The organism is Streptomyces sp. NBC_00727 (genome assembly GCF_045161745.1).
Lineage (GTDB): Bacteria > Actinomycetota > Actinomycetes > Streptomycetales > Streptomycetaceae > Streptomyces.
The window spans coordinates 5,358,179-5,415,849 of record NZ_CP108981.1 but is presented as its reverse complement, the minus strand read 5'-3'; the positions used below and the strand labels follow the sequence as shown (position 1 = coordinate 5,415,849).

41 protein-coding genes, 1 tRNA gene and 3 rRNA genes (2 of these 45 running past the window's edge) are annotated in these 57,671 nt (G+C 70.8%); 17 read left to right on the top strand and 28 right to left on the bottom strand.

Features of this window, described 5'->3' with window-relative positions; translation table 11 throughout:
* Positions 1-2,323, bottom strand: the beginning of a protein-coding gene (locus tag OG242_RS24625) for a HAMP domain-containing protein (RefSeq protein WP_405900213.1). It extends 3,122 nt beyond the left edge of the window; the window shows 2,323 of its 5,445 coding nt (coding positions 1-2,323); it begins with the start codon at positions 2,321-2,323; its stop codon lies off the left edge, out of view.
* A gap of 412 nt (positions 2,324-2,735) precedes the next feature.
* On the opposite strand from OG242_RS24625, the gene OG242_RS24620 reads away from it, so the two are divergent.
* Positions 2,736-5,351, top strand: coding sequence for a SpoIIE family protein phosphatase (locus OG242_RS24620; protein ID WP_405900212.1), 2,616 nt, complete (start codon positions 2,736-2,738; stop codon positions 5,349-5,351).
* A gap of 26 nt (positions 5,352-5,377) precedes the next feature.
* Entirely contained in the window at positions 5,378-5,947 is a 570-nt protein-coding gene (locus tag OG242_RS24615; protein WP_405900211.1) for a hypothetical protein, read from the top strand.
* 73 nt (positions 5,948-6,020) lie between these two features.
* On the opposite strand, the gene OG242_RS24610 is transcribed toward OG242_RS24615, so the two are convergent.
* From OG242_RS24610 to thyX, 7 genes are all read right to left on the bottom strand, one after another.
* Positions 6,021-6,093: transfer RNA gene (locus OG242_RS24610), tRNA-Thr, on the bottom strand.
* 184 nt (positions 6,094-6,277) lie between these two features.
* Positions 6,278-6,394: ribosomal RNA gene (rrf, locus tag OG242_RS24605) — 5S ribosomal RNA — on the bottom strand.
* Between the two features lie 78 nt (positions 6,395-6,472).
* A 23S ribosomal RNA gene (locus tag OG242_RS24600) occupies positions 6,473-9,597 on the bottom strand.
* Between the two features lie 303 nt (positions 9,598-9,900).
* Positions 9,901-11,426 (bottom strand): 16S ribosomal RNA (locus OG242_RS24595).
* The 16S, 23S and 5S rRNA genes sit together here with 1 tRNA gene alongside, the layout of an rRNA operon.
* A 553-nt stretch (positions 11,427-11,979) precedes the next feature.
* Complete coding sequence (locus tag OG242_RS24590; protein ID WP_132899706.1) at positions 11,980-13,665, bottom strand: ribonuclease J; 1,686 nt, start codon at positions 13,663-13,665, stop codon at positions 11,980-11,982.
* Between the two features lie 123 nt (positions 13,666-13,788).
* Complete coding sequence (dapA, locus tag OG242_RS24585) at positions 13,789-14,688, bottom strand: 4-hydroxy-tetrahydrodipicolinate synthase (protein WP_405900210.1); 900 nt, start codon at positions 14,686-14,688, stop codon at positions 13,789-13,791.
* Between the two features lie 153 nt (positions 14,689-14,841).
* A complete protein-coding gene (gene thyX, locus OG242_RS24580; protein WP_018521479.1) occupies positions 14,842-15,579 on the bottom strand; it encodes an FAD-dependent thymidylate synthase in 738 nt (245 codons plus the stop codon).
* 195 nt (positions 15,580-15,774) lie between these two features.
* On the opposite strand from thyX, the gene OG242_RS24575 reads away from it, so the two are divergent.
* Together OG242_RS24575 and OG242_RS24570 are read left to right on the top strand one after the other, a co-directional pair.
* The gene (locus tag OG242_RS24575) at positions 15,775-16,014 is read left to right on the top strand and encodes a hypothetical protein (RefSeq protein ID WP_405900209.1); all 240 of its coding nucleotides are present in this window, start codon (positions 15,775-15,777) and stop codon (positions 16,012-16,014) included.
* Between the two features lie 94 nt (positions 16,015-16,108).
* Positions 16,109-16,660 carry a hypothetical protein gene (locus OG242_RS24570; protein WP_405900208.1) on the top strand — a complete coding sequence of 184 codons (552 nt, stop codon included), beginning with the start codon at positions 16,109-16,111 and terminating at the stop codon, positions 16,658-16,660.
* Positions 16,661-16,721: 61 nt separating this feature from the next.
* On the opposite strand, the gene OG242_RS24565 is transcribed toward OG242_RS24570, so the two are convergent.
* From OG242_RS24565 to eccD, 6 genes are all read right to left on the bottom strand, one after another.
* Positions 16,722-17,198: a hypothetical protein gene (locus OG242_RS24565; protein WP_405900207.1), complete on the bottom strand. Its 477-nt coding sequence runs from the start codon at positions 17,196-17,198 to the stop codon at positions 16,722-16,724.
* Between the two features lie 11 nt (positions 17,199-17,209).
* Positions 17,210-17,962 carry a 4-hydroxy-tetrahydrodipicolinate reductase gene (gene dapB, locus OG242_RS24560; RefSeq protein WP_405900206.1) on the bottom strand — a complete coding sequence of 251 codons (753 nt, stop codon included), beginning with the start codon at positions 17,960-17,962 and terminating at the stop codon, positions 17,210-17,212.
* Between the two features lie 39 nt (positions 17,963-18,001).
* Positions 18,002-19,381, bottom strand: coding sequence for a M16 family metallopeptidase (locus OG242_RS24555; protein WP_405900205.1), 1,380 nt, complete (start codon positions 19,379-19,381; stop codon positions 18,002-18,004).
* Positions 19,378-21,591: a polyribonucleotide nucleotidyltransferase gene (locus OG242_RS24550; RefSeq protein ID WP_405901717.1), complete on the bottom strand. Its 2,214-nt coding sequence runs from the start codon at positions 21,589-21,591 to the stop codon at positions 19,378-19,380. The genes OG242_RS24555 and OG242_RS24550 overlap by 4 nt, the downstream gene beginning before the upstream one ends.
* A 270-nt stretch (positions 21,592-21,861) precedes the next feature.
* Positions 21,862-22,152, bottom strand: a complete 291-nt coding sequence (gene rpsO / locus OG242_RS24545) for a 30S ribosomal protein S15 (RefSeq protein WP_018551846.1) — start codon at positions 22,150-22,152, stop codon at positions 21,862-21,864.
* A 176-nt stretch (positions 22,153-22,328) separates the two neighbouring features.
* Positions 22,329-23,765: a type VII secretion integral membrane protein EccD gene (gene eccD / locus OG242_RS24540; RefSeq protein WP_405900204.1), complete on the bottom strand. Its 1,437-nt coding sequence runs from the start codon at positions 23,763-23,765 to the stop codon at positions 22,329-22,331.
* Between the two features lie 208 nt (positions 23,766-23,973).
* On the opposite strand from eccD, the gene eccCa reads away from it, so the two are divergent.
* Both eccCa and OG242_RS24530 read left to right on the top strand, forming a co-directional pair.
* Positions 23,974-27,918, top strand: coding sequence for a type VII secretion protein EccCa (gene eccCa, locus OG242_RS24535; protein WP_405900203.1), 3,945 nt, complete (start codon positions 23,974-23,976; stop codon positions 27,916-27,918).
* A gap of 109 nt (positions 27,919-28,027) precedes the next feature.
* On the top strand, positions 28,028-28,261 hold the full coding sequence (locus OG242_RS24530; RefSeq protein ID WP_405900202.1) for a DUF397 domain-containing protein: 234 nt from the start codon (positions 28,028-28,030) through the stop codon (positions 28,259-28,261).
* A 71-nt stretch (positions 28,262-28,332) separates the two neighbouring features.
* Here the strand turns inward: OG242_RS24530 and OG242_RS24525 are convergent, their stop codons facing one another.
* The 4 genes from OG242_RS24525 to eccB all read right to left on the bottom strand — a co-directional run bounded on the left by OG242_RS24525 (position 28,333) and on the right by eccB (position 31,903).
* Positions 28,333-28,638, bottom strand: a complete 306-nt coding sequence (locus OG242_RS24525; protein ID WP_405900201.1) for a WXG100 family type VII secretion target — start codon at positions 28,636-28,638, stop codon at positions 28,333-28,335.
* Positions 28,639-28,676: 38 nt separating this feature from the next.
* On the bottom strand, positions 28,677-29,027 hold the full coding sequence (locus tag OG242_RS24520; RefSeq protein WP_405900200.1) for a hypothetical protein: 351 nt from the start codon (positions 29,025-29,027) through the stop codon (positions 28,677-28,679).
* 118 nt (positions 29,028-29,145) lie between these two features.
* On the bottom strand, positions 29,146-30,333 hold the full coding sequence (gene mycP, locus OG242_RS24515; RefSeq protein ID WP_405900199.1) for a type VII secretion-associated serine protease mycosin: 1,188 nt from the start codon (positions 30,331-30,333) through the stop codon (positions 29,146-29,148).
* Between the two features lie 22 nt (positions 30,334-30,355).
* Positions 30,356-31,903, bottom strand: coding sequence for a type VII secretion protein EccB (gene eccB, locus OG242_RS24510; RefSeq protein WP_405900198.1), 1,548 nt, complete (start codon positions 31,901-31,903; stop codon positions 30,356-30,358).
* Between the two features lie 259 nt (positions 31,904-32,162).
* Between eccB and eccE the strand changes: the two genes are divergently transcribed.
* From eccE to OG242_RS24470, 8 genes are all read left to right on the top strand, one after another.
* The gene (gene eccE / locus OG242_RS24505; protein ID WP_405901716.1) at positions 32,163-33,317 is read left to right on the top strand and encodes a type VII secretion protein EccE; all 1,155 of its coding nucleotides are present in this window, start codon (positions 32,163-32,165) and stop codon (positions 33,315-33,317) included.
* Positions 33,314-34,033, top strand: coding sequence for a hypothetical protein (locus OG242_RS24500; protein ID WP_405900197.1), 720 nt, complete (start codon positions 33,314-33,316; stop codon positions 34,031-34,033). Before eccE ends, OG242_RS24500 begins: the two co-directional genes overlap by 4 nt.
* Positions 34,034-34,364: 331 nt before the next feature.
* Positions 34,365-37,034 (top strand): SCO5717 family growth-regulating ATPase, encoded by a 2,670-nt coding sequence (locus OG242_RS24495; protein WP_405900196.1) that lies wholly within the window; start codon positions 34,365-34,367, stop codon positions 37,032-37,034.
* Positions 37,035-37,231: 197 nt separating this feature from the next.
* On the top strand, positions 37,232-39,115 hold the full coding sequence (locus tag OG242_RS24490) for an ABC transporter substrate-binding protein (protein WP_405900195.1): 1,884 nt from the start codon (positions 37,232-37,234) through the stop codon (positions 39,113-39,115).
* A 99-nt stretch (positions 39,116-39,214) separates the two neighbouring features.
* Complete coding sequence (locus tag OG242_RS24485) at positions 39,215-40,294, top strand: ABC transporter permease (RefSeq protein WP_405900194.1); 1,080 nt, start codon at positions 39,215-39,217, stop codon at positions 40,292-40,294.
* Positions 40,291-41,241: an ABC transporter permease gene (locus OG242_RS24480; RefSeq protein ID WP_405900193.1), complete on the top strand. Its 951-nt coding sequence runs from the start codon at positions 40,291-40,293 to the stop codon at positions 41,239-41,241. The genes OG242_RS24485 and OG242_RS24480 overlap by 4 nt, the downstream gene beginning before the upstream one ends.
* Positions 41,238-42,266 (top strand): ABC transporter ATP-binding protein, encoded by a 1,029-nt coding sequence (locus OG242_RS24475; protein ID WP_405900192.1) that lies wholly within the window; start codon positions 41,238-41,240, stop codon positions 42,264-42,266. Before OG242_RS24480 ends, OG242_RS24475 begins: the two co-directional genes overlap by 4 nt.
* Positions 42,263-43,264 carry an oligopeptide/dipeptide ABC transporter ATP-binding protein gene (locus tag OG242_RS24470; protein ID WP_405900191.1) on the top strand — a complete coding sequence of 334 codons (1,002 nt, stop codon included), beginning with the start codon at positions 42,263-42,265 and terminating at the stop codon, positions 43,262-43,264. Before OG242_RS24475 ends, OG242_RS24470 begins: the two co-directional genes overlap by 4 nt.
* A gap of 48 nt (positions 43,265-43,312) precedes the next feature.
* Here the strand turns inward: OG242_RS24470 and OG242_RS24465 are convergent, their stop codons facing one another.
* The 9 genes from OG242_RS24465 to rimP form a co-directional block, all read right to left on the bottom strand.
* Positions 43,313-44,266, bottom strand: a complete 954-nt coding sequence (locus OG242_RS24465; protein WP_405900190.1) for a bifunctional riboflavin kinase/FAD synthetase — start codon at positions 44,264-44,266, stop codon at positions 43,313-43,315.
* 43 nt (positions 44,267-44,309) lie between these two features.
* Positions 44,310-48,038, bottom strand: a complete 3,729-nt coding sequence (locus tag OG242_RS24460) for a trypsin-like peptidase domain-containing protein (RefSeq protein WP_405900189.1) — start codon at positions 48,036-48,038, stop codon at positions 44,310-44,312.
* A 206-nt stretch (positions 48,039-48,244) separates the two neighbouring features.
* The gene (truB, locus tag OG242_RS24455) at positions 48,245-49,141 is read right to left on the bottom strand and encodes a tRNA pseudouridine(55) synthase TruB (RefSeq protein ID WP_405900188.1); all 897 of its coding nucleotides are present in this window, start codon (positions 49,139-49,141) and stop codon (positions 48,245-48,247) included.
* Positions 49,138-49,590, bottom strand: coding sequence for a 30S ribosome-binding factor RbfA (rbfA, locus tag OG242_RS24450; protein WP_405900187.1), 453 nt, complete (start codon positions 49,588-49,590; stop codon positions 49,138-49,140). Before rbfA ends, truB begins: the two co-directional genes overlap by 4 nt.
* Before the next feature lie 22 nt (positions 49,591-49,612).
* Positions 49,613-49,909 carry a DUF503 domain-containing protein gene (locus tag OG242_RS24445; RefSeq protein ID WP_018521454.1) on the bottom strand — a complete coding sequence of 99 codons (297 nt, stop codon included), beginning with the start codon at positions 49,907-49,909 and terminating at the stop codon, positions 49,613-49,615.
* Between the two features lie 138 nt (positions 49,910-50,047).
* Entirely contained in the window at positions 50,048-53,155 is a 3,108-nt protein-coding gene (infB, locus tag OG242_RS24440) for a translation initiation factor IF-2 (RefSeq protein ID WP_405900186.1), read from the bottom strand.
* A 147-nt stretch (positions 53,156-53,302) separates the two neighbouring features.
* Complete coding sequence (locus OG242_RS24435) at positions 53,303-53,581, bottom strand: YlxR family protein (protein WP_405900185.1); 279 nt, start codon at positions 53,579-53,581, stop codon at positions 53,303-53,305.
* Positions 53,582-53,700: 119 nt separating this feature from the next.
* The gene (nusA, locus tag OG242_RS24430) at positions 53,701-54,741 is read right to left on the bottom strand and encodes a transcription termination factor NusA (protein WP_405900184.1); all 1,041 of its coding nucleotides are present in this window, start codon (positions 54,739-54,741) and stop codon (positions 53,701-53,703) included.
* A gap of 2 nt (positions 54,742-54,743) precedes the next feature.
* Positions 54,744-55,241 carry a ribosome maturation factor RimP gene (rimP, locus tag OG242_RS24425; RefSeq protein WP_164641121.1) on the bottom strand — a complete coding sequence of 166 codons (498 nt, stop codon included), beginning with the start codon at positions 55,239-55,241 and terminating at the stop codon, positions 54,744-54,746.
* A 175-nt stretch (positions 55,242-55,416) separates the two neighbouring features.
* Between rimP and OG242_RS24420 the strand changes: the two genes are divergently transcribed.
* The 3 genes from OG242_RS24420 to OG242_RS24410 are packed head-to-tail and all read left to right on the top strand — an operon-like array spanning position 55,417 to position 57,399.
* Positions 55,417-55,956, top strand: a complete 540-nt coding sequence (locus OG242_RS24420; protein WP_405900183.1) for a hypothetical protein — start codon at positions 55,417-55,419, stop codon at positions 55,954-55,956.
* Entirely contained in the window at positions 55,953-56,435 is a 483-nt protein-coding gene (locus OG242_RS24415; protein WP_405900182.1) for a ferritin-like domain-containing protein, read from the top strand. The genes OG242_RS24420 and OG242_RS24415 overlap by 4 nt, the downstream gene beginning before the upstream one ends.
* A 43-nt stretch (positions 56,436-56,478) precedes the next feature.
* Entirely contained in the window at positions 56,479-57,399 is a 921-nt protein-coding gene (locus tag OG242_RS24410) for an aminoglycoside phosphotransferase family protein (RefSeq protein ID WP_405900181.1), read from the top strand.
* Positions 57,400-57,453: 54 nt separating this feature from the next.
* Here OG242_RS24410 and OG242_RS24405 read toward each other — a convergent pair whose 3' ends face one another.
* Positions 57,454-57,671 carry the 3' portion of a proline--tRNA ligase gene (locus OG242_RS24405; protein ID WP_093705679.1) on the bottom strand. The gene runs 1,486 nt beyond the window's last position, so only the last 218 of its 1,704 coding nucleotides appear in the window; the start codon falls outside the window, past its right edge — the gene reads right to left on this strand; the stop codon is at positions 57,454-57,456.

The following is a 57,671-nucleotide window of genomic DNA, read 5'->3' as shown; positions in this document are numbered from 1 at the left end:
CGTTGGCGACCGCGGTCGTCACCTCGGCGATGTTCCGCACCTGAAGGGTGAGGTTGTTGGCCATGCCGTTGACGGACTGCGTGAGGTCCTTCCACGTACCGGAGACCCCCTGGACCTCGGCCTGACCGCCGAGGATCCCCTCGGTGCCCACCTCGCGGGCCACCCGCGTCACCTGCTCCGCGAAGTTCGAGAGCTGGTCGACCATGGTGTTGAGGGTGTTCTTCAGCTCCAGGATCTCGCCGCGCGCGTCCACGTCGATCTTCTGCGACAGGTCACCGCGCGCCACCGCCGTGGCGACCTGCGCGATGTTACGGACCTGGGCGGTCAGGTTCCCCGCCATCCCGTTCACCGAGTCCGTCAGATCACGCCATACCCCGGCCACGCCGGGCACCTGCGCCTGACCGCCGAGGCGCCCGTCCGTGCCCACTTCACGGGCCACCCGGGTCACCTGCTCGGCGAAGGCGGAGAGCTGGTCCACCATCGTGTTGATGGTGTTCTTCAGCTCCAGGATCTCGCCGCGCGCGTCCACGTCGATCTTCTGCGACAGGTCGCCCCGCGCCACCGCCGTCGTGACCTGCGCGATCTGGCGCACCTGGGAGGTCAGGTTCCCCGCCATGAAGTTGACGGAGTCGGTGAGCTCCTTCCACGTACCGGAGACGCCGTCCACCCGCGCCTGACCGCCGAGGCGGCCCTCGGTGCCCACGTCCCGCGCCATCCGCGTGACCTGGTCGGCGAAGGAGGACAGCTGCGCCACCATCGTGTTGACGGTGTTCTTCAGCTCCAGCATCTCGCCCGCGACGTCCACGGTGACCTTCTGCGACAGGTCGCCGTTGGCCACCGCCGTCGTCACCTGCGCGATGTCCCGCACCTGACCGGTCAGGTTCCGGAACGCCGTGTTCACGGAGTCCGTGAGGTCCTTCCAGGTCCCCGCCGCGCCCGGCACCTCGGCCTGCCCGCCGAGCCGGCCCTCGACGCCGACCTCCCGGGCCACCCGGGTCACTTCCGAACCGAAGGACTGGAGCTGGTCGACCATCGTGTTGACGGTGTTCTTCAGCTCCAGCATCTCGCCGGCCACATTGACGGTGACCTTCTGCGTCATGTCACCGCTGGCGACGGCCGTGGTCACCTGCGCGATGTCCCGCACCTGGATCGTCAGGTTCCGGAAGACCGTGTTCACCGAGTCGGTGAGGTCCTTCCAGGTGCCCGCCGCGCCCGGCACCTGCGCCTGGCCGCCGAGCACACCCTGACCGCCGACCTCGCTGGCCACCCGGGTGACCTCGTCCGCGAAGGTGCGCAGCGTCTCGGTCATCTGGTTGATCGTCTCGGCGAGCTGGGCGACCTCGCCGCGCGCGCTCACCTGGACCTTCTGCGACAGGTCACCGTTGGCGACGGCCGTCGTCACCTCCGCGATGCCGCGCACCTGGGAGGTGAGGTTGCCGGCCATCGTGTTGACGGAGTCCGTGAGGTCCTTCCACACCCCGGCCACACCCGGCACCACGGCCTGACCGCCCAGCTCACCCTCCGTACCCACCTCACGGGCGACGCGGGTCACCTCGGAGGAGAACGAGGACAGCTGGTCGACCATCGTGTTGACGGTGTTCTTCAGCTGGAGCATCTCGCCGGCGACGTGGACGGTGACCTTCCGCGACAGGTCGCCCTTGGCGACCGCCGTCGTCACCAGCGCGATGTCGCGCACCTGCGCGGTCAGCCGGTACGCCATGGTGTTGACGGAGTCCGTGAGGTCCTTCCACGAACCGGACATCCCGCGCACCTGGGCCTGGCCGCCGAGCTTGCCCTCGGTGCCCACCTCGACCGCGACCCGCGTCACCTGCTCGGTGAACGCGGACAGCTGGTCGACGAGGTTGTTGACCGTACGGGCGACCTTCAGGAACTCCCCGCGCAGCGGCCGTACCGTCTCGTCCGCCGTGTGGGAGCGCAGCTCCATCCGCTGTTCGAGGTCGCCTTCGGCCACCGCCGACAGCACCCGCCCGACCTCGGAGACGGGCCGCGCGAGGTCGTCGACCAGCTCGTTGGAGGCATCGATCGCGGCGGCCCAGGAGCCCTCGCAGGCGCCCGTTTCAAGACGCTCGGTGAGCTTGCCCTCGCGGCCGACCACGCGCCGCACCCGCGCCAGCTCGCCGGTGAGGTGCACATTGCGGTCGGCGACCTCGTTGAAGACCGCGGCGAGCTCCGCCATCACGCCTTCACCGGAGACCGTGACGCGCCTGCGGAAGTTGCCGTCGCGCATGGCGACCAGACCGGCGAGCAGTCTGTGGAGCGCCGCGGCGTCGACCTCTACGGTTCCATTGCGCTGCTTCTTCACGGGCTGTCCGCCTTTACTGCGCGTGCTTGCCCCCCGCGCCGCCACGTCAGACTCCACCGTGTCCCTCCCGCAGGGGTTGACCATCTAGCTAGGACCTCGTCCGAGAGCTTGCCCAGAACTTCCACGGCTCACCGCCACGGCCCACCGTCGACGGGTGACCATGCGGACGTCAAATCGTTGAAACGTACCAGGCGGGAACCGGTCGGGGTGGAACCTCCCATGGTTGTCCCACATCCCTCCGAGCGGAAGCCCATCCTGGACGGTCACCCGCCCGTTCCCGCCCGGTCCTGTCCGAAGACGGACCTCCGGTACCCGGTGCACGGGCGGAGCGTCTAGCCTGGCAGGCAAATCGAAGCGGCGAGAAACGGGCACAGGACTCGGGGAAGCGACGAGACACCATATGGGGAGTGCTGTGATCACGGCGCGTGCGGCTGCCACTTTCGACCCGGTGGCACGCTCCGTAGCGACGGCCCGTGCCTTTGTCCGCGACACCCTCCAGGGGTGGGGCCACACCGACGTCGTCGACGACGCCGTGGTCCTGACCAGCGAACTCGTCACCAATGCCGTGGTCCACGCGGGCACTGCCGCGGACGTACTGTGCCTGCGCACGGAGGACGGCGTCCGGGTCGAGATCTCCGACCACTACCCGGAACGGGAGATCCCGCTCCAGCCGGCCGGGCTGAACTTCGGCAACTCCGACAGCGAGAACGGCCGCGGACTGCTGCTGTGCGCGGCTCTCGCTTCCCGGTGGGGCGTGGAGTACTCCCCCACCCACAAACACGTCTGGTTCCAGCTCGACCTCCCGGACCGCCCGGTGGGCGTCCGCTCGGCCGGCCCGCTCCTGCCCGTCGGCCTGCTCCCGGTCACTGACGAACGCGTCAGGGTCGCCGTCGTCCAGATCGACAGCGAGGGCGCCGTCGCCGCGTGGAACGACGACGCCGCGTACCTGTTCGGCCACACGGCGGACCAGGTCATCGGCAAAGAGCTCACCGACTTCACCGCCTGGCCGCAGACGCCCGGCACCAGCACCGGCATCGCCGACGCCCTGCGCCTGTCCCGCTGGGAGGGCAGCTACGGCATCCGCGGCGCCGACGGCCGCACCATCCCTGTCTACGGCTCCCACCTGCGGGTACGCGACACCCAGGGCGAGCCGTCGACGGTCTGTCTCCTGGTGCGCGACTACGAACGCGCGGTACTCCAGACCCCCGTTCGCGCTCCCGTCTCCGACGCCGCCGAGAGCCGCAAGACGGACCCCTTCGAGGTCTTCATCGGCTCCCCCGCCCCGGACGACCTGGACGGCCTGCTCCAGCGCACCGTCGAACGCGCCCGCGACATGCTCGACGCCGACGCCGCCTTCCTGCTGCTGGCCACGGACGACGAGACCGAGCTGGAGGTCCGGGCCACGACCGGTCTGCCCTCCGCCCGCCAGCGCTTCGCCCGCGTCCCCGTGGAGGCCGGCACGGGACGGTACGGCTCCGCCAGGATGCCCGCCGTCCACGAGGATCTGGACGCCGTGCCGGGCGCGGTTCCGCTGCTCGGCAACACCGGCATGCGTTCGGTGGTCACGGTCCCACTGAAGGTCGAGGGGCGCCTCACGGGCTCCCTGGGCGTCGCGGCGGAGGCCGCCGGCCGCTACTCCAACGAGGAGGCGCTGCGCCTCCAGTTCGCCGCGGACCGGATCGCCCTGGCGGTCGAGTCGGCACGCCTGGGCGAGCTGGAACGGCTGCGCCGCGGCTCCCTGTCTTTCCTCGTGGAGGCGTCGGACCTGCTGGCGGGCACCCTGGACCGGGACCAGACGCTGGCTCTGATGGCCCAGATGACGGTCCCGACGCTGGCCACGTGGTGCGCCGTCTACACGATCGCCGACCAGGCGTCGGAGCCCGAGCTCTCCTACGTACTCCACGAGGACGAGGAGCGCATCGACGGCCTCAAGGCCCTCCTCACGAAGATCTCCCCGCCGGAGCCGGTGCCGACGCCCGGCGCCCGCGTCTGGTCCGCCCCGTCCCAGGCCGCCCACGAGGCGGCGCTGCGGACGTCGATGCGCAGTATCGGCATGGGCGACGCGGGCGGCCTCGGTTCCGGCACGCGTACGACGCTGGCGACCGCGGCGGCGGTGGGCGGGGAGACCGTCGTCCTCCCGCTCGTCGCCCGTAACCGGGTCATCGGCATGCTCACGCTCGGCAAGCCGTCCGATGACCACTTCCGCCAGGAGATCCTGGAACTGGCCGAGGACCTGTCCCGCCGGGCCGCCCTGGCCCTGGACAACGCCCGCCTCTACTCGGAGCGCACGGCGATCAGCCAGTCCCTCCAGCGCAGCCTGCTGCCCCCGGGGCTGCCGGCCGTGCCCAACGTCGAGGTGGACGTCATCTACCGCGCCGCCGGCGAGGGCAACGAGGTCGGCGGCGACTTCTACGACGTCTTCCCGATCCGGGACGGCGCCTACGGCTTCGCCATCGGCGACGTCTGCGGTACGGGGCCGGAGGCGGCCGCCGTCACGGGATTGGCCCGCCACGCGCTTCGCCTGCTGGCCCGGGAGGGCTTCGGCGGCCCCGCGGTCCTGGAGCGGCTCAACGCCGCCATCCTCGACGAGGGGACCCGCAGCCGCTTCCTCACCCTGCTGTACGGCGAGCTGTGGCCGCAGGAGGACGGCAGCGCCCTGCTGAAGGTCGTCTGCGCCGGTCACCCGCTGCCGCTGCGCCTGCGCCAGGACGGATCGGTGGAGCCTGCGGCGGACCCCCAGCCGCTGCTGGGCGTCATGGAGGACCTGGAACTGTACGAGCAGACGTTCACGCTGGAGCCGGGCGATGTCCTGTTGTGCGTGACGGACGGTGTCACGGAACGCCGGGAGGGCACGCGCATGCTCGGCGACGACGGCCTGGCGGACGTCCTCTCCCACTGCACCGGCCTTACGGCGGGCGCGGTGGCCGCACGCATTCTCCGGGCCGTCGAGCGGTTCGCCGCCGACCCGCCCTCGGACGACATGGCCATCCTCACCATGCGCGTCCCGGAACCGCACCCGGCGCCCTAGGGCGTGTCCGGTGACAGGATCGGCGCATGCTGACCGAGGGATACGACGCATGCCCGCTGGTACCGGGCGAGTCACTGATGGCCCGCCCGGGTTTCTGGTCGACCCACCTGCTGGCGATGTGCGCCGACGGCGGATGCACCGAGCAGCCGGTTCCGGAGTGGTTCGGTGGGGACGGCGCCGATTGCGACGCCCTGTCCGAGATCCTCTTCGATCCCGAACACTGGCCGGTTTTCAGGGTGCCGACAGAGGACGGCTCGGGAGTCGTGGTCGTCTATCGCAACCTCGACGGGGACTACGGCACCGACTATGTTCTGTCGGGGTCCGGGCTGACATGGCGCGAACTGATACGGATCGCGGACAGCCCGCTCTCCGCGGCCGACGGCGTCCAGGACACCGCCGACCGCCTCCTCCTGCTGCTCCCCCTCCTCACCGACCCGGACGTGCCCGAGTCAGCGCCGGCAACGATCGCCGCAGCCCTGACCGCAGTCGGCGGGCCCCGAGACACCGCTCCCGTCGCCGCGCGGCATCTGCTTGCCCACCTCAGCAAGAGGTCCCAACACGACCCCACGTGGGCCTCTCCGCTGAGCGGCAGTTGACGTCGAGGCGGATGGGGCCTCGGCCCACACACGAAGAAAGGCCCCGCCTACTGGCGGAGCCTTTCTCTTTCTGAGCCCCAATGCGGAATCGAACCGCAGACCTTCTCCTTACCATGGAGACGCTCTACCGACTGAGCTATTGGGGCCTTGCTGCCCTGCGGCAACGAGCTAAAGCATACCCTGGTCCAGGGGTTATGCAAAACCGCGGTGCACGTCGCCGACACCCCGTCACCGGCCGGGCCGGCCGAGGCTGTTGGCTGGCGCGGCTACGCTGACAGGGAACGCGAAAGAGCCCCGTGCCACAAGGGCACGGGGCTCTTCCTAAAAGGAGTTCGGCGGCGTCCTACTCTCCCACAGGGTCCCCCCTGCAGTACCATCGGCGCTGAAAGGCTTAGCTTCCGGGTTCGAAATGTAACCGGGCGTTTCCCTAACGCAATGACCACCGAAACACTATGAAATTGAACCAACCGGACAACAACACGGCTGTTCATTATTTCAGAACTAACACAGTGGACGCGAGCAACTGAGGACAAGCCCTCGGCCTATTAGTACCAGTCAGCTCCACCCGTTACCGGGCTTCCACATCTGGCCTATCAACCCAGTCGTCTACTGGGAGCCTTAACCAATCAAGTTGGTGGGAATACTCATCTCGAAGCAGGCTTCCCGCTTAGATGCTTTCAGCGGTTATCCTTTCCGAACGTAGCCAACCAGCCATGCCCTTGGCAGAACAACTGGCACACCAGAGGTTCGTCCGTCCCGGTCCTCTCGTACTAGGGACAGCCCTTCTCAATATTCCTACGCGCACAGCGGATAGGGACCGAACTGTCTCACGACGTTCTAAACCCAGCTCGCGTACCGCTTTAATGGGCGAACAGCCCAACCCTTGGGACCGACTCCAGCCCCAGGATGCGACGAGCCGACATCGAGGTGCCAAACCATCCCGTCGATATGGACTCTTGGGGAAGATCAGCCTGTTATCCCCGGGGTACCTTTTATCCGTTGAGCGACAGCGCTTCCACAAGCCACTGCCGGATCACTAGTCCCGACTTTCGTCCCTGCTCGACCCGTCGGTCTCACAGTCAAGCTCCCTTGTGCACTTACACTCAACACCTGATTGCCAACCAGGCTGAGGGAACCTTTGGGCGCCTCCGTTACTCTTTAGGAGGCAACCGCCCCAGTTAAACTACCCATCAGACACTGTCCCTGATCCGGATCACGGACCCAGGTTAGACATCCAGCACGACCAGAGTGGTATTTCAACGACGACTCCACAACCACTGGCGTGGCCGCTTCAAAGTCTCCCACCTATCCTACACAAGCCGAACCGAACACCAATATCAAACTATAGTAAAGGTCCCGGGGTCTTTCCGTCCTGCTGCGCGAAACGAGCATCTTTACTCGTAGTGCAATTTCACCGGGCCTATGGTTGAGACAGTCGAGAAGTCGTTACGCCATTCGTGCAGGTCGGAACTTACCCGACAAGGAATTTCGCTACCTTAGGATGGTTATAGTTACCACCGCCGTTTACTGGCGCTTAAGTTCTCAGCTTCGCCACCCCGAAGAGCAGCTAACCGGTCCCCTTAACGTTCCAGCACCGGGCAGGCGTCAGTCCGTATACATCGCCTTACGGCTTCGCACGGACCTGTGTTTTTAGTAAACAGTCGCTTCTCGCTGGTCTCTGCGGCCACCCCCAGCTCAGGAAGCAAGTTCCCTCACCAGTGATGGCCCCCCTTCTCCCGAAGTTACGGGGGCATTTTGCCGAGTTCCTTAACCATAGTTCACCCGAACGCCTCGGTATTCTCTACCTGACCACCTGAGTCGGTTTAGGGTACGGGCCGCCATGAAACTCGCTAGAGGCTTTTCTCGACAGCATAGGATCATCCACTTCACCACAATCGGCTCGGCATCAGGTCTCAGCCTTAATGTGTGACGGATTTGCCTACCACACGGCCTACACCCTTACCCCGGGACAACCACCGCCCGGGCTGGACTACCTTCCTGCGTCACCCCATCGCTTACCTACTACCACCTTGGTTCGTCGGCTCCACCACTACCCTCAACTCCGAAGAGATCGGGCCGGCTTCACGGACTTAGCATTAATGGGCTCAGTATTGGGCGTTTCAAAGCGGGTACCGGAATATCAACCGGTTGTCCATCGACTACGCCTGTCGGCCTCGCCTTAGGTCCCGACTTACCCTGGGCAGATCAGCTTGACCCAGGAACCCTTAGTCAATCGGCGCACACGTTTCTCACGTGTGTATCGCTACTCATGCCTGCATTCTCACTCGTGAACCGTCCACAACTCGCTTCCGCGGCTGCTTCACCCGGCACACGACGCTCCCCTACCCATCCCAGCCCCCGTTGGGGGTACATGCTGGAATGACACGACTTCGGCGGTACGCTTGAGCCCCGCTACATTGTCGGCGCGGAATCACTTGACCAGTGAGCTATTACGCACTCTTTCAAGGGTGGCTGCTTCTAAGCCAACCTCCTGGTTGTCTCTGCGACTCCACATCCTTTCCCACTTAGCGTACGCTTAGGGGCCTTAGTCGATGCTCTGGGCTGTTTCCCTCTCGACCATGGAGCTTATCCCCCACAGTCTCACTGCCGTGCTCTCACTTACCGGCATTCGGAGTTTGGCTAAGGTCAGTAACCCGGTAGGGCCCATCGCCTATCCAGTGCTCTACCTCCGGCAAGAAACACACGACGCTGCACCTAAATGCATTTCGGGGAGAACCAGCTATCACGGAGTTTGATTGGCCTTTCACCCCTAACCACAGGTCATCCCCCAGGTTTTCAACCCTGGTGGGTTCGGTCCTCCACGAAGTCTTACCTCCGCTTCAACCTGCCCATGGCTAGATCACTCCGCTTCGGGTCTTGAGCGCGCTACTAAACCGCCCTATTCGGACTCGCTTTCGCTACGGCTTCCCCACACGGGTTAACCTCGCAACACACCGCAAACTCGCAGGCTCATTCTTCAAAAGGCACGCAGTCACGACTGTATGTGCAAGCACATACAGCGACGCTCCCACGGCTTGTAGGCACACGGTTTCAGGTACTATTTCACTCCGCTCCCGCGGTACTTTTCACCATTCCCTCACGGTACTATCCGCTATCGGTCACCAGGGAATATTTAGGCTTAACGGGTGGTCCCGCCAGATTCACACGGGATTTCTCGGGCCCCGTGCTACTTGGGTGTCTCTCAAACAAGCCGCTGATGTTTCAGCTACGGGGGTCTTACCCTCTACGCCGGACCTTTCGCATGTCCTTCGCCTACATCAACGGTTTCTGACTCGTCTCACAGCCGGCAGACTGTGAAAGAGAGATCCCACAACCCCGCATGCGCAACCCCTGCCGGGTATCACACGCATACGGTTTGGCCTGATCCAGTTTCGCTCGCCACTACTCCCGGAATCACGGTTGTTTTCTCTTCCTGAGGGTACTGAGATGTTTCACTTCCCCTCGTTCCCTCCACACTGCCTATGTGTTCAGCAGCGGGTGACAGTCCATGACGACTGCCGGGTTTCCCCATTCGGAAACCCCCGGATCAAAGTCTGGTTGACGACTCCCCGGGGACTATCGTGGCCTCCCACGTCCTTCATCGGTTCCTGGTGCCAAGGCATCCACCGTGCGCCCTTAAAAACTTGGCCACAGATGCTCGCGTCCACTGTGCAGTTCTCAAACAACGACCAGCCACCCATCACCCCACCCATAACCGGGTGAGTGCACTGGGGCCGGCAACCGAAGGACGACCATGACGGCCGTACCTTCAGATACCCAACAGCGTGCCCGACCCGACCAATTGTTTTACACGTTCCACGCCGAAGCAGTACTAGTGACAAACAACTTGCCGTGCCGAGTAGTCAACGTTCCACCCATGAGCAACCAGCACCGAACATTCGCCGGTGTACTGGCCTCTGACCGAGCAAAGCCCGGTAAGAAGTGCTCCTTAGAAAGGAGGTGATCCAGCCGCACCTTCCGGTACGGCTACCTTGTTACGACTTCGTCCCAATCGCCAGTCCCACCTTCGACAGCTCCCTCCCACAAGGGGTTGGGCCACCGGCTTCGGGTGTTACCGACTTTCGTGACGTGACGGGCGGTGTGTACAAGGCCCGGGAACGTATTCACCGCAGCAATGCTGATCTGCGATTACTAGCAACTCCGACTTCATGGGGTCGAGTTGCAGACCCCAATCCGAACTGAGACCGGCTTTTTGAGATTCGCTCCGCCTCGCGGCATCGCAGCTCATTGTACCGGCCATTGTAGCACGTGTGCAGCCCAAGACATAAGGGGCATGATGACTTGACGTCGTCCCCACCTTCCTCCGAGTTGACCCCGGCAGTCTCCTGTGAGTCCCCATCACCCCGAAGGGCATGCTGGCAACACAGAACAAGGGTTGCGCTCGTTGCGGGACTTAACCCAACATCTCACGACACGAGCTGACGACAGCCATGCACCACCTGTACACCGACCACAAGGGGGGCACCATCTCTGATGCTTTCCGGTGTATGTCAAGCCTTGGTAAGGTTCTTCGCGTTGCGTCGAATTAAGCCACATGCTCCGCTGCTTGTGCGGGCCCCCGTCAATTCCTTTGAGTTTTAGCCTTGCGGCCGTACTCCCCAGGCGGGGAACTTAATGCGTTAGCTGCGGCACCGACGACGTGGAATGTCGCCAACACCTAGTTCCCAACGTTTACGGCGTGGACTACCAGGGTATCTAATCCTGTTCGCTCCCCACGCTTTCGCTCCTCAGCGTCAGTAATGGCCCAGAGATCCGCCTTCGCCACCGGTGTTCCTCCTGATATCTGCGCATTTCACCGCTACACCAGGAATTCCGATCTCCCCTACCACACTCTAGCCTGCCCGTATCGACTGCAGACCCGGGGTTAAGCCCCGGGCTTTCACAACCGACGTGACAAGCCGCCTACGAGCTCTTTACGCCCAATAATTCCGGACAACGCTTGCGCCCTACGTATTACCGCGGCTGCTGGCACGTAGTTAGCCGGCGCTTCTTCTGCAGGTACCGTCACTTTCGCTTCTTCCCTGCTGAAAGAGGTTTACAACCCGAAGGCCGTCATCCCTCACGCGGCGTCGCTGCATCAGGCTTTCGCCCATTGTGCAATATTCCCCACTGCTGCCTCCCGTAGGAGTCTGGGCCGTGTCTCAGTCCCAGTGTGGCCGGTCGCCCTCTCAGGCCGGCTACCCGTCGTCGCCTTGGTAGGCCATTACCCCACCAACTAGCTGATAGGCCGCGGGCTCATCCTTCACCGCCGGAGCTTTCAACCTTCCTCCAGGAGGAGGAAAGTATTATCCGGTATTAGACCCCGTTTCCAGGGCTTGTCCCAGAGTGAAGGGCAGATTGCCCACGTGTTACTCACCCGTTCGCCACTAATCCACCCCGAAGGGCTTCATCGTTCGACTTGCATGTGTTAAGCACGCCGCCAGCGTTCGTCCTGAGCCAGGATCAAACTCTCCGTGAATGTTTTCCCGTAATCGGGACAACACATCACGAGAGCGGAACGACAAGATCGGAATAAGACCCGTCGTCCACTGCGTCCTCGCTGTGTTTTTGCCTGCCGAACCCGAAGGTTCCGCAGGACTTTCAAAGGAACCACCAACCTGCCGTAGCAGGCCGGGGTATCAACATATCTGGCGTTGACTTTTGGCACGCTGTTGAGTTCTCAAGGAACGGACGCTTCCTTTGTACTCACCCTCAGAACATTTTCTGGGGCTTTCCTCCGGGCGCTTCCCTTCGGTCTTGCGTTTCCGACTCTATCAGACTCTTTCGTGTCCGACTCCCGGTCGAAGCGGGTCAAGCAGTTTTCGCTTTCCAGTTCTTCGCTTTCGCGTTTCCCTTTCCGGCGACTCCGACTTTATCAGAAGTTCTGAGTCGGAATTCCCACCCCCTTCGAGACTTCAGGGCGCACAAGTGCGCTCGCTGCTTCCCGGTGAGGTGGAGACGTAAACGTACTGGAGCGAGGCGCCCCGATGCAAATCGGGGGCCCCGCTCCGGAGTTCGTGCCTGTCGGAGGGTCAGACCTCGACGACGACGGGGAGGATCATCGGGCGCCGGCGGTAGGTGTCGGAGACCCACTTGCCCACCGTGCGGCGGATGAGCTGCTGGAGCTGGTGGGGCTCCATCACTCCGTCCTGGGCCGACTTGTTGAGCGCCTCCTCGATCTTCGGCACAACCGCGGAGAACGCCCCGTCGTCGATGCCGGAGCCCCGGGCCTGGATGTGGGGGCCGCCCACGATCTTGCCCGAGGTGCTGTCGACGACCAGGAACACCGAGATGATGCCCTCGTCGCCGAGGATGCGGCGGTCCTTGAGCGAGGTCTCGGTTACATCGCCGACCGAGAGGCCGTCGACGTACACGTATCCGGCCTGGACCTTGCCGACGATCTTGGCCTTGCCGTCGATGAGGTCGACGACCACACCGTCCTCGGCGATGACGATGTGGTCCTTCGGTACCCCGGTGAGGGCACCGAGCTCGGCGTTGGCCCGCAGGTGGCGCCACTCGCCGTGGACCGGCATCAGGTTCTTCGGCCGGCAGATGTTGTAGAAGTACAGCAGCTCGCCGGCCGAGGCGTGGCCCGAGACGTGGACCTTGGCATTGCCCTTGTGGACGACGTTGGCGCCCCAGCGGGAGAGGCCGTTGATCACGCGGTAGACCGCGTTCTCGTTCCCCGGGATCAGCGACGAGGCCAGGATGACGGTGTCGCCCTGGACGATGCGGATCTGATGGTCACGGTTGGCCATACGGGAGAGAGCCGCCATCGGCTCGCCCTGCGAACCGGTGCAGACGAGCACGACCTCGTCGTCCGGCAGGTCGTCCAGGGTCTTGACGTCAACGACAAGACCGGCGGGGACCTTCAGGTAGCCCAGGTCGCGGGCGATGCCCATGTTCCGGACCATCGAACGCCCGACGAAGGCGACCCTGCGGCCGTACTCGTGGGCCGTGTCCAGGATCTGCTGGATGCGGTGCACATGACTGGCGAAGCTCGCCACGATGATGCGCTTCTGCGCGTTGGCGAACACGTTGCGCAGGACGTTCTGGATGTCCCGCTCGGGCGGTACGAAGCCCGGGACCTCGGCGTTCGTCGAGTCGGAGAGCAGAAGGTCGATGCCCTCCTCGCTCAGCCGGGCGAAGGCGTGCAGGTCGGTGAGGCGGCCGTCCAGCGGGAGCTGGTCCATCTTGAAGTCACCGGTGGCGACGGCCATGCCGGCGGGCGTCCGGATGGCGACCGCGAGGGCGTCCGGGATGGAGTGGTTGACGGCGACGAACTCGCAGTCGAAGACCCCGATGCGCTCGCGCTGTCCCTCCGCCACCTCCAGGGTGTACGGGCGGATGCGGTGCTCCTGGAGCTTGGCCTCGATCAGGGCGAGGGTCAGCTTGGAGCCGATGAGCGGGATGTCCGGCTTCAGACGCAGCAGATACGGGACACCACCGATGTGGTCCTCGTGGCCGTGCGTGAGGACGATGCCCTCGACGTCGTCGAGGCGGTCCCGGATCGTCGTGAAGTCCGGCAGGATCAGGTCGATGCCGGGCTGCTCCTCCTCGGGGAAGAGGACACCGCAGTCGACGATGAGCAGGCGGCCGCCGTACTCGAAGACCGTCATGTTCCGGCCGATCTCACCGAGACCGCCGAGCGGGGTGACCCGAAGGGCGCCCTTGGCGAGCTTCGGCGGGGTGCCGAGTTCAGGATGCGGATGACTCAAAAGACTCTCCTTACCACGCACGCCACGTACCGCTTGGGCACGTGGCGCGCATGTCATTCGTGCACTTGCTGTTGTCTTGGGTGGTGCTGGGGTGAAGCGCGTATTCAGTTGTGAAGTCCGTTGTCAGAGCTCTACCCCGCCGGCGGCGAGGTCGATCTTGAGCTGGGCCGTCTCCTGCGCGGAGAGCTCGACCAGGGGCAGGCGGAGCGGGCCCGCCGGGAGGCCCTGCAGCGTCAGGGCGGCCTTGGTGGTGATCACGCCCTGGGTGCGGAACATGCCGGTGAAGACCGGCAGCAGCTTCTGGTGGATCTCGGTCGCCTTCTGTACGTCCCCGCCGAGGTGGGCCTCGATGAGCGCCCGCAGGTCCGGCGTGACGACGTGGCCGACGACGGAGACGACGCCGACCGCGCCCACCGACAGGAGGGGCAGGTTCAGCATGTCGTCACCGGAGTACCAGGCGAGGCCGGACCGGGCAATGGCCCAGCTGGCGCGGCCGAGGTCGCCCTTGGCGTCCTTGTTCGCGACGATGCGGGGGTGCTTGGCGAGCCGGACGAGCGTCTCCGTGTCGATCGGCACACCGCTGCGGCCCGGGATGTCGTACAGCATCACCGGCAGGCCGGTGGCGTCCGCGATGGCGGTGAAGTGCCGCAGCAGGCCCTCCTGCGGCGGCTTGTTGTAGTACGGGGTCACGGCGAGGAGGCCGTGGACGCCGCTGCGCTCGGCGGTGCGGGCCAGCTCGATGCTGTGACGGGTGTCATTGGTGCCGATTCCGGCGACGACGTGCGCCCGGTCGCCAACCGCTTCGAGGACCGCCCTGACGAGCTGGTCTTTCTCCGCGTCGCTGGTGGTCGGGGACTCGCCGGTGGTGCCGTTGATGATCAGGCCGTCGTTGCCTGCGTCCACCAGGTGGGTGGCGAGCCGCTGCGCGCCCTCGATGTCGAGAGCGCCGTCCGCCGTGAACGGCGTGACCATAGCGGTGAGGACCCGCCCGAAGGGGGTCTGCGGAGTGGAGATCGGAGCCATGGGTAACACGCTACTCGTTGCTCGGCGCACGGTGCCCCCTCGGGGGGACAAGCAAGAGGAGCCCGGCACTGCCTGCTCGGGGGTTCAAGCAGTGCCGGGTCCGTTTGATCAGCCTAGATGAACTTCTCGAAACGCCGCAATACGGACACCGCCCTATGGGGCGACGCGTCCATTTTTGTTGAAGGCTGCATGGGTGAGCGGCATGAGGCGCGCCCAGTGGGCCTCCATCTGCTCGCCCACCATCTCGATCTCCCGCTGCGGGAACGATGGCACCTTGGCCAGTTCGTGCTGCGTACGCAGGCCGAGGAAGTGCATCAGCGAGCGGGCGTTGCAGGTGGCGTACATGGTCGAGAACAGGCCGACCGGCAGCACCGCGCGGGCCACCTCGCGGGCCACGCCCGCCGCCAGCATCTCCTGGTACGCCTCGTACGCCTGCCGGTACGAGTCCTCCATGGCGCGGCTGGTGAGCGCGTGCTGCTCCGGAGTGCCCTCGACGAACTCGTACTTGCCCGGGCGCCCCTGCTGGATGAGCTTGCGGGAGGTGTCGGGGACGTAGAAGACCGGCTGCAGCTCCCTGTAGCGGCCCGACTCCTCGTTGTACGACCAGCCGACGCGGTGCCGCATGAACTCGCGGAACACGAAGATCGGGGCGCTGATGAAGAAGGTCATCGAGTTGTGCTCGAACGGGCTCCCGTGCCGGTCCCGCATCAGGTAATTGATGAGCCCCTTGGAGCGCTCGGGGTCCTTGGCGACCTCCTCCAGGGACTGCTCGCCGGCCGTGGAGACACGGGCTGCGAACAGTACGTCGGCGTCGCCCGCGGCGGATTTCACCAGGTCAACGGTGACATCGCTGCGGAAGTGGGCCTTTGTGGGCTCGGGGGTGTCGGTCACCGAGGGGGTCCTTCCGATGGTGTCGCTCGGGCGGCGACCACTCTACGGGCCGGAACCAGTGGCTCAGTTCCGGTCGTGGCTTTCTATGATTTCTTCGGACGAACCGGGGAATCGGGCACCGAACGGGCCCGTTGCACGTCTGACCCGGTAGCACCGCCCCGTACCACCCGAAAGAGACTCCGAGGAGAGCCACCCATGTTCCGCCGGCGTGAATCCGTCCCGTTCTCGTTCGTAGCCGAGGCCGACCGATTCCGCAGTAACGTCACCCCGCCGCCCCGCCCCCGCAGTACCGTCTCCGAGCGGGCGGGCCGCGTCCTGGTCGGTCTCGCCGTCACCGGCGGCCTCGTAGGATCGCTGCTCCTCGGCCTGCCGGCGCTGGGGTCCGGGGAGTCACCCTCGCACACGCAGCAGACCGAGGCCTCGCACAGGCGCTGACCCGGACGGACCCCCTGGGGTGGTCCGTCCGGGCATCTCCTCGGTAGCCTCACCGGGCACAGCAATCGAGCGTGCTTGTGAGTGAGGATCAGTCGTGCCCCTGCCCTTCCTGACGGCCGACCGCGCGTTTGACGCGAGCGCTGAGGACGTCGCGCTGCCGTTCGACGACCACGACAACTGGCGGCGGCCCTACCGTCCCGGTCCGTGGCGGGTCGCCGCCGCGGCCGGTCTGCTGCTGCTCGCCTCGTTCATCCTGTTCGCCGGGATGATCACCGCGTTCGCCGGAGCGCTGCCCGGAGCGGGGGCGTGCCTGGCGCTCGCCCTCGCGATCATCCTGTGCGCCCTGCGGATGCTGCGCATCGGCGCCTGGGTGAGCCGGCACGGTGTGCGCCGCGTCGGCTTCTTCCGGACGACGACCGTGCCGTGGAGCCGGGCGACCGCCGTACGGACGGTTCAGCAGCCGGTGAAGTGGCTCGGGCTCCCCCGTACCGTGCAGGGTCAGGCGCTGATCGTCGTCCGCAAGGGCGGGGACGCGGTGCCGCCGCTGCTCACGGACTCCAACGCGGATTTCCTTGCGCGGGGGGAGGCGTTCGATCGTGCCGCCGACACGATCGAGGCGTGGGGGGATGAGTACCGGCCGCGGTAGCGGTGCGCCTGGCCGTCCGGTGAGTGAGGTGTCCTCAATCGCCGGACGGCTTTTTTTGTCCTCAAACGCCGGACGGGCTGGATTCGGGCGGGGCGGGGCGGGCCGACCGGTGCAGGGCGATGGCTCGTTGCATGGCCTTGCGGGCTCGGGGGGTGTCCCGGGCGTCCTGGTACGCGACCGCCAGGCGGAACCAGCAGCGCCAGTCGTCCGGGGTGTCCTCCGTCTCCTCGCGGCGGCGTTCGAACACCGCGTCGGCCGAGGCCCGGTCGATCCGGCCGCTGGGAGTGCGCAGGAGCTCGTCGACCGGCAGGCCGCCCTCCGCGTCCAGTTCGGCGGCCAGGGCGTTGGCCCTGCGGACGAACTGGGTGTTCTTCCACAGGAACCAGATGCCGATCGCCGGCAGGACCAGCACGGCGATCCCGAAGGTCACCGTGATCAGCGTGCCGTGTTCGATGAGGAGGACGCCACGGCTGCCGACCAGGACGAAGTAGAAGACCAGGACGGCAGCGGTGACGACGTAAGTGATCTTTGCGCGCATGGCGGGGCCAGTCAGTTCAGGTCGAGGAAGTGTTCCAGGCCGAACGTGAGGCCGGGAGTGGTCACCACGCGGCGGGCGCCGAGAAGGATGCCCGGCATGAAGCTGCTGTGGTGCAGGGAGTCGTGCCGGATGGTGAGGGTCTCGCCCTCGCCGCCGAGCAGCACCTCCTGGTGGGCCAGCAGGCCGCGGAGCCGGACCGAGTGGACCGGGATGCCGTCGACGTCGGCGCCGCGTGCCCCGTCCAGTGCGGTGCTGGTGGCGTCCGGCTGGGGGGCGCAGTCCGCCTCGCGGCGGGCCGCGGCGATGAGCTGGGCGGTGCGGGCGGCGGTGCCCGAGGGGGCGTCGGCCTTGTTGGGGTGGTGGAGCTCGATGACCTCGACGGACTCGAAGTAGCGGGCCGCCTGCTGGGCGAACTTCATGGTGAGGACCGCGCCGATGGAGAAATTCGGGGCGATGAGCACACCGGTCTCCGGGGAGTCGGAGAGCCAGGTGCCGAGCTGCGCGAGCCGTTCGTCGGTCCAGCCGGTGGTGCCGACCACCGCGTGGATGCCGTGGCCGACGCAGTACTCGAGGTTCTCCATCACCGAGGCGGGGGTGGTCAGCTCGACGGCGACCTGGGCGCCCGTCTCGGCAAGGGTCTCCAGCTTGTCGCCCCGGCCGAGTGCGGCCACCAGCTCCAGGTCGTCGGCGGCCTCGACGGCTCGCACCGCTTCGGCGCCGATACGGCCCCTGGCACCGAGAACGGCCACGCGCAGCTTGCTCATTGCTCTGCTTCCTTACGGGAGGATCTGGGCACGGAGGTTTTAGGCGACCGCTTCGTGGAGACGGGCGGCCTGCTTGTCCTTGAGCGGTCCGATGACGGACAGCGAGGGGCGGTGTCCGAGGATCTCGCCGGCCACCGAGCGGACGTCGTCCGGTGTCACCTCGCCGATGCGGGCCAGCATGTCGTCGACCGACATCTGCTCGCCCCAGCACAGCTCGCTCTTGCCGATGCGGTTCATCAGCGCGCCGGTGTCCTCCAGGCCGAGGACGGTGGAGCCCGAGAGCTGGCCGATGGCGCGGCCGATCTCCTCGTCGCTGAGCCCGTCCGAGGCGACCCGGTCGAGCTCGTCGCGGCAGATCTTCAGGACGTCGTGGACCTGGCTCGGGCGGCAGCCCGCGTACACGCCGAACAGGCCGCAGTCGGCGAAGCCGGAGGTGTACGAGTAGACGCTGTAAGCGAGGCCGCGCTTCTCCCGTACCTCCTGGAAGAGGCGGGAGCTCATACCGCCGCCGAGGGCGGTGTTGAGGACGCCGAGGGCCCAGCGGCGCTCGTCGGTGCGGGCCAGGCCGGGCATGCCGAGGACCACGTGCGCCTGTTCGGTCTTGCGGCCCACTACCTCGACCCGGCCGGCGGTGCGCAGGGCACGGGAGCCCTCGCGGGGCGCGGTGGGGACGGCGTCCGTACGGGAGAGAGCCCCGGCCCGTTCGAACGCCTTGCGGACCTGGCGTACGACCGTGGCGTGGTCGATGTTGCCCGCGGCGGCGACGACGAGGCGGGTGGGGTCGTAGTGCTTCTTGTAGAAGCGGGCGATCTGTCCGCGGTCCAGGGCGTTGATCGTGTCGACCGTGCCGAGGACGGGGCGGCCGAGCGGGGTGTCGCCCAGCATGGTGTGCGCGAACAGGTCGTGCACGCAGTCGCCCGGGTCGTCCTCCGTCATCGCGATCTCTTCGAGGATCACGCCGCGTTCGGCGTCGACGTCCTCGGGGGCGATCAGCGAGCCGGTCAGCATGTCGCAGACGACGTCGATGGCGAGCGGCAGATCGGTGTCGAGGACCCGCGCGTAGTAGCAGGTGTACTCCTTCGCCGTGAAGGCGTTCATCTCGCCGCCGACCGCGTCGATGGCGGAGGAGATGTCGAGGGCGCTGCGCCTGGCGGTGCCCTTGAAGAGGAGGTGTTCGAGGTAGTGCGTCGCGCCGTTCAGGGCGGGCGTCTCGTCGCGTGATCCGACGTTGGCCCAGATGCCGAAGGTCGCGGAGCGTACGGAGGGCAGGGTCTCGGTGACGACGCGGAGGCCGCCCGGCAGAACCGTACGGCGGACCGTGCCGATGCCGTTGCTGCCCTTGAGAAGCGTTTGGGTACGGGCGACGGCCCGCCCCTCCGAGGAGGGGCGGGCCGTCGTCGCGGAACTACGGGACGTCACTTGTCGGCGTCGTCCTTCTTCTCGTCTTCTTCACCCTCGATGACGGGGATGAGGGAGAGCTTGCCGCGGGAGTCGATCTCGGCGATCTCGACCTGGACCTTGGCGCCGACGCCGAGCACGTCCTCGACGTTCTCCACGCGCTTGCCACCGGCGAGCTTGCGGATCTGCGAGATGTGCAGCAGGCCGTCCTTGCCCGGCATGAGCGACACGAACGCACCGAAGGTGGTGGTCTTGACGACCGTACCCAGGTAGCGCTCGCCGACCTCCGGCATGGTCGGGTTGGCGATCGCGTTGATCGTGGCGCGGGCGGCCTCGGCCTGCGAGCCCTGCTGGGCACCGATGTAGATGGTGCCGTCGTCCTCGATCGTGATGTCGGCGCCGGTGTCCTCCTGGATCTGGTTGATCATCTTGCCCTTGGGGCCGATGACCTCACCGATCTTGTCCACCGGGATCTTGACGGTGATGATCCGCGGGGCGTTCGGGGACATCTCGTCCGGGACGTCGATGGCCTCGTTCATCACGTCGAGGATGTGGAGGCGGGCATCGCGGGCCTGCTTCAGCGCGGCGGCCAGGACCGAGGCGGGGATGCCGTCGAGCTTGGTGTCGAGCTGGAGCGCGGTGACGAACTGCTTCGTACCGGCGACCTTGAAGTCCATGTCACCGAACGCGTCCTCGGCACCGAGGATGTCGGTGAGGGCGACGTAGTGCGTCTTGCCGTCGATCTCCTGGGAGATCAGACCCATGGCGATGCCGGCGACGGCGGCCTTGAGGGGCACACCGGCGTTCAGCAGGGACATGGTGGAGGCGCAGACCGAGCCCATGGACGTCGAGCCGTTGGAGCCCAGCGCCTCGGAGACCTGGCGGATCGCGTAGGGGAACTCCTCGCGCGACGGCAGCACCGGCACGATCGCGCGCTCGGCGAGCGCGCCGTGGCCGATCTCGCGGCGCTTGGGCGAGCCCACGCGGCCGGTCTCACCGACGGAGTACGGCGGGAAGTTGTAGTTGTGCATGTAGCGCTTGCGGGTCACCGGGGAGAGGGTGTCCAGCTGCTGCTCCATGCGGAGCATGTTGAGGGTGGTGACGCCCAGGATCTGGGTCTCGCCACGCTCGAACAGGGCGGAGCCGTGCACGCGCGGGATGGCCTCGACCTCGGCGGCGAGCGTACGGATGTCCGTGACGCCGCGGCCGTCGATGCGGACCTTGTCCTTGATGACGCGCTCGCGGACCAGCTTCTTGGTCAGCGCGCGGTAGGCACCGGAGATCTCCTTCTCGCGGCCCTCGAAGGCCGGGAGGAGCTTCTCGCCCGCGATCTCCTTGATGCGGTCGAGCTCCGCCTCGCGCTCCTGCTTGCCGGCGATGGTGAGCGCCTTGGCCAGCTCGGTGCTGACGGCCTTGGTGAGGGCCTCCAGGACGTCGTCCTGGTAGTCGAGGAAGACCGGGAACTCGCCGGTGGGCTTGGCGGCCTTGGCGGCGAGGTCGGACTGGGCCTTGCAGAGCACCTTGATGAAGGGCTTCGCGGCTTCCAGACCGGCGGCGACGACCTCTTCGGTCGGGGCCTCGGCGCCGTCCTTGACGAGCTGGATGGTCTTCTCGGTGGCCTCGGCCTCGACCATCATGATCGCGACGTCGCCGTCCTCCAGGACGCGACCGGCGACCACCATGTCGAAGACGGCGTCCTCGAGCTCGGTGTGCGTCGGGAAGGCGACCCACTGGCCCTTGATCAGGGCGACGCGGGTGGCGCCGATCGGGCCGGAGAAGGGCAGGCCCGCCAGGATCGTGGAGGCGGAGGCGGCGTTGATCGCGACCACGTCGTACAGGTGGTCGGGGTTGAGCGCCATGATCGTCTCGACGATCTGGATCTCGTTGCGCAGGCCCTTCTTGAAGGAGGGGCGCAGCGGGCGGTCGATCAGGCGGCAGGTGAGGATCGCGTCCTCGGAGGGGCGTCCCTCACGGCGGAAGAAGGAGCCGGGGATCTTGCCGGCGGCGTACTGCCGCTCCTCGACGTCCACCGTGAGGGGGAAGAAGTCGAGATTGTCCTTGGGCCGCTTGGAAGCGGTGGTGGCCGACAGCACCATCGTGTCGTCGTCCAGGTACGCGACGGCGGAGCCGGCGGCCTGCTTGGCCAGGCGGCCCGTCTCGAAGCGGATGGTGCGGGTGCCGAAGGTGCCGTTGTCGATGACGGCCTCGGCGTAGTGGGTCTCGTTCTCCACTAGTGAATTCTCCATACTCGTCGTCTTTCGTCCGGGCGCCCGTGTGGCGCCGGACGGAGCGGAGAGGCGTGCCGTGTGTGCGGGGCCGGTCTTCGATCGAAGCTCCCGGGCGATGTCCCGGGGGCCACTACCGAGGACCGGCGGCGGCCGTGCGGCGCCTCTCCTCGTCTGTTGTTGTACGTCCAGGTTACTGAGGTTGCCCCCGGTACCGCACGTACGGCAAAGGGAGCGGCCCCCTGAGTGAGGGAACCGCTCCCTTGCGCAGCGTCCTTACTTGGCGCCGCCGGCCGCACCGCGGCGGATGCCGAGGCGGTCGACGAGCGCACGGAAGCGCTGGATGTCCTTCTTGGCCAGGTACTGCAGGAGGCGGCGACGCTGGCCGACCAGGATCAGCAGACCACGACGGGAGTGGTGGTCGTGCTTGTGCGTCTTGAGGTGCTCCGTCAGGTCCGAGATGCGGCGCGAGAGCATGGCGACCTGAACCTCGGGGGAACCGGTGTCGCCCTCCTTCTGCGCGAACTCGGTCATGATCTGCTTCTTCGTAGCGGCGTCGAGCGGCACGCGGTACTCCTCTTGGTCTTCGATGCGCCCACGAGTGCCCCTGGTCTGGTTCTCAGGGGAGCTTGGGTGACTCGGGAGCGAGGGTCCGATGAGCGCAGTTCCCAGAGCGAACCGGGAACGCGTACACAAACGGCCACAGCCAGACTACCAGTCGCCCGGACCGGCCCCGACGGATGTCAGCCGGTGAGCTCCCTCGCGCGTGCGTAGAGGTCGAGGACGGCGAGGCAGAGCGGGACGAGGGAGAGCAGGAGCGCGCTCTCCGCGAGGTCGAGGAATCTGCCCCAGAACGGGGAGAGGCCCTTGCGCGGGACGGTGACTCCCGCGGCGGCGAGGAGCACGGCGCCGGCGGCGAGTGCCGCGCACAGTGCGGTCGTACGGGGCTGAGGGGCCGGGTCGTCCCCGTGGACGGCGAGGGCGAGGCCGGTGACCAGGGCGGCGAGGGCGCCGATGCCCGCCACCAGCAGGCAGACGACCTGGGCGGTGTGGCGGAAGAGGCGGGCGCGCAGCAGCAGTGCGAGCCCGGCGGTGAGGGCGAGGAGGCGGCCCCAGGTGTCGCCGGACGCGCCGAGTACGGCGGCGGCCGCCGCGGCCAGGCCCGCGCAGCCGCCGGCCAGGCCGAGCAGCAGTTCGTGGCCGCGCCGCGCCCGGTCCGCGACGAAACGGGTGTCTACGGGCTCCGCGTCCGCTTCCGGGTCCGTGTCCTCATCGACGAGCGGACCGGCGGGCCGGGGCCGCGTGTACCCGGTCGGGAGGCGGGCGAAACGGGCGGACAGGCCGGGCAGGAACGCGATGAGCCCGAGGGCGGCGGGCACGCAGACCGCGGCCGTGGCGGTGGCGGAGGCCTCGGTGAGGATCGCGGCGAAGGCGGCCAGCGCGCCGGTGCCGGACAGGAAGGCGGCGCCGGCGAAGGGGGCGTCTGCGCGCGGGGCGAGCGCCGTCAGGGCGGCGGAGACCACGAGGACGGCGGCGCAGCCGAGCAGGAACTGCAGCCGGCCGGCTCCCCGGTCCGGGTCGGGGGCGATGAGGCCGGAGCCTGCGAGGAGGACGAGCGGCAGGGCGCCGAGGCCGAGCGCCGCAGCGGTGGCGCGGTCGGCGTAGACCCGGGCGCGTACCCCGGCGACGGTGATGAGCAGGAGTCCGGCGGTGCCCGCGACGGCTCCGGACGGGCCGTGCATGTCGTGGCGGACCGGGTCGGCCTGCCACAGGACGAGGGCGGCCATGAGGAGCAGCAGGGCGCCGGCCGCGGGGGCGGCGCCGCGCAGCAGGTCGTCGCTCCAGAGGTGGCGGTCGCGGCCGGCGGCGGAGGCGATGGCGTCCGCGACGTCGTCGAAGACGGGTGGGGGCAGCGAGGCGGCGAAGGGCCGCAGGGTGAGGAGTTCGCCGTCGAGGACGCGTTGCGCGGCGAGGGTGCGGGCGCCGTCCAGGACCGTGCCGTCGAGTCGCACGAGGTGGTGGCCGGGGGGTGCGGTGGGGGCGCCGGCCGGGCCGGTGAGGCGGAGGATCTCCGGCCAGACGTCGGCGGCGGCGATGTCCTCGGGCAGGGCGACGTCGACCCGGCTGTCGGGGGTGACGACGGTGACCCGGCGGAAGCCGTTCGTTGCGGTCGGACTCACGTGTCGGGGGCCCCTCTTCGTCGCTGGTCGGCGGTGTCCGCACGATGGGCCGGTCACCCTATCGGGCGGAACCGGGCGAAGGCTGACAGTGCGTAGGATCACGGGCGCTTCGAGCGGGGGCGTGTGCGCCCCACGGGGGTCCGGCCGCCCGGCTCTTCCCCCTCGCGTCCCCTCCCACACCTGACCGCACCCAAGGATCGATGCACCGGTGAGCCAGATCGTCGTGAAGCGTCCGCCCCGTGTCCTGCCGCCGGAAGTTCCCACGAAGGAGGTGTTGTTGGAGCCGCCTCCGGTGCTGCCGCGGGGGCAGCGCGAGGGGGTGCTGATGCAGCTTCTTCCCGTGTTGGGCATGGCTTCGTCGGTGGTGTTCTTCTTCTCGCCCCAGGCGCCGCGGTTCATGCGGGTGATGGGTGTGCTGATGCTGGTGTCGACGCTGGCCATGGTGGTGGCCCAGGTCGTCCGCTACCGGCGCGGGACGCAGGGGCGCACGGCGGATGTGCGGCGCGACTACCTCGGCCGGCTGGCACGGGTCCGCCGTGCGGTGCGGCGGACGGCGCGGGCGCAGCGCGACGGGCTGCTGTACACGCATCCCGCTCCGGATCAGCTGTGGTCGCTGGTCTCGGAGGGCAGCCGGGTGTGGGAGCGGCGGCCCGGTGACGCGGACTTCGGGCTGGTGCGGATCGGGCTCGGCAGGCGGCTGCTCGCGACTCCGTTATGTGTGCCGGAGGAGGCTTCGGGTGAGCCGGACCCGGTGTGCGGGGAGGCGGTGCGGCGGTTCGTGGCGGTGCACGGCCGGGTGGACGGCCTGCCGGTGTGTGTCTCGCTGCGGAAGGCGTACCGGGTGCGGCTGGGCGGTGCGGCGGAGCCGGTGCGGGCGGTGGCGCGGGCGCTGGTGGCGCAGTTGGTGACGCTGCACTCGCCGCGGGATCTGGTGGTGGCGGTCGTGGCGGCTCGGGAGGCGGTGGGGTGCTGGGACTGGGTGAAGTGGCTGCCGCACGTCCAGCTGCCGGGCGAGGTGGACGGTGCCGGTGCGAAGCGGCTGTTCGTACGGGAGCCGGCCGGCCTGGAGCCCCTTCTCGGCGGGCTGCTGGAGGGACGTGGGCGCTTCGGGCCGGAGGGGGCGGCTCCGCCGGACCGGCCGCATGTGGTGGTGGTCCTGGACGGGGCCGGGGTGGCGCCCGGTTCGGTGCTGGGTGCGGCCGGGGGTGTGCAGGGGGTGACGTTGATCGAGGTGGCTCCGGGTGAGGCGGAGGGGCCGCGTGGTGGTCTGTCCGTGCTGGTGCGTTCCGGTGTGCTGGGGGTGGGGTCCGGTGCGCAGCGGGAGGAGGGCGTGCCGGACGGGCTGTCGCTGCCGGCGGCGGAGGCGCTGGCCCGGCGGCTGGCTCCGTTGCGGGCCGGTGGGCGGGACGAGGGCGGGCCGCTGCTGGCCGAGCTGGACTTCACGGATCTGCTGGAGCTGGGCGACGCGGGTGCGGTGGAGGTGGAGCGGACGTGGCGGCCGCGTCCGGTGGTGGAGCGGCTGCGGGTGCCCATCGGGGTGGGTGAGGACGGCGGCCCGGTGGTGCTGGACCTGAAGGAGGCGGCGCTCGACGGGATGGGGCCGCACGGTCTGTGTGTGGGAGCGACGGGATCGGGGAAGTCCGAACTGCTGCGGACGCTGGTGCTCGGTCTCGCGGTCACCCATCCCTCCGAGACGCTGAACTTCGTGCTCGCGGACTTCAAGGGCGGTGCGACCTTTGCCGGGATGGCGGGGATGCCGCATGTGGCGGCCGTGATCACCAATCTGTCCGACGACCTGGCGCTGGTCGACCGGATGGGCGACGCGCTGCGCGGTGAGCTCCAGCGCCGTCAGGAGTTGCTGCGGGCGGCGGGCAACTTCGCCGGTATCCACGACTACGAGCGGGCGCGGGCGGCGGGCGCCGCTCTGGAGCCGCTGGCCTCGCTGGTGCTGGTCATCGACGAGTTCTCCGAACTGCTCACCGCCAAACCCGACTTCATCGACGTGTTCATCCGGATCGGCCGGATCGGCCGGTCGCTGGGGGTGCACCTTCTGCTGGCGTCCCAGCGTCTGGAGGAGGGCAGGCTGCGCGGTCTGGAGACCTATCTCTCGTACCGGATCGGGCTGCGGACGTTCTCGGCGGAGGAGTCGCGCGCCGCGCTGGGGGTGCCGGATGCCTATGACCTGCCGTCGGTGCCCGGTTCGGGGTTTCTGAAGGCCGGTACGCGGGAAGTGACGCGCTTCAAGGCGGCGTACGTCTCGGGGCCGTACCGCCCGGACGGCCCTGGGGCGGCGGTGGGACGGGTGCCGGGCGGGCAAGCGGCGGCGCTGTTCCGTGCGCTGCCGGTGCCCGTGGCGGAGGTGTCCGTCGCCCCGGCCTCCGCTCCCCCGGCCCGCGAGGAGGACGCCCTCGCCGACACCGTGCTCGACGTGGTGGTGCGGCGCCTTGTGGGACAGGGGGTGCCCGCCCATCAGGTGTGGCTGCCCCCGCTGGACCGGGCTCCCGGTCTCGACGAGCTGCTGCCGGATCTCGCGACGGACCCGGAGCGCGGCTTCACCGTTACGGGGGACGGCAAACCCGGTGGGCTGACCGTTCCGCTGGGGCTCGTCGACAAGCCGTTCGAGCAGCGGCGCGAGGTGCTGCACCGGGACTTCTCGGGGGCGGCGGGGCACATGCTGGTGGTCGGCGGGCCGCAGTCCGGGAAGTCGACGGTGCTGCGCACGCTGGTCATGTCCTTCGCGCTCACCCACACCCCGCGCGAAGTGCAGTTCTACGGCCTGGACTTCGGCGGTGGCGGGCTCGCCTCGCTCTCGGGTCTGCCGCATGTGGGGCAGATCGCCTCCCGGCTGGACCCCGAGCGGGTGCGGCGCACGGTCGCCGAGGTGGCGGGGGTGCTGCGGGGGCGCGAGGAGCTGTTCCGCGCGCGGGGCGTCGGCTCCATGGCCGTGTACCGGCGCGAACGGGAGCGCGGCGGGCTGCCCGGTGAGACGTGGGGTGACGTCTTCCTGGTCGTCGACGGCTGGGGCGGCTTCCGTACGGAGTACGAGGAGCTGGAGCCGGTCGTCACCGACATCGCCGCCCGCGGCCTCGGATACGGCGTGCATGTGGTCCTCACGGCCGCCCGCTACCTGGAGGTGAGGGCCGCGCTGAAGGACCAGCTGACCGGGCGGCTCGAACTGCGGCTCGGTGACGTGTCGGACTCCGAGCTCGACCGGAAGGTGGCCGCCCAGGTGCCCGCCGGTGTGCCGGGCCGTGGCCAGGTGGCGGAGGGGCCGCACTTCATGGCCGCGCTGCCGTGCACCGGGCGGGCGGACGACGCCGCGTGCCTCGCGGACCGTACGGCGGCGCTGGTCGGGCGGGTCCGGGCGGACTGGGCGGGGCCTCCGGCACCTCCCGTACGGCTGTTGCCCGCCGTGCTGCCCGCCGAGCAGCTGCCCAAGGGTGACGAGTTCCCCGAGCGGGGTGTAGCGATCGGCATCGCGGAGACCGATCTGGAGCCGGTGTTCGTCGACTTCGACACCGATCCCTTCCTGCTGGTCTTCGGTGACGGTGAATCGGGGAAGACGGCGTTGCTGCGTCTGCTCGCCCGGCAGATCGCGCGCCGCTACTCCCCCGACGAGGCGAAGTTCGTCGTCGGGGACTACCGGCGGGGGCTGCTGGGCGCGCTGCCGGAGAGTCATCTGCTGGAGTACGCACCGACTCCGGACGCGCTGAGGACGCATATGGAGGCGTTGGCCGGGGTGTTCGCGCGGCGCCGGCCGCCGGCGGACGTCACGCCCCGGCAGCTGCGGGAGCGCAGTTGGTGGACGGGGCCGCGGATCTTCGTCGTCGTCGACGACTACGACCTGGTCGCGACGGGTACGGGCAGCCCGCTGGCCGCGCTGGCCGACTGTCTGCCGTTCGCCCGTGACACCGGGGTGCGATTCGTCGTCGCGCGCACCTGCGCCGGGGCTTCGCGCGCTATGTACGAACCGTTCCTCCAGCGCGTCAAGGAGCTGGGCGCGCAGGGCGTGGTGTTGTCGGGCGACCCGGCGGAGGGCGACCTCGTCGGGTCGGTGCGCGGGCGTCCGATGCCGCCGGGGCGCGCGTGCCTGGCGACCCGGCGCGGCGGCAACAGGCTCGTGCAGACCGGCTGGCTGCCGGAACGGGGATGAGCGTCACCGGCCCGGAGCGCGGGAGCGCGGGTTCCGCGGACCGGCTTCCGGGCTGCCGCGTTGCCTGTACGGTGCCGTGCAGAGTCAGGTACGGAAAGGAACCCTCACGATGGGCACGCAGGCGGAGAAGGACGAGCTGTACGCACTCGACATCTCTGGGGTGGAGTGGCTGAGTGCGCCCGGGACCGAGCAGGACGAGGAGCGCGTCGAGATCGCGCACCTTCCCGGCGGCGGGGTGGCCATGCGGTCCTCTCTGGACCCGGAGACCGTGCTCAGGTACACGGAGGCCGAGTGGCACGCCTTCGTCCTGGGCGCCAGGGACGGCGAGTTCGACCTGCCGTAGTCATGGGCCGGGTACGCATGGGGGCACGTTCGGGTGAACGTGCCCCCTTCGTGCGTCCGGCCCCGGCCGGCTCAGTACGCCTCGGTGAACAGGCGTGAGGACCTGAGGTCCGTGGCCCGGTAGTGGTCCTTGCCGGTCTCGATGATCCGTGCGACCTCTTCCAGCCGGCCCCTCATGTGGTCGGCCTTGCTGCGGTACTTGTGCTGGAGCGTCACGTACTCGGCGTGTGCCTGTCCGTCCCAGGTGTCGGTGACGACCTTGAGCGCGGTGTCCATCTCCTCCAGGTCCTGGCAGATGTTCCGCGAGACGGCGCGGATGCGGTTGGCGACCTCCTGGACGCTCTCGTACCTGACCTTGGTGTGCGGGTCGTGCCCCATCGGGTTTCCTCCGGTCGTGTGGGGGAACGTCGTCCGGTTCAGACGCCGTTGAGGGCGGAGGAGCCGCCCGTGGAGGCCGGTTCGCGCACCGACTTGAACGCCGCGCGGACCTCCTCGTCGTTGGCGTTGGTGAGGTTCCTGGTGCCGTCCACGGCGTGGAGCAGTACGCCGAGGAGGCGGCGGATCTCGTCGTGGTCCTCGTTGATCACGAGCTGGGCCGAGGTGAATCCGGAGGCGCCGGCGCCGGTCCAGCCGGCTCCGACCGTCGCGAGGACGTCGGCCAGCTCCCGGGCCTGCCGGGACACCGCCTCGGCCGTGTGGACGATCTTGTTCCTGGCCTGGACGACCGGATCGTCGGCAAGCGCGAATCCGCTCGCGGGGCTGGTCATACGAGGTCCTCTCTCTGGGCCGTTCAGGCGGCTCAGGCTAGCCAGTCCGGCACACGGCCCCGGCCACCTCCGAACCGCCGCGCGGGCGTGCGGAGTGGCCGGTCGCAGCCGGTCGGGCTCATCTCGTGCGGCGCCGGCGGAGGTCCCGGGCGACGGCCGCCGCGCCCGCCACCGCGGCGGTCAGCAGGACCGCGAGGGCCATGGCCCAGGCGGCGCGGCGCCGGTCGCGCTGCTGCGCGGTCTCCCCTGTCGGCAGGGGCGCCGGGTCGGGTCCCCGGGCCCCGGTGGGCGGCGCGTCGGGGCGCGGGGCGTCCTGCGGGGTGTCGTCGCCGGACAGTGCGCGGACCGGGTCGACTACACCCCATCCGACGAAGTCGTCACGGCCGTTGACGGAGCGTTCTGCGGTCTGTTCGATACGGGCGGCGATCTGCGTGGCCGTCCAGCCCGGGTACTTCGCGCGCATCAGTGCGGCGACCGCGCTGACGTACGGGGCGGCGAAGCTGGTCCCGCTGTCGGTGCAGTGGCCGTGGCCGGGGACGGTGGAGACGATGTCCACCCCCGGCGCGGCGATGTCGACGAAGTCCCCCGGCCGGGAGAAGGGGGCGCGTTCGTTGTCGCGGTCGGACGCGGCGACGGCGAGGACGCCGGGGAAGGCGGCGGGATAGGTGGGCGTGCGGGTGCCGTCCATGCCGTTGTTGCCGGCGGAGGCGACGACCACGATGTCCCGGCGGACGGCCTCGGCCACCGCGCGGCCCAGGGCCGAGTCGGCGGTGCGCGGCAGGGTGGTCTCCTGGGAGATGTTGATGACCTGTGCGTCACGGGCGATGGCGTGGACGATCGCGGCGGCCATCGACGCGTCGGTGCCGCTGTCACGGGCGTCGTTCTGGCGGATGGGGATGACGGTGGCCCCGGGGGCGAGTCCGACGAAGCCGGTGCCTTCCCGGGGGCGGGCGGCGATGACGCCGGCGACCTCGGTGCCGTGGCCGACCGTGTCGCTGGTGCCGTCGCCGCGTCCCAGCAGGTCGGCGCCGGCGGCGGGGTCGACCGCGCCGGTCAGCTGGGGGTGGGTGTCGTCCACGCCGGTGTCGATGACGGCGACGCGGACGCCCTCGCCGCGGGTGTCGTGCCACAGCTCGTCCAGGAGCACACGCTGCAATGCCCAGGGGCGGCCCTCGAACTGCCGCTTCGCCGGGATGGCGCACGTCCCGCCGTCCGGGCCGGTGGCCGCTCGTGCGGGCTGGGCCACGGCCAGGGCGGTCAGCGCGGCGACGGCCGCTGCCAGCCGTGTCGTCGTCCGGTACGCCATGGCTCCTCGTTCTCCTCCGCTGTCAGGAACCCTGTGGGCGGCGCGCGCTGGTGGTGTCGAGCCGTGGGCCCCTGGGCAGGAACTCCGACCATGCGGCCGGTACGAGGGCGGGCCGCACCGTGCCGTAGCCGAGCCGGATCTGCGCCTCGTTGCCGTGTCCGGTGCCGCCGGTGCCGCGGGGTGCGGCGCCGGAGGGCGCTTCGGTGCCGGGCGCGGGGTGCCCGGGATCGCCGTCGCCGTTCCCCTGAACCGCGTACCTCAGTCCGGTGTCCGTCACCAGGAAGAGTGATCCGTCGGGCCTGGTCTGCCGGCCCCGCACCTGGGTGTACAGGAGCCCGCTGCCGGGGGTGACGTACGTGTTCGTGCCGCCCGCGCCGACGGAAGCGGGGTACGCGGTGCCCGCCCAGGTGCTCAGCGTGGTGCGGCCCCTGCCGTCCGTCCCGCGCAGTACGGAGCAGACGGTGTTCCGGTGCGCGGTGTCGACCGGGACGGTCTTGCGGGCGGGCCAGTGAGCGGCCTGGCCGGTGAAGGGTGCGGGGTCGGGCACGAAGTCCTGCAGTCCGACGGGGTAGGCGGAGCCGGACTGGTCGAGGGCGGCGGTCTGCGGGGAGTTGACGAGCAGCCAGGCGGTGAAGCCCGAGATCCGCCGGACCTTCCGGTCGAGGACCACGTAGTACGCCGTCCCAGCGCCGGTCCTGGTGCGCAGCACCGCGCCGATGCGGTTCTCGCGCGCGGACAGGTGGCCCTCGACGTGGGCGGGGGCACCAGCCCGGCCGGGGATCACGGGGAAGGCGACCGGGCTGCCTGAGTGCAGGGTTGCCAGCCACTCGCCGGTGACGGGCTGCGGGCGGGCGCCGCCGACGAGCGCGTCGGTGAGGTGGCCGAGGTCGGCGGGCCTTTCGTCGACGCGGTATGTGGTGCCCCGGGCGTCGACGAGGTACCGGGTGCCGTGCGGGTCCCGTACGTAGAGCACCTGGCCGCCGGTGAGCCGGTCCGGGCCCTCGGTGAGCCGGTGGTCGCGGGCGGCGAGGACGAAGGCGGCCTTCTGCACACCGGTCCCTTTGGCTCCGGGGCGTACGCAGACGGCCCACCGTTTGTCGGTGCCCGCGTCCTTGTCGTCGGGGAGCCGGTCGGGGGCGTACGGGATGCCCAGGACCGGGCCGCGCGGGGGCTTGCCGTCGTCGAGGACGTCGTCGGCGACCTGGACGACGCCGTAGGTGTCCGGGGCGAGCAGCAGCCGCGCCGATGCGAGGTTCAGGACGGGGTGCAGCCGGGTACGGCGATGGGTGCCCCGGCCGGTGCTGAGCACCACGTAGCGGGTGGTCGACGTCTTGCCGACGACGACCTTGGTGCCGGGGCGGTCCCAGCCCTTGGGGGCGACCGGGCGGAACATGCCGTAGCCCCCGAAGCCCGCGAGGATCAGGGCGCCGGTGAGGACGCCCGGCAGGACGGCGCGCAGGGGGCGCGGGGCGTCCTCGACGGAGCCGGAGGGTGAGGGCCGGAGGAAGGCGGACAAGGCCCTTCTCTTCGCAAAGGTGTACGCGTTCAGCTCGTCCCGTCGGGTCACCATGGCCCGGCCCGCCTTCCCTGTCCGCCCGTGCCGCACACCGGCGGGCGCTCAGCCCGGCGGCGCTTCCCGCCACCGGCGACCACTATGCCGCCTGGGCCTGCGCGTTGAATGAGGAGCGGTACGCTGTGCGGTCCCGTCGGAGGCCCCGGCGGGACGGGCGCGGCGCGGGACGGGCCGGCATGGACGGGGGCATGTCACGATGGCGACCAGGGGCGGCGCGCGCTGGAACCGGCGCGCGGGACCGATCGGAACTTTTCGATTGCAACAACTGGTGCTGTTCGAAATCGCGGCCGCCGTACTGCTGTGCGCCTGGGTCATCGGGCCCGTACTGCTGGGGCCCGCGGGGATGACGGCCGCGGCGCTCGTGGTCCTCGCCGCCGCGCGCAGGCGCCGCCGCTCCCTCCCGGCGTGGCTGGGCACGGTCGTCGCGTTGCGGATGCGGACCCGGAGAGCCGCCGCGCGGCCGCCGGTGACGGGCGCCGTCTCCCCGTTGACCGAGTGCCTACCGGCCCTGCACACCTGCTCGTTCACGCACCGCGACCGGCGGCCGGTCGGCATGGTCGGGGACGGTACGCACCTCACCGTGGTGCTCCGGGTCGACGCGGAGGACACGGTGCTCCGGGCGGACCGGACGGTGCGGCCGCTGCCGCCGGGGCTCGTACGGGAGGTGATGGACGTCGACGGCATCCGGCTGGAGTCGGCGCGGATCGTGCAGCACACCCGGCCCGCCCCCGCCCCGCATCTCCCCGGCGATGCGCTCGCCACGCTCAACTACGCGCCACTGCAGGCCCGTACGGGGGCACCGGCGGTGCGTCTGACCTGGATCACGCTGACGCTCGACCCGGAACTCTGCCCGGGTGCCGTACGGGCTCGTGGCGGCGGCCTCACCGGGGCGCAGCGGTGCCTCCTGCGGGTGGCCGAGCAGTTGTCCGGCCGGCTGACCGGGGCGGGGTTCGGGGCGACGGTGCTGACGGAGCCGGAGCTCGACCAGGCGCTGGCCACTGCGGCCTGCGCGGACCTCGCGGCGACGGCCCGCCCCGACGGTTCCGCGCCGCCCGTCCGCCGCACCCGGGAGTCTTCGCGGACCTGGATCTGCGACGGGCGCTGGCACACGGCGTACTGGGTGCGCCGCTGGCCGCGCTCCGGCAGCGCGCCGATGCCCCGGCTCGTCGCGCTGCTCACCTCGGTCCCGGCGCTGGCCACGACGTTCAGCCTCACCCTGGCGCGGGGCGACCGGCAGGAGGTCGCAGCCGCGGGCTACCTCCGGATCAGCGCCCACAGCGGTGAGGAACTGCGCTTCTCACGAGGCGAGTTGGAGCGAGTCGCGCGCGGGGTCCGGATCTCGCTCGTGCGGCTCGACCGCGAGCAGCTGCCCGGGGTGCTCGCCACGCTGCCGCTGGGGAGGGCGCGTTGACCGCGCCGACCGGGCGCGGGCGCGGCAGGCTGGGCTTCGGGCCCGTCGGCCCGCGCCGGCGGCGGTACACCATTGGACCCGAGCAACTGGATTCGCTGACTTTGCCGGTGGGCGACGACGGGGTGGTGATCGGTGTGGACGAGCGGGGCTTCCCCGCCGTACTCGGTCTCAACCGGCCGTCCGCGTACGACATCACGCTCGTCGGCGGACTCTGGACGGCACAGGTGCTCGTCCTGCGGGCAGCGGCCACGGGTGTGCGGATCGTGGTGGAGACGGGGCGGGCGCCTGCCTGGGCGGGCCTGGCGCGGGCCGCCGGAGGTGGCTGCGTGGCACTGCACGAGGTCGGCCGGGTGCCCCCGCCAGGCGCGTCGGCGGCCTCGCCGGTCGTCGTGGTGCGGGACTGCGGCATGCGGCCGCCGCGCGGGCGGGCCGTGCCGGGGCCGTGGCAGTCGGTGGTGACGCTGCTGCCGTATCTGGGCCCGGCGGCGCCCGGTCTGCTGGAGAAGTCGTCGCTGGTCGGCGTCCAGCGCGTATCGCCCGAGGAAGCGGAACAGGTCGGGCACCTCATGCGGCTGCCGGCCGGTGCGGTCCGCGCGCTGCCCGCCCTGGAGGACGGGGCCACCCTCTGGTGCACACGGCGGGAGAGCCGGCTGGTGACGACCCGGCCGACGGACGCCGAGGCGGGACTGCTGGGCACCGCACGCCGGCTGGACTGAGGGGCCCCGGCGCCCTAGGTGACCGACGCCGGCCGATACGAGGTCGAGGCGGTCGGGAATCCCCGCACAGTTGTGCACATTTGACCGGTTTGGGTTCCATTCCGCGTCGCACTCAGTCCACTTGGGTGCAGTACGTGACGTACGGGACAGCCTTCGCGGCGCCGTACGGCCTGCCGTGGCGGCCCTCATGGCGATTAGGGTGGGTCCGGACGCGACAGAGAACCTGTGGGCAGGCCATGTGCGTCCCAGGGGGGAGAGCCGGGCGGTTCGCGTTACGGGAACGCCCCCACCCACCACGGCACAAGGGTGCTCGACCACACCAGGAGGCAAAGTGAACGGCGATCGGGACGAGATGCGCGGGGGCTGGGACAGGCCCGTCGACGAGTCGTCCGACGCGGAGCCCGCCGACTCGACGGGTGAGTTCACCATCGACTACACCCCGCCCGCCTGGTACACGCAGAACGCACCGGGCGACTCCTCGGGCGACACCGGTACGCCGCCGGCGTCGCCCCCGCCGCCGAGCGGTGAGCCGTTGCCGGTGCCCCCGCCTGCGGCGCACCGCGGCTTCGACCCCGACTGGACCCCGGCCCCGCCGGAGCCCTCCGACAGCGGCGACCTGGAGAGCGGCGCCACGATGCGGTTCTCGGCCGCCGCGCTGAAGCGGGAGATCGAGGAGCGGGGGGCGAAGGCGGACGCCGAGGCGGGGGACAGCGGTGCGCCGTCCGGTGCCGATGACGACTCCGCCGCGGCCGGTTCCGACGACCCGGTGGCGGGTACGCCGGGTGCGGACGCACGGGACGACGCCCCCGGCACGGTCTTCGGCTTCGAGCCCGATGAGGACGCGGAGACCCCGGCGCCGTCGACGGCGCGCGAGGACGACGACGACGCCGCCGCGACGGGCTCCGCCGAGGCGGACTCCCCCGCAGCCGGCTCCCCCGCAGCCGACTCCCCCGGGGCGGACGACGACGCGGAGACCGACGACGCGCCGTCGGACGACGCCGCTGCGGACGCCGCGCCGTCCGCCGGCGCGCCGCAGGACACGCCGCCCTGGACCCCGGCCCCGGCACCGGCCCCGTCGCAGAGCGGCCTCCCGCCGCTGCCGCCTGCCTTCCAACCGGCCGCCCCGCAGCCGCAGGCCCCCGAACCGCAGGCCGCCCACCCGGCACCGCCCCCGGCCCCCGCTCCGGCCTCCACGCCGCCCCCGGCTCCGCAGCCCGGTTACGGCTTCCCGCAGCAGCCCCAGCAGCCGGCGCCGCAGCCCCACCCCCACCAGCCCGCCCCGGCGGCCAACCTCCCGGCGCAACGCCCGCAGCCGCCCGCGCCACAAGCCCCGCAGGCCCCCCAGCCGCAGGCCGCCTGGCCCGCCCAGCAGCAGCCCCACCAGCCCCACCCGCAGGGCGGCTACGGCTTCCCCCAGGCCCCGCAAGCCCCCCAGGCCCCCCAGCCACCGGCCGGGGACGGCACCCCGAACCTCCCCGCACAGGTCCAGCCCCAGCCCCACCAGCAGCACCAGCCCCAGCCCCAGCCGTACTCTCAGGGCCAGCCCGTCGACCCGCGGGTGGGCAGCGCGTGGCCGTCGCCGGTCGCCCACGATCAGCGTGAGCGTTCCGTGCCGGGCGCACCGCTGGGGTACACGGCGGCCGTCGAGCTCACGGCCGACCGGTTGATCCGGGGGAAGCAGAAGACGCGGAGCAGCCGCAATTCTTCGGGCTCCTCGCGTTTCAAGCTGGGCGGCAAGAAGGAGGAGCAGGAGAGGCAGCGCAAGCTCGACCTCATCCGTACTCCGGTGCTGTCCTGCTACCGGATCGCGGTGATCAGCCTCAAGGGCGGCGTCGGCAAGACCACGACGACCACCGCGCTCGGCTCGACCCTGGCGAGCGAGCGGCAGGACAAGATCCTCGCCATCGACGCCAACCCGGACGCCGGCACGCTGGGCCGCCGGGTGCGCCGCGAGACCGGGGCGACCATCCGCGACCTGGTCCACGCGATCCCGCACCTCAACTCGTACATGGACATCCGCCGGTTCACCTCGCAGGCGCCCTCCGGTCTGGAGATCATCGCCAACGACGTGGACCCGGCGGTCTCGACGACCTTCAACGACGAGGACTACCGGCGCGCGATCGACGTGCTCGGCAAGCAGTACCCGATCATCCTCACGGACTCGGGCACCGGTCTGCTGTACAGCGCCATGCGTGGCGTGCTGGACCTGGCCGATCAGCTGATCATCATCTCGACGCCCTCGGTCGACGGCGCCTCCAGTGCCTCCACCACCCTGGACTGGCTGTCGGCGCACGGGTACGCGGAGCTGGTACAGCGGTCCCTCACCGTGATCTCCGGAGTCCGCGAGACCGGAAAGATGATCAAGGTCGACGACATCGTGCAGCACTTCCGGACGCGCTGCCGCGGAGTGGTCGTCGTGCCGTTCGACGAGCACCTGTCGGCGGGTGCGGAGGTCGACCTCGACATGATGCGGCCGAAGACCCGGGAGGCGTACTTCAACCTCTCCGCCCTCGTCGCCGAGGACTTCGCACGCGCCCAGCAGCAGCAGGGGCTGTGGACGCCGGACGGCAGCCCGCCGCCGCAGTACGCGCCACCGCTGCCGGGCCAGCAGGTCCCCGGACAGCCGATGCCCGGTCAGCAGGCCCCCGGCCAGCAGCCGTACGCACCCCAGCAGCCCCAGCACCCCCAGCAGCCGGGGCACCCCCAGTACCCCGGTCAGCCGTACGCCCCCCAGCCACCCGGTCAGCCGTACCCACAGCAGCCGTACGGCGGCCAGCAGCAGCCCTATCCCCAGCAGCCGGCACCCGGCGCCGGGCAGAGCTGGCAGCAGCCCGCCGGCCAGCAGCCGTACCCGCAGCCCCAGCCCCACGGCGACCAGCCGGGTCACCCCGGACAGCAGGTCCAGCCGGGGCAGCCCGGACAGCCCGCGCACCCCGAACTGCAAGGTCCCGTACCGCCCGCCGGATGGCAGCAGCAGCCGCCGCCAGCGCCTCAGCAGTAGGGCGTCAGAGGTCTGAACCAATGAGGGTCCGCATCGCCTCCGCGATGCGGGCCCTTTTGGCATATCCGCAGACCACACGCCGTTTCGGGGACCGTTGACGCGGCTCGACCACCGCTGATAGACCTTCGCATCACCAGCCGGCGAACCAGAGTTCAACCCGCCTTCTCCGTGCGAGTCATGACGCGAGGTCCCTGACCATGGTCGTAAGAGTTCCACCACCCTCCGCCCAGCCACGCTCCCGTCTGCGTGTGCTGCTGGCCTCCGGTGCCGCCGCGCTCGCTCTCGCAGCCGGGTCCGTCGTACCGGGCATGCCCGTCGGGGCCGCGCCCCAGCAGGCGCAGGCCGCCGACAGCGGCAGCGAGACCGGCAAGACACTCACCGTCGCGGTCGCGCAGAGCGTCGACTCCCTGAGCCCGTTCCTCGCCCAGAAGCTCCTGAGCACCAGCGTCTCGCGGCTCATGTACGACTTCCTGACGAACTACGACGCCAAGGACAACCACGCCGTCCCGGGGCTCGCCACCAAGTGGGAGCCGTCCGCCGACAAGCTGACGTGGACGTACACCATTCGGGGCGATTCGAAGTGGTCGGACGGGCAGCAGGCGACCGCCGAGGACGCCGCCTGGACGTTCAACAAGATCATGGACGACGATGCCGCGGCCCAGGCCAACGGCAGCTTCGTCACCAACTTCAAGAAGGTGACGGCTCCCAGCCCCACCGAGCTCGTCATCGAGCTCAAGGAGCCGCAGGCCACCATGGCCGCGCTCGACGTGCCGATCGTGCCGAAGCACGTGTGGGAGAAGGTCGGGGACTTCTCGAAGTTCAACAACGACACGAAGTTCCCCGTCGTCGGCAACGGGCCGTTCATCCTGACGGACTACAAGGTCGACCAGTACGTGAAGCTGAAGGCCAACAAGGACTTCTGGCGCGGGGCACCGAAGTTCGACGAGCTGGTCTTCAAGACGTACAAGGACCAGGACGCCGCCGTCGCCGCCCTCCGCAAGGGCGAGGTGTCCTTCGTCGCCGGTTCGCCCGCGCTGACACCCGCCCAGGCGAACTCGCTCAAGGGCGACAAGAACATCAAGGTCAACGAGGGGCCCGGCCGCCGCTTCTACGCGCTGGCCACCAACCCCGGCGCGCAGACCAAGGACGGCAAGAAGTTCGGCAACGGAAACAAGGCGCTGCTCGACCAGAAGGTGCGCCAGGCGCTGTTCCTGTCGGTCGACCGCGAGGCGCTCATCGACAAGGTCTTCCAGGGGCACGCCGTCGAGGGCAAGGGTTACATTCCGCCGCGCTTCTCGGCGTACGCCTGGGAGCCGTCCGCCGACCAGGCCCTGAGCTACGACCCCGACAAGGCGGCGAAGCTGCTGGACGAGGCGGGTTACAAGCTCAAGGGCGACCAGCGCGTCGGCAAGGACGGCAAGCCGCTCGACCTGCGCATTCTGTGCCACGCCACCGATCCGAACGACAAGGCGGTCGGCAAGTACCTGAAGGAGTGGTGGGGCAAGCTCGGCATCGGGCTGAAGGTCGACTGCCTCGACGACGTCTCCGTGCCCTGGTACGCCGGTGAGTACGACCTCGCCTTCGACGGCTGGTCGGTCAACCCGGACCCGGACTTCGTCCTCGGCATCCACACCTGCGCGGCCCTGCCGACGAAGGCCAAGGCCAGTGCGACCACGGACAACTTCATCTGCGACAAGAAGTACGACGAGCTGTACAGGAAGCAGCTCGCCGAGTACGACCCCGCGAAGCGCGCCGAGATCGTCGGGCAGATGCAGTCGTGGCTGTACGACTCCGGGTACATGAACGTGATGGCGTACCCGAACGCGGTCGAGGCGTACCGCACCGACCAGATCAAGTCGATCACGACCATGCCCGAGGCCGCCGGCAACATCTACGGCCAGGACGGCTACTGGAGCTGGTGGTCGGCCGTGCCGGCGAGCGGCAGCGGCGACTCGGACAGCGACAGCTCCGGCTCCTCGACCGGTGTGATCATCGGCATCGTGGTCGCGGTCGTGGTCCTCGCAGGTGGCGGGTTCCTGATCTCGCGGCGTCGCCGCACCACCGCGGACGATCGCGAGTAGGTTCTCGAACGGGATGAGAGGAACCGGCCGGCGCGGGTGCGGTACGAGACCCGCACCGGCCGGTTCCTCCAGGAACGACACGAGTAACGAGAGTTCCCCATGACAGCAGACAGCACTCCGGCGCTCGTGCAACAGGCGGACGCGGCCGAGGACGGCCCTCCGGCCGGCCCCTCGGCCGCACGCGGTCCACGGGCGCGCAACACCAAGGCCTATCTGAAATACGTGGCCGCCAAGATCGCGGGCGCCGTCGTCTCGCTGTTCGCGGTTCTGGTCACCAGCTTCTTCCTCTTCCGGCTCATTCCGAGCGACCCGGTCAAGCAGATGACGGGCGGCCGTCCCGTATCGGCCGAACAGCTGGAATCGCTGCGCCACCAGTTCGGGCTCGACCAGCCGATGTGGCAGCAGTTCACCAGCTACATCGGGGACGCGCTCACCGGCGACTTCGGTGCCTCGTTCGCGTACCACGCACCGGTCATGGACAAGATCGTCGAGAAGCTGCCGGCGACGCTGCTGCTCACCGGCACCGCCTATGTCCTCTACAGCCTCATCGGCATCTGGCTCGGCACCCGCACCGCCTGGCGCAACGGCTCGGCGAGCGACCGGTTCAACACCGCGCTCGCGCTCACGCTGTACTCGGTGCCGTCGTTCTGGCTCGGGCTGCTCCTGATCATCGTCTTCTCCGTGGGCGTCGGCCCCATCCCGGGCATGTTCCCGACGGGCGGGATGGCGTCGGGCGACACGAGCGGCTTCGGCTACGTGATCGACGTGGCGCACCACATGGTGCTGCCGGTCATCACCCTGGTGGCGGTCGGGTACGCGCAGACGCTGCTGGTCATGCGGTCCTCGCTGCTGGACGAGATGGGCAGCGACTACCTGACGACGGCCCGCGCCAAGGGGCTGCGGGACGACACCGTACGGCGCAAGCACGCCGTGCCCAACGCGATGCTGCCGACCTTCACCCTGATGTTCGTCAACCTGGGGCATGTGGTCGCCGGGCAGATCCTGGTGGAGACCGTGTTCTCCTGGCCGGGGCTCGGCTCCCTCTTCTACCAGGGACTGAGCACCCCCGACCTGCCTCTCGTCCAGGGCCTGTTCTTCGTCTTCGCCACCGCGGTGATCCTGGCGAACACCCTTGCCGATGTGCTGTATCCGCTGCTCGATCCCCGGGTGGGCCGATGACCACGACCGATTCCATGCCGACGCCGGCCCCGGCGCCGGCCCCGCCCGAGCCGGCCAGGAGCGCCCGCGCCCTGGCCCGGGCCCGCAAACGCCGGTCCGTGGCCCGCTTCTGGCGGGAGTACCGCACGCACAAGGGCGGGATGTGGGGCCTGGCCGGCCTGATCCTCATCGCGCTGACCGCCCTGGCGGCGCCCCAGCTCGTCGGCGCCGACTCGGAGAGCGTGACCGAGGCGCCCGGCGGCGCGCTCGAGTCGCCGAGCGGGGAATTCCCGCTGGGCACCGACCAGTTCGGACGCAGCGTGCTCGCGCTCCTGGTGTGGGGGGCGCGCGTCTCGCTGACCGTGGGGCTGCTCGCGGCGTTCCTGTGCGTCGCCATCGGCACGGTCGTCGGGATCGTCGCGGGTCACTTCCGCGGCTGGTACTCGACCGTGCTGATGCGGGTGACCGACTGGTTCCTGGTGATGCCGACGCTGGTGCTGGCCGTCGCCCTCGCCTCGGTGATGGACCGCTCGCTGTGGACCATCGTCATCGCGATCGGCGTCACGACCTGGCCGACGACCGCCCGGCTGGTGCGGGCGCAGACCCTCGCCGTGGAGTCCCGCCCGTACATCGAACGCGCCCGCGCACTGGGCGGCGGCCACGGCCACATCATGGTGCGGCACGTCCTGCCGAACGTGATGCCGCTGGTCCTCGCCCAGACGACGCTGGCGATCTCCAGCGCGATCCTGAGCGAGGCCACGCTGGCCTTCCTCGGTCTCGGCGACCCGACCATCACCTCCTGGGGCAGCATGCTCCAGGACGCGCGCGCCGCGGGGGCGGTGAGCGCCGGCGACTGGTGGTACCTGGCACCGCCCGGCATCGCCATCGCCCTCGTCGCGCTGGCGTTCACGCTGTGCGGCCGCGCCATCGAGTCCGTCCTCAATCCCAAGCTGGGGGTGGCCCGTTGAGCACGACGAGCATCCGCAAGACGCCTCTGCTGGAGGTACGCGACCTGACGGTGACGTACGCCGGCGGGGCGCAGGCCGTCCGCGGGGTGAACCTGGAGGTCGAGGCGGGACGCAAGCTCGGCATCGCCGGGGAGTCCGGCTGCGGGAAGTCCACGCTGGCGCTGGCCCTGCTGCGGCTGCTGCCCGCGGGTACGAAGGTGACCGGCGAGATCCTGCTGAACGGCGAGGACGTCCTCGCGATGAAGTGGGGCCAGGTCAGGGCCGTGCGCTGGGCGGGCGCGTCGATCGTCTTCCAGGGCGCGATGCACTCGCTGAACGCGGTGCACCGCATCGGGGACCAGATCGCCGAGCCGATCCTGCTGCACCGGAAGACGACCCCGGCGGCGGCCCGGAAGCGGGCCGGTGAGCTGCTGGAGCAGGTCGGCCTGCCCGCGGCCCGGACGGACGCCTATCCGCACGAGCTGTCCGGCGGGCAGCGCCAGCGCGTGATGATCGCGATGGCGCTGGCCTGCGACCCCGGTCTGATCATCGCGGACGAGCCGACGACGGCCCTGGACGTGATGATCCAGGCCCAGATCCTGCGGTTGATCGAGGAGCTCGTCTCCGAACAGGACCTCGGCCTGATCATGATCAGCCACGACCTCGCGGTGCTGTCCGACACCTGCGACCGGCTCGCCGTGATGTACGCGGGCCGGGTCGTCGAGCAGGGTCCGGCGTCCGAGGTGTACGAGAACGCGCACCACCCGTACAGCAGGGCCCTGTCGGGCGCCTTCCCGCGCATCGGGGACCCGGCGTCCCGGTTCGCGCCGCAGGGCCTGCCCGGCGACCCGCCCGACCCGTCGGCGCTGCCGGCCGGCTGCACCTTCCACCCGCGCTGCGCGCTGGCCCTGGACTCCTGCTCCACGCTGGACCAGGAACTGCGGGACGCGGGCCCCGGGCGGCAGGCGGCGTGCGTGCTGGTGGGTCCGGAGGGGGCCGCGGCGCCGGTCCTGCCGGGCGCCGAGGAAGCAAGGAGCACATCATGACGACGACCCCCGTGGACCTGCTCAGCGCGCAGGGGCTCCGGATCACCTTCCCCGGCCGGCACGGCGCCGCGCCGGCGCGTGCGGTGGACGGCGTGGACCTGGACATCCGGCCCGGCGAGATCGTCGCACTGGTCGGCGAGTCGGGGTGCGGCAAGACGACGCTGGCCCGTTCGCTGCTGGGCCTGGTCCCGCCGACGGCCGGTCAGGTCACGTTCGACGGGAAGCCGCTGGACTACGGGAGCCGGGCGCTCAAGGCGTACCGCAAGCGGGTGCAGCTGGTCCTCCAGGACCCCAGCGGCTCGCTGAACCCGCGCCACACCGTGTACGAGGCGGTGGCCGAGGGGCTGCGCATCCACGGCTACGGGGGCGACGAGCGGCAGGCGGTGCACGACGCGCTGTCCCGGGCCGGGCTGCGGCCCCCGGAGCGGTTCTTCCTGCGCTACCCGCACGAGCTGTCCGGCGGTCAGCGCCAGCGGGTCGTGATCGCGGGGGCGCTGGTCCTGGAGCCCGAGCTGATCGTGGCGGACGAGCCGGTGGCCTCGCTCGACGCGTCGGTGCGCGGCGAGATCCTGGCCCTGCTGCTGCGGCTGCGCGAGGAGCTGGGGCTTTCCGCGCTGGTGGTGACGCATGATCTCGGTCTGGCGTGGAACATCGCGGACCGGGTCGCGGTGATGTACCTGGGCCGCATCGTGGAGACGGGTGACGTCGAACAGATCCTGACGGCCCCGCGCCATCCGTACACCCAGGCGCTGTTGTCGGTGCTGCCGGAGGCGCCGGGCGATCCGGTGGTGCTGACGGGCGAGCCGCCGGACCCGTCCCGGGTGCCGTCCGGCTGCCGATTCCACGCGCGCTGCCAGGTGCTGGCCTCGGGCGAGGCGGAGCGGGCGGGCGTCGCGGACCTGTGCCGTACGAAGGACCTGCCGGTGCTGGCGGGCGGCGGGGAGACCCAGGTGGCGTGCCACTGGGCCACCGCGAAGGTGGCCGCGCCCGCGTCCTGACGGGCGTGCGGGTTTCCCGGCCGCACCGGCCGGGAAACCCCCGGGCGGTCAGTGGCGCCCGGCCGCCTCGATCAGCTCGCTGCACCGCTTCACGTCGGCGGCCATCGCGACGAGCAGGTCGTCGATCGTGTCGAACTTCAGCATCCCGCGTACGTACGCCAGGAAGTCCACGGCCACGTGCAGGCCGTACAGGTCGAGGCCGACGCGGTCGATCGCGTATGCCTCCACCGTGCGCTCGGTGCCGTCGAACTGGGGGTTGGTGCCGACCGAGATCGCGGCGGGCATCGCCTCACCGTTGGCGTGCAGCCAGCCCGCGTACACGCCGTCGGCGGGGATCGCGGTGTGCGGGAGGGTTTCGACGTTGGCGGTGGGGAAGCCGAGCTCGCGGCCGCGCTGGGCGCCCCGGACGACGACGCCCTCGACGCGGTGCGGGCGGCCCAGGATCTCGGCGGCCCCGGCCACGTCCCCCTCGGCGACCAGGCGACGGGTGAGGGTGGAGGAGAACGGCTCGCCGCCGCCCGCCTCGCCGCTCACCCGCAGGTCGATGACCTCGACGCGGTAGTCGTGGTCGGCGCCCAGCTCGGCCAGCAGCTCGACGTTCCCCGCGGCCTTGTGGCCGAAACGGAAGTTGGGGCCCTCGATGACCAGCTGGGCGTGCAGCTTGTCGACGAGCACCTTCGCGATGAAGTCGGCCGGGGCGAGCCGCGAGAACTCCGTGGTGAACGGCAGGATCAGCATCGCGTCCACGCCGAGCTCCGCCATCAGCTCCGCGCGCCGGTGGTGCGGGGCGAGCAGCGGCGGGTGGCTGCCGGGGCGGACGACCTCGCTGGGGTGCGGGTCGAAGGTCACGACGACCGAGGGCACGCCCAGCTCACGGGCCCGTTCGACGGCCCGGCCGATGATCAGCTGGTGTCCGCGGTGCACTCCGTCGTACGAGCCGATGGTGACGACGCTGCGCCCCCAGTCCTGGGGGATGTCCTCCAAGCCTCGCCAGCGCTGCACTCTGACCGCTCCTCGCCCGAACCTGTGTACGTGGTTATGTCGCTTACGCAGGTCTAAGACTGCCATGCTCACGCCCTGCGGCCTGCATCGGCATGGGCATCGCGGCCCCCAGGCCCTCCACCGTCCGCCGGGCGCTGGGGCCGACCACGGCCGCCCACTCCTGCGGCGCCTCGGCCAGCCAGCCCGAGACCAGGGCTCCGAACCCCGGGGCCTCGCGGACGAGCGCGACCAGCCGCCGGTCGAACAGTGCGGCCCCTTCGGGGGTACGCACGAGCAGCATCCCGGTCCGGTGCACCAGCGCCCTCGTGCGCACCGGCGACCGGCCGCCGCAACCGGCCGCGGCTGCCCGCAGCAGCGCTTCCAGCACCACCGGGTCCGGGCCTCCCCCGCCCTGCTCGAAGTCCAGCAGCACCTCCAGCAGCTCGTCCCGGGTGGCCTGGGAGGCGGGGCCGCCCGGCGTGGCGAGCACCGCGGCCAGCGAACCCCGCACCGGCGGGGCCGCCGGGCGGGGCCGGAGCAGCCCGGTGAGCAGCGGCAGCAGCAGGGCGCGCGCGGCGGGCCCGTGCTCCAGCCTGCGGTCGAGGTACGCGGCGGTGTGCGCGGTGTCCTCCGGGTGGCCGTCGGCATAGGCGCGTACGAGTCCGGCGGCGCGCAGCGCGAGTTCGGGCGCGTCGATCCCGGCCAGGGCCCGCAGCACCTCGTCCGCCCCCTGGTCCGGCCGCGCGAGCCGGTCCCGGTACGCGCCGACCACGGCCTCCGGGTGCGTGGGCAGGGCGGCGGCGAGCGCGGCGGCCGGCACCCGCACGTCCTGCGGCCCGGCGGCGGTGAACGCGCGGAGGGCTTGCGGCAGGTAGCGGTCCCGGGTCCGGGGATCGGCGACGAGCAGGGCGAGCACCGACCCGTGCAGCTCGCTGTCGGCCGGGCGGGCCAGCACCGCGAGCGCGGCCCGGCGCAACCGGTCGCGGTCGTCGTCGAAGGTCAGCCGGTGCGCGACGAGCGTCGCGTACGAGACGGCGGCGACGCGCCGGCTCCGGCGCTCCTCGTCCCCGGCCCACCGCTCGACGGCCCGGCAGAGCGCGGCGGGCTCGTCCTCGGCGAGCGCGGCGAGCAGTTCCTCGGCCCGGGGGTGCCCGGCCGAGACCAGCGCGTCGGCGAGGTCGTCGAGGGCGAGGTCCCGGCGGGCGTACAGCAGCGCCTGCGCGGCGGCGGCGACGGTCGGCCGCACCGCCGCGTCCGGCCCTGCGGCGAGCGCCCGCTCGTCGCTGAACCAGGCGCACAGGAGGGGCATGACCGTAAGCGGCTGGGCGGCGAGCCGCCGGTCGACGGCGTCCAGGAACCGCGCCTCGCCGCTCCCGGGTGGCCCGTCGGCGGGAACGAGCCGCCGGAACAGGTCCATCCGGTCCGCCTCGGGCAGCCGCAGCCCACGCCAGAACCAGGGCCCGAACTCGGCGTACGCCCCGCGCGCGCCGCCCTCGTCGCCGGAACTGCGCACGACGCGCCCTGCGAGCAGCCGGAGCACGCCGAGATACGGCCGCGCGTCGGGGACCCGGAGCAGCGTCTCGCCGAGCAGCCGAGCGGCCCACCATCGGGGGTCGGAGAGGGGCCGGGCGCGCCCGGGGGCCACCTGGCCGCCCGGGTCCGCCGGCCCACGGCTGAGGGCGGCCTGCCCGGAAACGCGGTGCGCGTGGGCGGCCGGGGAACCTGCGGGTGCTCCGGCCACGCCGAGGCGGTCCGGGCCGCCGGCCTCCGGTGCCGCGGCGTCAGCCACCGCCCCCTCCGGCAGCCGGTCCAGCGCATCGATCAGATCCGCCAGCCGGTGGGCCAAGGCGGCCGTGCCGTGGCGGCGGGCCAGCAGGAGCAGGGCCTGGATCACCGGGCCGATCCGGTGCCGGGGTACGGGAAGGCTGCGCGGGACCGCCGCCGGGGAATCCGCGGCCGCCTCGCCCCGGCGGGGGCGCGGGACGCGGCCGCCGTCCTCTTCCGGCGACGCGTGCCACCGGTGCACCAGCGCCCGCAGCGCCGCGTCCAGATCGAGGTGGGTGCTCTGGATCCAGTCGCCCACCTCCTCGTGCGCGAAGCGGTAGCCGGCGCCCGCCGGGAGGAGGAGGCCCTCGGCGAGGACCGCCTGGGCCCAGCCCGTGCGCCAGGGGAACAGCTCCTCGAAGGCGGCCCGGTCCAGCTCGCCCTGTCCTGGGCCGAGGCAGCGCCGGGCCGCCTCGTGGACCTGGCCCGCCACCCGGGCGGCCAGGCGCCGCACCGCCGGGCCACCGGGCCGGGTTCCGGCGGCGATGCGGACGGCGATGCGCAGGCACATCAGGTCGAGGTGGGCGGCGAAGACCTCCTCCGTGCCGGGGCGCCCCGGCGTGTCCGGCGGCAGGGCCCCACGTACCTCCGCGAGCAGCCGGAGCGTCAGCGGATGGCGGTCGTGGCCCGCGGCGAGGGCGTCGGGCGGCAGGCCGAGCCGTTCGCGGGCGCGTTCGGCCTGGCCCGCGGTGAAGTCGGTGACGCGGAGGGCCGGGGGCAGCCGCCGGGCGGGCCTGGCGGGCCGGTGCAGCGCGCCGGGCGGGCAGAGCGCACCGGCCGTCTCCCAGTGCTCGGGGCGGCAGCCGACGACGAGCCGGGCGCCGTTCTCGCGGAGCCAGCCGACCGTGGCGGTGGTCCAGCCGGCCGACCGGTGGGCCAGGACGGGCGGCATCTCCTCCGGGGCGTCCAGCAGGACGAGCAGCGGCACACCGGAGTCGGCGGTCAGCCGGGCGACCCGCTCGGGGGTGGCGCTCACCATGTCGCCGCAGGCCCCGGCGGCGCTGACGATGCGCCCGGCCTGCCGGAGCGTACGGGCGACCGCGTCTGCGACGGAGGTGTCGTCCGCGAGGAGGTCGGCGCCGCGCAGCCACAGCGTGGGCGCGGGCACCGGGCCCGTCGCCCGACGCGCGGCGATCGCGGCGAGCTCGGTGGTGCGGCCGGTGCCCGGCTCGCCGACGAGGCCCAGGACCACGGCGGACTCCCCCGGGCCGGCCGTCGCGAACGCCTCTGACTCGGCGCGGATGCCGGGTCGCTCCACCGGGTCGTGCGGGCCGCCGGGGCCGCCCGCCGAGCCGACGGACATGGCGGTGAGCTGGAGAGCCCCGGCGAGGTTGAGATCGGGGCCGTAGCCGGGGACGGTCGCGGCGTTGCGCCGCAGCAGCTCGCCCAGCGGCCCGTCGGCGGGCGCCCCGGCCAGCGGTGCGGCGCAGCCGGCGGTGGCGTGGGAGGCGCGCAGGGCGAGGCCGAGGACGGCGATGACGGCCCCGCTGTCCGGGTCGAGCACGGGCCCGCCCACCGCCGCGCCGCCCAGCCGGAGCGCGTCGCTGCCGTCCGTGCCGAGGGCGAGCTCCAGGGCGTGGTCGATCCGGTGGGTGCGGCCGCGGCTGGTGTACGTCACCGGCGTGCGGCCCAGGACGCGCGCCTCGCGCAGACCGTGCGCGGCGACCGTCACATACGTGCCGGGGTCGATGCGCTCCCGTACGCGGATGGGCAACGGCCGGACGCCCAGGGTGTCGGGACCTCCGGTGGGCAGGAGGGCGAGGTCCCATTCGGGCACGGCGGTGATGTCGGCGGCCTCGACCCGGTGGCTGCGGCCGCCCATGCCGTGCAGCAGGAGGTACGGAAGGCCGTCGACCGCCTCATGGCTGGTGACGACCGTCCCCCGGTCGTCGGCGACGAAGCCGGTCCCTCGCGGCCGGCCGGCCGGATCGCACAGTCGTACCAGCGTCGTCCGGTCCCCGCATCCCATGATCCGACGGTAGGCCGCCGAAGATCCCCGCGCGGACCACTCCGGGCGAAAGCGCCCCCGTCACCCCCCTGGTTCACTCCGAGCGCCTGCCCGTTGGGGTGAATCCGGGGCGTTCGCCGGACAGAGTTACCGGTGGGGGATCGTGGAGCGGGCAAAGGGTCTCTGCCCGCTCCACGATGAGGGTCCGGCCGGTGGTGGAGGACCGGTCAGCCGAAGACGGCGAGGCTCTTGGCCTTGCCCTTCTGTTCCTCGACGAGGACCAGGAACCGCCCGTCGGGACCGAAGACGGCGACCGGCCCCGGCGGATGGGCCGGCATGTCCAGCCGTACGCCGTTCAGCAGCAGCCCGGCCCGCTTCTCGTCGACGTCCCAGCGGGGGAACGCCGACGCGGCGGCCTCGGCCACCGGCATCACGGCCAGCTCCTCCTGGTGCTGGTCGAGCGTGCGCGCGGCGTCCAGACCGTAGGGGCCGACGCGGGTGCGCCGCAGGGCGGTCAGATGGCCGCCCACCCCGAGCCCGGCGCCCAGGTCACGGGCGATGGCCCGGATGTACGTCCCCGAGGAGCAGACCACCGAGACGACCAGGTCGAGGACCGGCGTGCCGTCCTCGGCGACGGCCTCGCGGACGTCGTAGACGCGGAAGGACGAGACGGTCACCGGCCGGGCCGGGATCTCGAACTCCTCGCCGCCGCGCACCCGCGCGTAGGACCGCTTGCCGTCGATCTTGATGGCGCTGACCTTGGACGGCACCTGCATGATGTCGCCGGTCAGCTCGGCGACCCCGGCATCGATCGCCTCGCGCTTCACACCGGAGGCGTCGGCGGACGAGGTGATCTCGCCCTCCGCGTCGTCCGTGACGGTGTTCTGGCCGAGCCGGATCGTGCCGAGGTACTCCTTCTCGGTCAGCGCGAGATGGCCGAGGAGCTTGGTGGCCCTCTCGACGCCGAGCACCAGCACGCCGGTCGCCATCGGGTCCAGGGTGCCGGCGTGGCCTACGCGACGGGTGCGGGCGATGCCGCGCATCTTGGCGACGACGTCGTGCGAAGTGAAGCCGGACGGCTTGTCGACAATGACCAAACCGTCCGGCGTCTTGTTCTGCGTCATTCGGAGGCTGCGTCCTCGTCGGTCTCGTCCTCCGGCTTGCGGTACGGGTCCGCGTCGCCGGCGTACGCGGCGCCCGAGGATGCCTCGCGCACCTTGGCGTCCGAGGCCCGTGCCCGGTCGAGGAGGTCCTCGATGGCCCGGGCGTTCTCCGGGAGCGCGTCCGCGACGAAGGTGAGCGTCGGGGTGAACTTCGTCCCCGCCGCCGAACCGACCGCGGACCGCAGGATGCCCTTGGCGCTCTGCAGGCCGGCCGCGGCGCCGGCCCGCTCCTCGTCGTCGCCGTAGACCGTGTAGAAGACCGTGGCCTCCCGCAGGTCACCGGTGACCCGGACGTCCGTGATGGTCACGTGCGTCCCCAGCCGCGGGTCCTTGATGCCGCGCTGCAGTTTCCCGGCGACCACCTCCTGGATGAGGTCCGCCAGCTTCTTAGCCCGCGCGTTGTCGGCCACTGGTCCGTCTCCTTCGCCTTGCTCAATCGTCTTCGTCGCTGTGCAGCCGCCGTCGTACGGACAGCAGCTCCACTTCCGGCCGGGCGGCGACGAGGCGCTCGCACCGGTCGAGTACGTCTGTGAGGTGCCGGGTGTCCCCGGAGACCACGGCGAGGCCGATCTCGGCCCTGCGATGGAGGTCCTGCCCGCCCGTCTCCGCCGCGCTCACCGCGTATTTGCGCTGGAGTTCGGCGACGATGGGGCGGACCACGGAACGCTTCTCCTTCAGCGACCGTACGTCGCCGAGAAGCAGGTCGAAGGACAGTGTCCCCACATACATGTATGTCCGGATGTCCCGCCGGTTCGGGTTCGCGCCCCACCGATGATCGGCGGGGACACAAGAACCGTACACGGAACGGCCGGGGCCGATCGAACGGAAATAGGTCCCGTCGACCGGCCCCGACTGTTGAGGTACGGGTCAGCCTCGCGGCTTCTCGCGCATCTCGTACGTCGCGATGACGTCGTCGATCTTGATGTCGTTGAAGTTGCCGAGGTTGATACCGCCCTCGAAGCCTTCGCGGATCTCGGTGACGTCGTCCTTGAAGCGGCGCAGACCGGAGATGGTGAGGTTCTCCGCGACGACCTTGCCGTCGCGCAGCAGGCGCGCCTTGGTGTTGCGCTTGACCTCGCCGGACCGGACGAGCACACCGGCGATGTTGCCCAGCTTGGACGAGCGGAAGATCTCGCGGATCTCCGCCGTACCGAGCTCGACCTCTTCGTACTCCGGCTTGAGCATGCCCTTGAGGGCCGCCTCGATCTCCTCGATCGCCTGGTAGATGACCGAGTAGTAGCGGACGTCCACACCCTCGCGGTCGGCCATCTGCTGCGCACGCCCGGCGGCGCGCACGTTGAAGCCGATCACGATGGCGTCGGAGCCGGTCGCCAGGTCGATGTCCGACTCGGTGACCGCACCCACACCGCGGTGCAGGACCCGGATGTCGACCTCTTCACCGACGTCGAGCTGGAGCAGCGAGGACTCGAGGGCCTCCACCGAACCGGACGCGTCGCCCTTGATGATGAGGTTGAGCTCCTGGACCAGACCGGCCTTGAGCGCCTCGTCCAGGTTCTCCAGGGAGAACCGGACACCCTTGCGGGCGAAGTTGGCGTTGCGCTCGCGGGCGGCGCGCTTCTCGGCGATCTGACGGGCCGTACGGTCCTCGTCGACGACCAGGAAGTTGTCGCCGGCGCCCGGGACGTTGGTGAGACCCAGCACGAGGACGGGGGTCGAGGGACCCGCTTCCTCGACGTTCTCGCCCTTGTCGTCGAGCATGGCGCGCACGCGGCCGTAGGCGTCGCCCACGACCATCGTGTCGCCGACGCGCAGCGTGCCTCGCTGGACGAGGACGGTCGCGACGGCACCGCGGCCGCGGTCGAGGTGGGACTCGATCGCAATACCCTGCGCGTCCTGCTCCGGGTTGGCCCGCAGGTCGAGCGAGGCGTCGGCGGTGAGGACGACGGCCTCCAGGAGGGCCTCGATGTTGAGGCCCTGCTTGGCGGAGATGTCGACGAACATCGTGTCGCCGCCGTACTCCTCGGCCACCAGACCGAACTCGGTGAGCTGGCCGCGCACCTTGGTCGGGTCCGCGCCCTCGACGTCGATCTTGTTGACCGCGACAACGATCGGCACGTCGGCCGCCTTGGCGTGGTTCAGCGCCTCGATCGTCTGGGGCATCACACCGTCGTTCGCCGCCACCACGAGGATCGCGATGTCGGTGGACTTCGCACCACGTGCACGCATGGCGGTGAACGCCTCGTGACCCGGGGTGTCGATGAAGGTGATACGGCGGTCCTCGCCGTTGACCTCGGCGCCGACCTGGTACGCACCGATGTGCTGCGTGATGCCGCCGGCCTCGCCCGCGATGACGTTCGTCTTGCGGATGGCGTCCAGCAGCCGGGTCTTACCGTGGTCGACGTGACCCATGACGGTCACGACCGGCGGACGGGAGACCAGGGCCTCTTCGCCGCCCTCGTCCTCGCCGAACTCGATGTCGAAGGACTCGAGCAGCTCGCGGTCCTCCTCCTCCGGGCTGACGATCTCCAGGACGAAGTTCATCTCGTCCGCGAGGAGCTTCAGCGTCTCGTCGGAGACGGACTGCGTGGCAGTGACCATCTCGCCGAGGTTCATCATCACGCCGACGAGCGACGCCGGGTTGGCGTTGATCTTCTCGGCGAAGTCGGTGAGCGAGGCACCGCGCGACAGCCGGACGGCCTGTCCGTTGCCGCGAGGCAGCATCACGCCGCCGACCGACGGGGCCTGCATGGCCTCGTACTCCTGGCGCCTCTGCCGCTTCGACTTACGGCCACGACGCGCGGGACCGCCGGGACGGCCGAAGGCGCCCTGCGTGCCACCACGGCCACCGGGACCGCCGGGACGGCCACCGAAGCCGGGACGGCCACCGAAGCCACCGCCACCACCGGGACGGCCCGCGCCGCCACCGCCACCACCGGGACGGCCGGCGAAGCCGCCGCCACCGCCGCCGGGACCGGCCGGACGGCCCGCGAAGCCGCCGCCACCGGGACGGCCCGCGCCGCCCGGACGACCGCCGCCGCCGCCGGGACCGCGGCCACCGCCGGGGCCACCACCGGGACGGGGACCGGCAGCGGGACGCTGCGGCATCATGCCCGGGTTCGGACGGTTACCACCGGGAGCACCGCCCGGACGGGGCGCCTGCGGACGGGGCATGCCGCCCGGGCTCGGACGGGCGCCGCCCTGACCCTGCGGGCGCGGCGCGCCACCGGGGCCGCCCTGCGGACGCGGGGCGCCGGGGCGCTCCTGGCCGCCACCGGGACGCGGGGCGCCGCCGGGACGGGGTGCCTGCGGACGGGACATGCCCGTCGAGCCACCGGAGGTGAAGGGGTTGTTGCCCGGACGGGGACCGGCCGGACGTGCGCCGCCAGGCCGCGGGGCGCCCTGGCCGGCGGGACGCGCGGGGCGCTCGCCGCCACGGCCACCGTCGCGGCCGCCGTCACGCTGACCGCCGTCACGGCCGCCGTCGCGCTGGCCGCCACCCTGCTGACCGGCCGGGGCCGGACGGGCGGGACGGGGGCCGGGGGTCGCGCCGGCGGGGCGCGGCGCCTGCGGCGCGGACGGCTGGGCCGGGGCCGGAGCCGAGAACTCCGCGGCGGGCACCGGGGTGACCGGGGCCTTCGGCGCGGGCTTCGGACCCGGACGCGGGCCGGAGGCCGGCGCCGACGGGGCGGAGGGGGTGCTGCTCGGGGCCTCGGCGGCGGCCGGCTTGGGGGCCGGGGCGCCGGGCTTCGGGGCAGCGGGACGTGCCGCGGCGGCCGGAGACGGCGCCGCGGGCTTGGTGGGGGCGGCCTTGCGGGGCGCTCCCGGCTTGGCAGCGGGCTTGCCGGCGTTGCCGCCGGGCCCCTGCAGTGCGTCAGTCAACTTGCGTACGACCGGCGCCTCGATCGTCGAGGACGCCGAACGGACGAATTCACCGAGTTCTTGGAGCTTGGCCATGACGACCTTGCTCTCCACACCGAACTCCTTGGCGAGTTCGTATACCCGGACCTTAGCCACTTCGCTCCTTTTAGGTCCGGGTTACCGCCGGACCGTCGCTACTTCATGGGCGTACTCATCGCGTACTCATCGAGTGCTCATCGCAATCTCGACCTACTTCCAACTCGCGAGGTACCTGACCGCACGGGGACCCGTGCCGTTCATTTCTTACGATGTCACCCGCTCGACGAACCGCTGTACCGCGGTCGGGTCGAACGGCCCCTTGGCCTTGAAGGCCCGGGGGAATGCCCGGCGGCGAACCGCCAGGTCCAGACAGTCGGGGACGGGATGCACGTACGCACCCCGGCCGGGCAGCGTACCGCGAGGATCGGGGACGCAGGCGTCCCCGTCCACGACGATGCGCAGCAACTCGTTCTTGGCCGCCCGCTCCCGGCATCCCACACAGGTTCGCTCAGGGCAAGCGCGGGCGTACGTCCGGCCAGACACGGTTAAGTCTACCTCCCCGCACCGACCTCACCCCTTTGGGGCAAAAATCGAACGGACGTTGTCGTGATCTCAGCGACCTGTCGACGTGATCTATTCCCCCGGCGCCGCTCGTGGGTGCGTCAGCGCCGGTCCGAGCGCTCCCGGGCCCGCTCGGCCCGCTCGCGGTCGGCGACGTCGCGCTCGGCGTCGGTCTCGGTGTCCGGGCGGATGTCGATACGCCAGCCGGTGAGGCGGGCGGCGAGGCGGGCGTTCTGCCCCTCCTTGCCGATCGCCAGCGAGAGCTGGTAGTCCGGCACGGTCACCCGGGCGGAACGGGCGCCGAGGTCCACGACCTCGACCTCGCTCACCCGCGCGGGTGACAGCGCGTTGGCGACCATCTCCGCCGGGTCGTCCGACCAGTCCACGATGTCGATCTTCTCGCCGTGCAGCTCGGCCATGACATTGCGCACACGTCCGCCCATCGGGCCGATGCAGGCGCCCTTGGCGTTGAGCCCGGAACGGGTGGAGCGGACGGCGATCTTGGTGCGGTGGCCGGCCTCGCGGGCGATCGCGCAGATCTCGACGGAACCGTCGGCGATCTCCGGGACCTCCAGCGCGAAGAGCTTCTTCACCAGGTTGGGGTGGGTGCGCGACAGCGTGACGGAGGGGCCGCGCACACCCTTGGCGACGCGCACGACGTAGGTGCGCAGCCGCAGGCCGTGGGTGTACTCCTCGCCCGGGACCTGCTCCTGCACCGGCAGGATGGCCTCCAGCTTGCCGATGTCGACCAGGACGTTCTTCGGGTCCTTGCCCTGCTGGACGACGCCGGTGACGACATCGCCCTCGTGGCCGGCGTACTCGCCGAACGTGCGGTCGTCCTCGGCGTCACGCAGTCGCTGGAGGATGACCTGCTTGGCGGTGGTGGCGGCGATCCGGCCGAAGCCCGACGGGGTGTCGTCGAACTCCTTGGGCTCCTGCCCCTCCTCCAGGTCGGCCGGGTCCTCCTTGGCCCACACCGTCACATGGCCGCGCTCGTCCAGCTCGACCCGCGCCCGGCGGTGGCTGCCGTCGGTGCGGTGGTACGCGATGAGGAGGGCCGACTCGATCGCCTCGACGAGGACGTCGAACGGAATCCCCTTGTCCTGCGCCAAGCCCTTCAGGAGCTTCACGTCGATGTCCACGGCTATGCCTCCTCTTCCTTCTTGTCCTTGCGGTTGAATTCCAGCTCCACGCGGGCCTTGGCGATCTCGTCGAAGGCGATCCGGCGGGCGGTGGGCTTGCGGCCCTTGACGCCCGGCACCTCCAGGTCGAGACCGTCCTCGTCGACCGCCAGGACGCGGGCCACCAGCTCGCCGCCCTCGCGCAGGGTCAGCCGGGCCAGCCGGCCGGTGTTCCGTACGTAGTGGCGGTGCTCCGTCAGCGGGCGGTCGGCCCCGGGGGAACTGACCTCCAGGACGTACTCGTCCTCGCCCATCGCGTCGGTCTCGTCGAGCTTCGCGGAGATCGACCGGCTCAGCTCGGCGCAGGCGTCGAGCTCGACCCCCTCGTCGGAGTCCACGACGATCCGCAGCACCCTGCGGCGGCCTGCCCGGGAGACTTCGATCTCTTCCAGCTCCAGCTGCTCGGCGCTGACGAGCGGTTCGACCAGCCCGCGCAGCCTCTCGCTCTGGGTGGTGCTCATCCGGGTGACTCCTCGGCCGCGTGTGCTGTTGTGGGGATCTCGCGTGTCTGGTCAAAGGGTATCTGCTCGCAAGGGGTGTTGCTGTCCGCCGGTCCCCCGAGCGCGGGTACGCTCACAGGCGGTGATCACTTCCGGACAGATCCAGTCAAGACAGGTCCAGCCCGAAGGAGAACAAGTGCGGCCTACGGGGACGACGCGCAGGGGCGCGCTCGCGGCGACGGGCGCGCTCGCCGCCGGGGCGGTGCTGGCGGCCTGCGGAAGCGACACCGACGACACGGCCGGCGCCCGCAAGAACTCCGCGCACGGCGGCGCGCGGACCGCCGCCGACGGCACCTCCTCGGTACGTACGGAGAAGGCGCTGCGCACCAGCGCCTCGCGCACCACGACGACCCTGCTCGCCGGTTACGAGCACGTGCTCAGGGCCCATCCGTCGACGGCGGCCGGGCTCACGCCCCTGCGCGACGCCGTCCGCGCCCACCTGACGGCCGTCTCCCCCGGCAAGACCCCCGCGCTCGGCACGGCCCGCTCGCGCGCCACCGGACCGGCCGCCGCGATCAAGGAGCTGGCCGCCGCGGAGCGCACCGCGGCGGACGCGTACACCGCGCTGCTCGTGGAGGCGCCCGGGGAGCTGGCCCGGCTGCTGTCCTCGGTCGCCGCGGCCTGCGCCGCGCACGCCTACCTGCTGACCGAACTGGCCAAGGAGACCCCGGCATGAGCGACGGCAAGAGCGACGGCGCCCTGGAGGCGGCCCAGGCGGCGCTGGCCGCCGAGCACGCCGCCGTCTACGGCTACGGGGTCGCCGGCGGCCGGGTCGCCGCAGCCCGCCGGCCCGAGGCGACCGCCGCGCACCACACCCACCGCGCCCGCCGGGACGCCCTGGTGCGCACGGTCCGGGACCTGGGCGGTGAGCCGGTGGCCTCGGACGCCGCGTACGCTCTGCCGTTCGCGGTGCCGGACGCGGCGGCCGCGGTGCGTCTCGCCGCCGTGCTGGAGGACCGCGTCGCGTACGTCTACTCGGACCTGGTCCGGGCCGCCGAGGGCTCGCTGCGGCGCACCGCCGCCGACGCGCTGCGGGAGGCCGCCGTACGCGCGGCGCGCTGGCGGGGCAGCGGCGTACCCTTTCCCGGGCTCGCGGAGCGGGCCGGCGCCGAGGCCGGGACGGACACGCGGGCCGGGGCCGCCACCGCGCACTGAAGAAGGCGCACACGAGAAGGCTCTGAAAGGGAACACAGCACGTATGGGTTTTGAACCGCCGCAGCGCCTGGTACGAGCGCTCGGTGAGTCGTACGGGGATACGGCCGCCGGGGACTGGCTCGCGGGGCTTCCCGCACTCACCGAACAGGCGCTGGCCGCGACCGGGCGCGCCCCGGTCGTGGAGAGGGTCGCTGCCCCCGGCGGGCGCAGCAGTCTGGTCCTGCTGGTCCGGGGGGCCGACGGCACACCGGCCGCCCTGAAGCTCGCCCCGTCCGGGGCCGCGCCGGGCCTGGAGCAGGCGGCGCTGGCGCACTGGAACGGCTGGGGGGCGGTACGGCTGCTCGATCCCGCGGACGGCGGGCGTTCCGTCGAGGACGCGCTGCTCCTGGAGCGGCTGCACCCCGAGGTCTCGCTGCGTTCGCTGCCGGAGGCGAAGGCGCTCCTTGAGGCGGCCGGGACGGTGCGGCGGCTGTGGGTCGACCCACCGGCCGGGCACGGCTTCGAGACGGTCACCGAGCGGACCGGGCGGCGCGTCGACGCCATGCGCGCCGCCGCGTCAGACCCGGCGCTCGAGCCGATGGTCACGGCGGCCCTGGCCGCGCGCGAGGAGTTGGTCGCCGACTCCCCCGAGACGCTGCTGCTGCACGGCAACTTCCGGCAGAGCAAGGTGCTCGCGGGCGAGCGGGCGCCCTGGCTGACGGTCGGGCCCGAGCCGCTGGTCGGTGAGCGGGCGTACGACCTGGCGCGGCTGGTCCGGGACCGGGTGGAGGACCTGATCGCCTCGCCCGCCGGGGCGGCGACGGCCCGGCGCCGGGTCAAGAAACTCGCGGACTCGCTGGACGTGGACCAGCAACGGCTGCACGGCTGGACGCTCTTCCGCGCCGTGGAGTCGGGCACCCGGGCGCTGGCGGCCGGGCGCCGTCAGGAGGGCGAAGTGACGCTGGAGTTCGCGGGCTGGCTGTAGGCATGCGCGAGGGCCCCGCACGGAGCGTTCCGTGCGGGGCCCTCGCGCGTGGGATCAGTCCTGCTGCTGCGTCAGGCGTGCGATCGCCTCGTCGACGGTCAGCTCCTCGCGCTCGCCGGTGCGGCGGTCCTTCAGCTCCAGGACGCCCTCGGCCGAGCGGCGGCCGGCGACCAGGATCTTCGGGACGCCGATCAGCTCGGAGTCGGTGAACTTGACGCCGGGCGAGACGCCGGCGCGGTCGTCGACCAGGACGCGCAGGCCGGCGGCGCCCA

Bases quoted from the DNA above. Each gene is read 5' to 3' on its own strand.
- OG242_RS24615 (WP_405900211.1), top strand. From the start codon at position 5,378: ATGCTGACCGAGGGATACGACGCATGCCCGCTGGTACCGGGCGAGTCA.
- dapA (WP_405900210.1), bottom strand. From the start codon at position 14,688: ATGGCTCCGATCTCCACTCCGCAGACCCCCTTCGGGCGGGTCCTCACC.
- OG242_RS24575 (WP_405900209.1), top strand. From the start codon at position 15,775: ATGTTCCGCCGGCGTGAATCCGTCCCGTTCTCGTTCGTAGCCGAGGCC.
- OG242_RS24565 (WP_405900207.1), bottom strand. From the start codon at position 17,198: ATGCGCGCAAAGATCACTTACGTCGTCACCGCTGCCGTCCTGGTCTTC.
- dapB (WP_405900206.1), bottom strand. From the start codon at position 17,962: ATGAGCAAGCTGCGCGTGGCCGTTCTCGGTGCCAGGGGCCGTATCGGC.
- OG242_RS24530 (WP_405900202.1), top strand. From the start codon at position 28,028: ATGGGCACGCAGGCGGAGAAGGACGAGCTGTACGCACTCGACATCTCT.
- OG242_RS24525 (WP_405900201.1), bottom strand. From the start codon at position 28,638: ATGGGGCACGACCCGCACACCAAGGTCAGGTACGAGAGCGTCCAGGAG.
- OG242_RS24520 (WP_405900200.1), bottom strand. From the start codon at position 29,027: ATGACCAGCCCCGCGAGCGGATTCGCGCTTGCCGACGATCCGGTCGTC.
- mycP (WP_405900199.1), bottom strand. From the start codon at position 30,333: ATGGCGTACCGGACGACGACACGGCTGGCAGCGGCCGTCGCCGCGCTG.
- eccB (WP_405900198.1), bottom strand. From the start codon at position 31,903: ATGGTGACCCGACGGGACGAGCTGAACGCGTACACCTTTGCGAAGAGA.
- OG242_RS24490 (WP_405900195.1), top strand. From the start codon at position 37,232: ATGGTCGTAAGAGTTCCACCACCCTCCGCCCAGCCACGCTCCCGTCTG.
- OG242_RS24485 (WP_405900194.1), top strand. From the start codon at position 39,215: ATGACAGCAGACAGCACTCCGGCGCTCGTGCAACAGGCGGACGCGGCC.
- OG242_RS24480 (WP_405900193.1), top strand. From the start codon at position 40,291: ATGACCACGACCGATTCCATGCCGACGCCGGCCCCGGCGCCGGCCCCG.
- OG242_RS24470 (WP_405900191.1), top strand. From the start codon at position 42,263: ATGACGACGACCCCCGTGGACCTGCTCAGCGCGCAGGGGCTCCGGATC.
- OG242_RS24460 (WP_405900189.1), bottom strand. From the start codon at position 48,038: ATGGGATGCGGGGACCGGACGACGCTGGTACGACTGTGCGATCCGGCC.
- truB (WP_405900188.1), bottom strand. From the start codon at position 49,141: ATGACGCAGAACAAGACGCCGGACGGTTTGGTCATTGTCGACAAGCCG.
- OG242_RS24445 (WP_018521454.1), bottom strand. From the start codon at position 49,909: ATGTATGTGGGGACACTGTCCTTCGACCTGCTTCTCGGCGACGTACGG.
- rimP (WP_164641121.1), bottom strand. From the start codon at position 55,241: ATGAGCACCACCCAGAGCGAGAGGCTGCGCGGGCTGGTCGAACCGCTC.
- OG242_RS24415 (WP_405900182.1), top strand. From the start codon at position 55,953: ATGAGCGACGGCAAGAGCGACGGCGCCCTGGAGGCGGCCCAGGCGGCG.
- OG242_RS24410 (WP_405900181.1), top strand. From the start codon at position 56,479: ATGGGTTTTGAACCGCCGCAGCGCCTGGTACGAGCGCTCGGTGAGTCG.